This window comes from Pseudomonas sp. BIGb0381 (assembly GCF_024809815.1).
Lineage (GTDB): Bacteria > Pseudomonadota > Gammaproteobacteria > Pseudomonadales > Pseudomonadaceae > Aquipseudomonas.
Window position 1 is genome coordinate 1 of the sequence record NZ_JANUEN010000020.1, and the last position, 53,279, is coordinate 53,279.

A 53,279-nucleotide genomic window follows, 5' to 3' on the forward strand; every position below is an offset into this window, starting at 1 on the left:
CCTCGCTGGTAGCGACTCCGACCAGCATCGTGGCCAACGGCACGGCGACCAGTACTCTGGTGGCCACGGTCAAGGATGCCAACGGCAACACCCTGGGTGCCGGCGTTACGGTGACCTGGTCGACATCGTTGGGCAGCTTGTCTGCAGCATCGAGCACGACCAATGCCAGTGGCCAGGCCACGGTGACACTGAAAGGCACGGTGGCCGGTTCGGCGACGGTGACGGCTTCGGCCGTGGCTGGATCTGCAACTGCAGCAGTGACCCTGACGCCGAACAGTGCGACGGCCGACGTGACCTCGCTGGTAGCGACTCCGACCAGCATTGTGGCCAACGGCACGGCGACCAGCACCCTGGTGGCCACGGTCAAGGATGCCAACGGCAACACCCTGGGCGCCGGCGTTGCGGTGACCTGGTCGACGTCGCTGGGCAGCTTGTCTGCAGCATCGAGCACGACCAACGCCAGTGGCCAGGCCACGGTGACGCTGAAAGGCACAGTGGCCGGTTCGGCAACGGTGACGGCTTCGGCCGTGGCTGGATCTGCAACTGCAGCAGTGACCCTGACGCCCGACAGCGCCACGGCAGCGGTAACGGCATTGGTGGCGACACCCACCAGCATCGTAGCCAACGGCAGTTCAACCAGTACCTTGGTCGCGACAGTCAAGGATGCCAATGGCAACACTTTGGGGGCCGGTATCAATGTGACGTGGACAACTACCGGAGGCACGCTTTCCGCAGCATCGAGCGTGACCAATTCCAGTGGTCAAGCAACAATCGTATTGCGTTCTTCAACCGCCGCAGTAGGTGTAACAGTCAAAGCAGCGGCGGTTGCTGGTTTCGCAAACGCTGGGGTTACTTTTACAGCTGACCTTTCAACAGTCCGTGTCGTTGATGTCGAGGCAACGCCAACTTCTATTGTTGCAAATGGTTCTGATGTGAGTACGTTGGTTGCAACGGTACTTGATGCCAACAACAACTCTGTTGGTGCAGGCGTCGCCGTGAGCTGGACCACCAGCCTAGGTACATTGTCTGCGACTTCAACTACCACCAATGCCAGCGGTAAAGTCACTGTGACGCTGAGTGGTTCGGTCGCTGGGTCTGCGACGGTGAGGGCGTCGGCGGTAGCTGGATCGGCCACGGCTGCGGTGACATTACAGAGTGCCGCGCCTGTTATAAGCAGCTTTTCTGAGCAAGGTCGTTCTACTCAGGCAGGCTCATCGACGTTCAGTGCCAGTCGTCTTCATCTAGATAGGGAGATTGCGTATTACGAAGAAAACAATTTTAGTTGGAGTGCCACGGGGGCTACTCGTTACGAAGTAGTTGACCCATGGGACAACGTTGTTTACTCAGGCTCGGGAACCTCATTCTCACTATCAAATAAAGTCATACCTGGACAGTTCGGCTCCGATCTTTATTTGAAAACGAATGACGGTGACGTACGCTCCTACACGTTGAAGGCATTCAATGGTGATGCAATGTCAACTCGCGCCCTTCCACTAACAATTAAGTGGTACAGCTGTGGAGGGGGCTGTAGCGGGACCTAAAAATCTCATCGTGCTGTTAGTTTGTAGTTAGAAATGCCCCGCTATGCGGGGCGTTTTCTAGGTTAGACACAAAAAACCCCGCTTCGGCGGGGTTTTGTTTGGATCGCTGGGTTTAGAAGTTACGGGTGAGTTCAGGCACACCGTCCGGGCAACCCCAGGCGCAGGATGGCTGGTACGGGATACCGTCTTGGCCAGCGGAGTATTGAGCCTGAGCAACTTCTGGAATCTCGGTGTACTTCTCTGGATTCGCAGCGCGTTCAGCAGCGGCGGCGGCGTGCAGGTTGTCGAGGGTAGTGCAACCGGTGCTGAACAGAGCGCCCATTGCAACCAGGCCGAACGCTGCGATTTTGAGAGATGCTTTCATGGTGACACTCCTTTGGTTTGGGGTTCAGCGCCATGTTTGTCGCTGATGGCCCCATGCTATGTATTCGAGTAAACCCTGTCAACCATTAGTTTACTCGGTTTACTCTTTTTTTATTTTTTCGATCTCTTTTTTTAATTTTTCGCGTGTTTCTGCCGCTAACCAGTCTGGCATCCATTCCGCTTCCATAAGCACCCAGTTGGCTGGCAACCCTTGTAGGAGAGCCCTAACGCGTTTCATATGTTTGTAAGCATTCTGCTTGGTCATGCCCATGGCCGCAGCGGCTTCCGTTGGGGGTAACCCCTCAACAAGAATCAAGCGGGCCAGGTTATTTACCTCAGCAGACAGTTTTATCAGCTTTGCTTGGCTTGCTTCAAAATCCGCAAGGGTCATTCGTATCGGCTCTGTCATCGGATCAACACCAGTCTTCATTGCGGCCTGGTTCGAAACGTGATCCAGGTGTACGGAATAGTAAACACTGATGACTGACGGTTTACTAGGTTTACTTCTGGCTAGAAGGTGATTTGCAATTTTGTAGTCACGTTCATATCCAAAAGGAATAAGCAAAAACCGTAACGATCATGGACGTAACAAATATTTACGTTTAGCGTGGCGGCCTTTCAGCATCACCATAAAAAAGACACACCAGGAGCTATCTATGTACAAACGTTCTTTGCCTGTAGCTGTCGCGCTTGCCAGCCTGTCTTTAGGTGCACACGCCGCCGAATCCCAGCAACATGGTTTCGTTGAAGACAGCAAATTGAGCGTTACGGCCCGCAATTTCTACATCAACACGGACAACCGGGATGGCACCGCCAATCCTTCGAAACAAGAAGAGTGGGGTCAAGGCTTCATCTTCAACTTCGTATCGGGCTACACCGACGGAACTGTTGGCTTCGGTTTGGATGCTATCGGCCTGTATGGCGTTCGTCTTGACTCCGGCAAAGGCACTGCTTACAACGCCAATAGTGTGGGCAAGGGCGGTACTGTTTTCCCGAGTGACAGTGACGGCCGCGCCGTTGGCGACTTCGGCAGCCTGGGCGTTACCGGCAAGGTGAAAATTTCCAAGACAGAACTGCGCTTGGGTACTCTGCAACCAAAGCTTCCTGTCGTTCAAACCAATGATGGCCGCATGCTTCCGCAGACGTTCGAGGGTGGCCAGGTCACCAGTAATGACATCGAAAACTTGACATTGGTGGGTGGCAAGCTCGAGCACGCCAAGGGTCGGAACTCGACCAACATGGACTCGCTGACCATTGCGGGCTCGAATGGCAATCCAGTAACCACCCGATCGAACCAGCGCAGCAACGCGTTCTACTACGGCGGGGGGGATTATAAAATCACCAAGGACCTGACCGCTCAGTATTACTACGGCAACCTGGATGACTTCTACAAACAACACTTCTTCGGTTTGCTGCACAACTGGGCGCTACCAGTTGGCAGTCTGAAAACCGATCTCCGCTATTTCTACAGCGACTCTGATGGCAAGAACGCTAGCCAAGAAGGTCGGATTGCGGGTTATCGCTCGTCGGGCTTCAACAACAACGGTGGTGAAGTTGATAACCGCACCTGGAGCGCAAAATTCACATACAGCCTGCAAGGCCATGCACTGACCGCCGGCTATCAGCGTGTGAATGGAACCAGTGATTTCCCATTCTTGAACCAAGGTGATGGTTCCAGCAGCTACCTGATTACCGACGTACAGATTGGCAAGTTCCAACGTGCCGGCGAACGCACCTGGTTGGCTGGTTATGCCTATGACTTTGCAACGATCGGTGTGCCTGGTCTGACGACATCGGTCATGTATCTGAAGGGCGACAACATTGCTGCCACTGGCTATGACCGTAGCGAATGGGAGCGTGATTTCTCCCTGGGCTACGTCGTTCCGGCCGGTACGCTGAAAGGTCTTGGCTTGACCTGGCGCAATGCCTCGCTTCGCTCCGATGCGGCCAATCAGCGCGACCAAGACGAGAATCGATTGATCGTGAGTTACACCTACAATTTCTTCTGATAATATCTTTTCCGGGCCGGCTCCTCTCAGAAATGGCCTAATTCTTGTTTAACCCGGTGATCAAAAACCGGGTTTTTTTATGCCTTCGTCTTAGTGATTCTCGCTATTGGCGCACCTCCTCGATCCGCCTACGGCGCTGGCCATCCACTGCCGTTACCGCATCAAAGCCCAAGCCTCCACCAGTACCTACCCGGTAAAGCCACGTGGTCCCCATTGGCCATGTCTGGCATAGAGGCTGAGATTTCTACGCTAAGTCCTTCACTAGCCAAGCATTACCATCTAGGCCAGCGCTTGACGTACTACCGTAGAACTTCTAACCTCACATAAGCGTGTATTACCGTATTACTTTGGTATCTGCCTATGACCGCCGAACACAAACCAACTGTCGTCAGCTTCAAGCTCGATGAGCAAGCCAAAAGACGATTTGATGCTGCCATGCGTTTGGAAGGTACAACGGTGTCCGAGACCATGCGCAATGCGGTGTTGAGGTATTTAAAGGAGCTGGACGAGGGGGTAAAGCACCCACAGTTCCGTCTGGATCTAGGAAATGAAGGTTCGGATAACAAGGCCGAGCAGCACTGAGGCAGCCCTTTACAGAGAGTTCAATCGTGTAGAAAACCAAAAAGCAGAAACCAAAAAGCCCGGCTGGTAACCGGGCTTTTTGGAAAATCTAGAACAGGCCTTTCTCTTTCGACGGTTAGAGGCCTGCTCAACACATCAATTGGTGAGCTGATTATGGCTGGCACTACGGGTTCTTGCAACCCTGAAAATGTCAACCGATTTAGCTTGCCGTCGAACGGCGTATAAAAATGGAATTCGTATTCGCAGCGGCTGTGTGCGTCCAATATGGCAACGGCCCGTACCTCATAGTAGACAAAGGCTTTTCTCCGAACGGTTATTGCAACCGAGGGGGGCAGGCGTAATGGCAAAGCTAAAGGCCGTACGACTTGACCCCTCTAATCCGCACTCCGCCTTACGGCGCCCCGCGCGGCCGATGCCACCGTCTTACGCAGCCCCCCGGCATTTATCCGAGCAGCAGCTGAAAAACCCCCTGATCCGATCTGCATACGAGCGACTGAGCAACATAACGGCTCATCGAGGTCGTTACCTTCGTCGACTTGATCGCGTGAATGGCGATCGCCGCACACGCATTGAGAAGTTTGTAGCCATCGAGAAAGTGGCAGAGCAGATCCTGGTTCGATTGGACCTGGCCACGGGGGTGCTGGGCTTCCTGGATGAAGATAACGGTCACTATGTATTGAATACGCAGCGGCGAATCGCTGAGGACTCGCCCATTTCAGCTCCGGTCCTGTGCCGGTTATTTCAGACCCTTGATGCTGCCGGCTATGTATACCGCCGTATCGAGCGTGTTCGCCTGGATGAAAAGGACGACAACGGCTTGCACCTGGTACGCACCCGCGTGTTAGTTCGCCTCACAAAACTGTTCTGGAAAGACCTCGGCCTGTTGCACGTCTTTGAGCGTGTGCAGAACTCAGCGCGCAAGCGTCGCCAGGTCCAGTTGGCCACGATTGCACAGCGGCGGTTGGATGACATAGCGCGTTACTCCCAAGAGCTGCACAGACGTGAGGTATCTCGGGCACGCTGGCAGGCCAAGGAGAATCAGGGCAATCCGTCAATGCGTGAGCCATCGCAGCCACCTGGTAGCTCGCCAGGCAGAAGTCAATCGACAACCAGCGTTCAGGATAGGTTAAGTCAGCTGCTGGACAACGTGGCAAAGGCGGGAAAGCGCTCTTAACTATCCTTCCTAGTACCCCCTTCCCCTTTGGTTATCCGCTCACGCGGAGGCCCTGTCACGCCCGCATTTTGTGTCTTCCGAGCGTGTATGTGTGGCCGGCGCCGACTGTTGCTAAAATGCCCCTTGTCCAAGCTGAATTAGGCCTGGTTTTAGTACCTTGGCCTGGCCAGGCTGTGAGCTTTAGAAATAAATGGAATTTTATACCCTCTTCAGTTATCCCCTTCGGGAAAAACAGGGCTTTACGAGGTGTAAACACCTCTTAGATAACGCCCGTGCAAAGTCGTGCCTACGGCACGGCACGGTATAGAGCAAACCCTACTACCGCGTCAACGCCAGCCTAAGCGGCCCAGGCCGATAAAGCCGGCCTGCCCTGGCCTTCGGCCACCCTGCGGGCGCTAAGGCCCGGATTAATCGCCCCCAGGGGGCTACGCCCCCTGCCGGCTCGACCGGGCGCGTGTGCGCGCTGGCTGGCTTGGGAAATGTGAACAAGGAAGACCGCTAGGTGCCTTCGGTGAAGGCATGCATTTTGAAATCGCGCTCAAGGCCGAATCGGCGTGGCCAGCGAGTGGCCTTTTTGCACGCTGCAGCATGAAATGTGCAGGAGGATAGGCGTGCCGGTGGCACAAATTTCACGCTGCAACGCCTGGTTGTGTAGCGAGTTCGCCGAAGGCGATCAGTAACGCACCTTGTAAGTCGGGGAATCCTCCGGCCGCTGGCCGCGCCGATCGTACAGCCGGGTCGTGCTGATATTTGCGTGTCCCAGCCACTCCTGGACCTTGGCGATATCGGCGTCATGCTCAAGCGCATTGGTCGCGGCCGTGGCCCGGAGTCCGTGCACACCCAGGCCGTCGACGTGGATGCCCGCCGCCCTGGCCCATTGGGCCACCACCTTGTAGATCCCGTTACCCGTAACGGCCCCGCCAGTCGTGCGACCGCGCATTGAGCGAAACAGCGGCCCATGGCCTGGCTCACGCTCGCTGTCTCGTTCCAGGTAGGCATGGATGCGGTCGGCTGCCACCGGGTGCAGCGGCAAATAGCGGGTCTTGCCGCCCTTCCCTCTCACCTGCAGGTGCTTGATGCCTCGGCGGTCCTGCAGGTCGCTGGTCATCAGCTGCGCGACCTCCTCACGGCGTAGGCCGTGGTACAGCAGCACCGCCAAAATGGCGCGGTCGCGGATCCCCTTCAACGTCCAGCCGTCCGGCGCCGTCAGCAGCAATTTAGCCTGGTCATCACCGAGGGCCGGTGTCTTGCCTTCGTTGGTTTCCACCCGGGGCCGTTTGACGCCGTGCACGGGGTTGCCGCCGGCGACGGCGTTGCTTTCCAGGAGGTGATCAAACAGGCTGGCCAGCGCGGCGAGTTTGCGCCGGATCGTGGCCCCGGCCAAGCCACGGGCTTCCAACTGGGCGCGCCAGGCCAGCACGTGCGCGCGGGTGACGGCGCGAAATTCCTCGGCGCCGTTGAGGCCGACAAAGCTGCAGAAGTCTTCCAGGTCGTTTTGATAGGCGCGTCGGGTGCGTGGGTTGTCGATATTGGCGAACCATTCGACGGCGGCCGGCACGTTGGCCAGCTGCTGGAACTCGGCGGCAGAAAGGCGTCGTTCACCGTCTCCGAGGGGGATCAGTCCTCGGGACATATGCCGTACTCCGCTTCCATGCGTGCCTTGATGGCCGGCCATTCCGGGGATGCTTTCAATTCCCGAATCAAACGCTCGTGTTCAGGTTCAGGGACCAGGTGCTGCCACCGTTGCTGTTCCAACGCCATTTGATCGTCGCCGCGCAGCTCGTCCTCTAGCACGGCGCCGGCCGCTGCAAAGCGTCGGCGTGCCCGGTCCCAGAATCCATCGGAGGCGGCGAACTGATACAGCGGCACGATTGGCACCTGGTGCGTGAGCCACAGGTGCCACAGCACGCCGAGGCCGATGCCCTGCCCCTGCTTCGCCCGATCGATTTCGATCTTGTTGATGTACAGCCGATCGCCCAGGGGGTTGATGCCGTAATCGACCTGGCCAACGCGCAGGCCAGCGACCTCGATGTCGTCCAGGTAGTCGGTACCGGGAAACACAAAGTTGCCCCGGGGCGATTCTTGCCGGCGATTGACCAGGTGCACGCGTGCCGACGCGTCATTCAGGGTTTTTGCCGCACGTCTATGGAAAAAGTCGCGCAGCGGCTCAAAAAACGACATACGGCCCGGCCTGTTGGAAAGGGGTGATAACGTATTTTATCACCAATTTTTAAGAGCTGATTTTGTCGCAAGGTGACCGGAATGTGACATTTGTTCGCAATAAGAGCAGAAGCTGGTTAATCAGTGTTGGTGGTGTTTTTGTGGCCGGCGTCAGCCAGATCGATCAGCGAGGTGCGACCAGGTGAAGGTTTGTTGCGAGGGGTCGCCTCGGCCGGAGTGACCGAGGCAATTATCGTGAGCTGGGGATCGATGTGACGCGAGAGTCAGATGCTCGCTGCATGAGGACGTGCTGTTAGGTCTATGCCCAGGGCCTGCATTACAGCCAGCAGAGTTTTCAGTGTGGGGTTGCCGTCCGTGCTGAATGAGCGATAGAGCTGCGCACGGGACAACCCCGTTTCTTTTGCCAGCTCACTCATGCCTTTGGCCTTCGCAACAACGCCCAGGGCTTGGGCAATGTAATCAGCGTTGCCGGTTTCAAAGGCGTCAGCCATGAAGATGGCGATGGCCTCAGGTCCTTCCAGCGCCTGTGCTGGATCATAGTCGTAAATTGCTTCGTTCATTCTTGCCTCCAATCGATCGCGATTTTTTTAGCCGCTTCGATATCGCGGGTTTGTGTGGACTTGTCACCGCCGCACAACAACAAAACATATTCCTCACCGCGCTGTGCGAAATAGACCCGGTAGCCTGGTCCGTAATGGATGCGCAGCTCACTGACGCCCTGCCCTACTGGTGATACATCACCTGGTAGTCCGTTCGCCAAGCGGAAGATCCGCGCGGCGATAGCGGCTTTGGCGCGTTGGTCCTTGAGTTTGCGTTCCCACGTCATGTAGGTGGATGTTTGTTTTATCGTCTTCATGGGTGTCATTGTCGTTTATAAACGACAGTCAGTCAATACTTTTATTAGGCTTAAATAGCCTAAGTATTTCTTGCTACATAGGCTAATTTAGCCTAATATGAATTCTGTTGGTGGCACGCAGAGAGCCACTCGACTCTTGAGGGGGCTAGTCGTTGCCGCTGACGGAGAACGAGATGAGACTTTCAGATGTAGCGACGATTCAGACCAACTTTCCAGAGGCACATTTCTGGATTGTGCGGAGAGGGTCAGCGGATCGATGCGGTGAGCCCAGTCGAGAGTTCAACCCTGAACATATCGGCATACGGATTACCCGCATAGACCTTCTGTTGCCTGACTACCTTTTCTACGCCCTGATGCATGTTCACCAGGGCGGTTACTGGAAAACGGTACTCACGGGAACTCTGAGTCTGGTCAACATCCGTGTTTCAGACGTTCGACGTATCGAGCTGTCGCCACGGTAGGAATGGGGGGCGTAAGCCCCCTGCTCTGACCATAACAAGGATCTAGACATGGTTATTGAATTACCTGACATCGCGACACAACAGGCGATGATTTTCGAGGAGGGCACGAAAGCCGCGATTGCGCAGCTAAAAGCCAACCTGGACGCGCCGAGGGTGTCGCCGCAAACAGAGGTAGATGAAAGCCAATATCCGCGCACCCACCTACTGCGGGAGCGTGAGGGCTGGGAGGCACCGCATCCAGACATTATCGGTGCGTACTTTCGGCATTTTCAGGCGCATTTCAAGGAATACGGCACGGATGCAAAGCTTGCTGATTTGTTGGGGTTGTCAACCAATCGAAGGGTAAGAGCTTTTAAGGAAGGAAGTACCCCGGTGCCTTATGGGGTATGGCGTCACTTTCTTGTAATGACTGGCCGGGTGCCACAGGACGTTATTCCTGTTTTGGCTTTCATGGCTTAAAAAAATGCCGGGGCATGGTTGCAGCCACCCCCAGCGTTGAACACAACCCGCCGGAAAGGGAAAATTATGTCCAGAGTTAATTGTAACATGGTACGCAGCGTGCCTATTCGCGATTTGGCAAATCCTCGCCACCTGCCGTCGCTGCTGGAGTTCGCCGGGGAAATTGCTCCGCCTTGCGTTGCAGATGCTCTGATGCGGCGCTTTAGCCGTGAAAACCTGTCCCACCGTCAGCTCTTTGAGCAGGACCAAATTGCTACCGTAATGCGTCGCACCAGGTGCGACTATCAAACCGCCGTTGACTACCTGGAGGCGGAAGAGTGGCAGGCAGACGATGCTTCTATCACTCTTTTGCGTAATCGGAAAAGCCATCATCCAGGATCCCGTAGATCCCCAGCAACTGAAAATCTATACGATGCATAGCTTATATAAGTTGTGCATCCTGTAGAGATTGTGTATTCTTTCAACCTTGATTTATATAAGCTATTTAACTTACATCACTTGTGGGGGCATGACATGATTCTGGTACTTGGTGGTGAGAAAGGCGGTAGCGGGAAAAGCTGCATTGCTCAAAACTTAACGGTTTGGTTGCAACGAAAAAATCACGATGTCCTGCTGCTGGATGCTGACCCACAGGGTACTTCTCTCGATTGGGCGAGAGAGCGTGAACAGAACCCAAAGCTAGTTGACATCCAGGTTGAAACCGCACATGGCGACATCCGTAAAACCCTTCTGGACCGAGCTAAGCGCTACGGCATGATTGTTGTAGATGCTGGTGGTGCTGACTCTGTAGCTCTACGTTCGGCGCTGACAGTCGCAACTCACGCGCTGCTCCCGTTCCGACCGAAGCGTCGTGACCTTAAAACCCTGCCCCATGTCGAGGAAATGATAACGCTCGCAAAATCTGTAAACCACGGACTAATCGCCAGAGCAGTGATTACCCAAGCCCCCTCTTTGCCGAGTCAAATTCAGCGGATTCTCGACTCCAAAGATGCTTGCGCCAGTTTCGGGCTTGAACCATTGCAGGCGTTCACCACGGCACGAAATGTCTACGATGATGCTGACGAGAACGGTTCTTCCGTTCTTGAGGTCACTACGGACCTACGTGCTATTGAGGAAATCGAGCTAATCGCTGCTGAATTGTGGGGAGGTGAATGATGGGAGTTGCCAGCCTGAAAAAAGGTGCTAGTTCAGGTGCTGAAGCAGCAGCGGCCTCACCAGCCGCTGACAGCTTCATTAACGGGGCCAAGATCGATGGAAAGAATGGCGCTGTGGCTGCTAAGCCGGCCCAGGCTAAGGTCTACAAGCGGATCATGTTTTCCCTCACGTCTGAAATTGACGCGGAAGTTGAACGCTTGAGTCTGCTTCCTCATGGCGTTCGCGTCTCCAGGTCAGACGTAATTCGTGCAGCCGTAGCGCTGTTGGCGAGCCAAGGGGATGAGAATGTTTCTAAGCTCCTGAAGGAACTCAAGGAAAAGGACTGAGGTTAAACACGGCACAAGCTCTGCATGTTGTAGAGCTTATTGCTATTAAACAATTCCTACGCCTTCCATAGCCCTAAGCTTGCAGAGCTTGCAGAGCTTGCAGAGCTTGCAGAGCTTGCAGAGCTTGCAGAGCTTGCAGAGCTTGCAGAGCTTGCAGAGCTTGCAGAGCTTGCAGAGCCTGTTTAATGTATTTAGCTTATTTAAGTTGTTGAAGTTTGCAGTGTTTTGAAAGCGGGCAGGGGAGGGCAGTGCATGAGCCATCCCTCTAGAGCACTGACAGGCCTGTCGTGGTCGGCATATGCAGATGGCGCTCACGAATTTTCCGTGAACACCGGGTAGGGCCTGCTGATACCCATGTCAGGAGGCCCCGGCCCGACTCTCTCCAGATCCAGCACAATTCCTGTGCAATCCTGACAGAGAGACCCTATGACCACCCGCCGCGCTACTTCCCTTAGCCCTGGCCAGTTCAAACATCTGATCCGCGTTGCATCCGTCACTGGCAGGCAGCCAGAGCGCGACGTGATGCTGTTGTGGCTCACGCACACCACCGGCATTCGCGTCACCGAGCTGGCCTTGCTTGAGATTGGCGACGTGCTGTATCCCAGCGGAGCGATCAAGCCCGAGGTGTACTTACGCCCAGACATCACCAAAGGCTGCCGCCCGCGCAATGTGTACCTGACGCATGCCAGATGCCTTGCCGCGCTCGATGCGTGGTTGGTAGTCCGGTACCGGCGCTGCTGAATACCGAGGGTTTCGCCCAGGTTCAAAGTTGGTAATGACGCACAAGGGTCAAGCCTTTGAACTTGTTTTCAAACACCGCCAGTTGGACAGCGGGCCGGAGGTGTACCGGGCCTGTGATGCGTTGCAACAGACCATCACCAGGCTCTACCGGCAGGCCGGTATCAAGCAGGGTTCATCCCACAGCGGCAGGCGGTCCCTGGCGGCGAAGGTGTTGGCTGCAACCGGCGACGTTGAGACGGTGCAGACGATCTTAGGCCATGCGTGCCTTGACCACAGCAAGCCATATTTGAGCGTTGGCCAGGTTGTCATACGGCTTGCCTTTGAGGTCGCACTCTAGTAAATAATTCTACACATAACTATATAAAAATATTCGTATATTGTACACATAAGTGTAGAATGGTCTCAATGAAACGAAACACCGAGGCCATCTAAATGACCACTTGCCCCGATCTATTTACACCTGGCGTAGATGATTTTGAATTGGTGCAGATCGCGGAGCAGTTCGACGCTGCCCAGGAGCGCGCTGAGCTGGAGCATCGCTTATTCGAGGCTCCGGCGCCTCACGAGGTGGTACGCCTTGCAGACAAGGCAAAGAGGCACACCAGAATTGCAGGGTGGATGAATCAGGCGGCAGCTCGTGCCCGTGTTGAAGAATGGAAACTGCAAGCCCGCGCACAAGCGGAAATCAGCTGTAACCCAAACTCGAACAAGATCGTGCTTTCACTGTTCGACCACACGGGCAACTGGTCTCGCCCATGGGAGGAAGCCGGTTATCAGGTGTTGCGCTTCGACATCCAAGATGACCCTGTAACTGGCGATGTGAACGCCTTTGACGTGGCGTTCTTCGCAGACTATTTCGGTGATTTTGATGGCCTAGATGTCTATGCGATTTTAGCCGCTTGCCCCTGCACCGAGTTTGCACTTAGCGGTGCGCGGCACTTCGCCGCAAAGGATGCTGACGGCCGGACGTTGGCGGCAGTTCAACTGGTACACCAGACCTTGCGGAGCATTGAATATTATCGGCCAGTCGTTTGGGCCATCGAAAACCCCGTAGGCCGCATCGAGAAGCTGGGCGGTTTGCCATCGTGGCGACTGGCGTTCGACCCAAATCACCTAGGCGACCCCTACACAAAGAAAACCCTCATTTGGGGCCGGTTCAATGCAAATTTGCCGATTGCACCGGTTGAAGCGGTTGAGGGTTCCAAAATGCACACGAAGTTCGGCGGTCGTAGCATGGCGACGAAGAACGCCAGGAGCGAAACCCCGGAAGGGTTCGCCTATGGTTTTTTTCTGGCGAACAACGCAATCGACAACCCCGTGCTGGCCGTAGCGAACAAATATGACCGGCTTGATGCTCGATTGATCCGTACCGCAATTGACAGCGGTCTGACCGCCGAGCAGGTCGACTGCCTAGTATCCGATGCCTACTACTTTGATCTTGACGACGTGGCCGCAGAACAGGCGCTGCGGGAGGCGATGGCCAGCGGTGTTGCCTAACGGAAAAACGCAGCCCGTAAGGGCTGCACCAGACTGCTGGACGGCGCGAGTATTGGTCGCTCCCGGCAAAGGTTCTACAGTAAACTGTAGAATTAATTTGCGGAGTATCTGTAATGCCTGTTGATGTGCCGGATCTTAAGCCAGGTGAGGTTGACCTGGAGCATTTCGAGTTGTTGCTTAATGAAACGTCCACCAGTGGCGAAGCGGTAATAGCCGCGCTACGTGACTACTTGGTCGATGGTATTGATTACAAGGTCGCGACGCAGACTCATGGTGCAAACGTGAGTCAGTTTTACAAGCGTTTGAGTAGCATAAAGAAGAAGCATGTCTTTGCTGCGAAAGTTAGTAAATTCTACGCTAATGTGTAGAATATTCTTTGTTCATTATATAGTTTAGTGTAGAATGAACCTCATTGAAGCGAATCACTGAGGAAGCGGAAAATGCCTAGCTATCAAGTAACTTGGACCGTTGATGTGGAGTGTGAAGGGGATCACAGGGCTGCTGCGCAGCTGGTAGCAGACCGCTACTTCGCGACCCACATTGCAGCCGGCGAGCAGGACAGCGCTTGTTCGTTCGTGGTGGTCGATGATGCTGACCAGGTGAAGGTCGATATCGACCTGGCCGACAGCCTGTCGGACCTTGAAGGCGACGACACACTTTGACCCTGCCGCCCAGCTTAGGCTGGGCGCCTTCACCAAGGAATTGAACCATGAATCGCAAAGACGCGCTGGCTCACATCAAGTTCGCTGGTTATCACGAAGACTCGAAGACGGCGATGCGGATCTACATCGAGAACCGTGTCAGCCACGCCGCTTACATTGACGCATACGCGGCTGGAAGGCAGATCAAGGCCAATGGCATGCCCTGCGGTTGCAATGACTGCCAGCGCTCAGCATAGGCCCAGCGCCCGGTTCGCCGGGCCACTTCACCAGCTCAAGGAAAACGCCGCCGATCAACAGCCCGCCAAGTCGCGGGCTTTGCCAGTACCAGAAGGCGACTTTTTAGCCTCATCTTGCGAAGGATTGAATGCCACCATGAACTACTTGGGCCTCATCGACTTGACCCTGATTTACAGCACCCCCGGCCTTGAAACGCCAGTCGCGCATCACGGTGTCACCGCAACGCTGTATTTCAGCGCACCGCAACGCACCTGGTCCGTCCTGTTGGACCAGCCGATCAACTTCGGCAACGGGCTGATCCGCGCCGAAGTGACCCTGCCCGATGGTCGCCGGATTGTCGGTGCCGCCCGCCGGCCATCTGTGTTGGGCAATGCTTTCGAACTGATCGAAGACGGCCAGCCATGAACGCCTTGGACATGTAGGAAAGCGCCGCCGATCAACAGCCCGCCATGTGTGGGCCTTGTCGGTAGGAACAGGCCGCTTTGGCCTACAGGATCGAGCAGGAGAGTGCGGTAATGGCAGGTTCTGATTACATCGAAATCGAGTTCACGAAAAAGCAGGCTATCTGCGCGGCGGTGGTTTTCGTCATCTTCGCAGCCGTCATCCTCTACAACACCTGGCAGAGCGGTTTCAACGCAGCAACGGTGGAAGGCACCGAAGCTATCGCAAGCTGTATCCGCATGCGTTCATAGGAATTCGACCACATGCAGATCTCCAGCGCTCTACTTGAGCAAGGCCGGCAGCGGTGCGCAGCAACGATGAACGACCCGAACCGTGGTGTGCGTGACCCTATCATTACGCCTTTCGTAATGGCGATGAAGCTGGGGGGCTACGTGGAAGTGTTGGTTGGGTGCTGCTCGAAACTCCGGGCGTGCCCAATCTGTCCTGTGGGCAAGGGCAACTACTCGCAGTTGTACGTGAAAGGTGCGCAGACCGTATGGGCGTGCCCTCACTGCCAGAACATCACAGCAGGATAGGAAAAGTCGCTGTACCCACAAGCCCCGCCAGTCGGGGCTAAGCCAGTGAAAGGGCGCTTATTTCGCGTCCGCTAAACCGAGGAACTACCGATGATCTTCCGTGCAATGGTCTGCGCTTACCCCAAGGAGCTTCCGGAGCGCGTCCGGGACGAGCGAGTGGTGTTTATCGAGGCTGCTAATCGGAACGATGCCCGTGATTGCGTCCGTAACAAGGAGTCCAGTTTGAATAATTTTAAAGCGTCCCTCATCGCCATCTTGCTGGTATCCACTACTGCGGGGGCGACCGGTTTACCAGCTCCAGACTTTTCGAAATGGGCTAGCAAAACTTTGAAAGACGCAGGCGTTACAGATGCTCGCGTTGTAGAAACAAAGTACCCCTTCAGCTTCACGTTCTGCCGCAAGGATTCGTCTTCGCTTTGGCGTTACGACGTCATGAGCATCGAGCAGTTGAACGCACTTCAGCAGGGCAAAACCGTGAAGCCGTTGACCGAGGCAGAAAGAATGGTTGAGGTTGAATCCGGTAGCGAGTCCTGCAAAGCCGTCATATGAAGGAAAGGTCTCATGAGTAAACATTTTTCAAGCCGCGCAAGCTGTAGCCGGGGCATCGACCGCGAAGGCAATGAGCGGGATTACTGGTCATTCCACTCGTTCAATGCCAACACGCTAATAGGTCAGACGGTTGGTAGGATTTGCAACGGTTTCGCCGCTTGGCGCTTCCATCGACGGCACCCGGATTTAGCTCCTTTGGTGTCTCCCAAAGCCCTGGTCGATAAATCCAGCAGTTAACGGAAATTCATGATGAACCACAATTGCCATGGTGAATTTTTCACAGCCAACGGAACGCGTCATTACTGTTGCTTCGCCGACAGCTCGGTAATTTCTCCCGCCGTCCACAATGGAGACCAATGCCCAAGCTGCGGCAGACCCATAGTCGCAGTCAACGACGCAAGCGTTACTGAGTCCAGTCAAGCAACTGATATCAATCTGAATGCTTTGATGATCGAACGGTTCTCCGCTGGTCATGGCGTTGTAACACTTGCACCAAGCATGACGGATGAGCAGATCCTGAAATTGATCAACCTTGCTTGCACTTGGAGTCAGGGAAAGGCATTCCAGGTCGTTCCTCCATCCTCAAATTGATCACGGAAAAACGCGCGGATCTGCCACCCAAGTACACCACAAGCCCAGCCCTCGCGCTGGGCCGAGGTCGTAGGAGAAGCGCGGTTTTCGCGTCCCAAAATGTCTGGAGAATATGGTGAAAAATACTCTTGCGGTTTTGGTTGTTGCACTGGCCGGGCTATTGAACGCTGGCTGTGAAGCGGAGAGTGGCAGCGCGCTGTCTGGTCGCTGGGTCGAGAAGACGCAAGACCAAAGTAAGCATCCTCGTGTCCTGACCATTGCGAGGGAAGAAGGTACGTTTCGCGTTGACGAGGAAATCTATCTTAATGGCCAGTACAAGACTCAACGCGAAGTAGGCCAGCCCGTCTCGAAGTCCGTTATCTCGGTTAAAAATGGGATGCGCAACATCCGCTTTGAAAATGGTGTGATTTTCTATCGCAATCTTGAGTTTGTGAAAGCTGGATAACTTGGTCATTACCTATGACCTTTAGGCCGTGCTGTTACCCGCCACGAAAGGAGGCTTTGCCATGACCGAGCAGAACAACCCGCAAACCCTGGAGCGTGCCGTTTCCAGATCCGCAGCATTGCCCGCGCCAAGACCGCGCAGGATATGAGTTTTAGTGGACTTTGACCGCCGGCTATCTCATGGCATTGGCCATGGAAAACCTGATCGACTTGGCCGCCAAGCAAATGTTCGATGACGAGGCGGACCGCGCCCGGGATGCCTGGGTGGCCCCGGACAACACCCAGGCCCGCCAAGCGGCCCAGTTGGAAGTCGACGCCGTTACACCTCGAACCTGAAAGGAACCCCGGCCGTGCCGACCTATACCGACCAAGAAAAAACGCTGTACCTGAACCAAGCCCGGCGCAAGGTGCTGGCCATCGCCAAGGCGAATAGGCAGTACATCGACCGCACCGAGGAACATGCCCGCGCCTATGCCGAGGCGCTGTATGACGTGGCCGCCATCACCGAAACCGAGCGCCTGACGCTGCTGGATGATGCCCGGGAGGCCGCCGAAGCGCGCGTGCGCGAATTCAGAGCCGCTGAACAGGCATAACCGAAAGGAACCCCCACCGGCTCGCCCGCTGTGCTTACAATGGGCCATCATTCATCGCAAGGAGTAGCACTGCATGGCAGATAGCGACGTAAAGGCCATCCGGCATATTCGGGATAGCAAAGAAGTCAACGCGTACCTTAAGGCCGGATGGGTCTACAAAGGCATGACCCCAGGAACCACGGAGGATGGTTCGGCGTGGCCGCTGTACACCTTGGCCTGGGAAGGAAAGGGCGAGCCGGTCAAGGTGGACTTCCGCGAGTACCAGTAACGCCGTTTATGTCAAATAGGCCCCCACACCCAAGCCCGGTGTGGGGGCCTTTTTTTGTAGGCACGGTCACCACAACCCCCTACACTGGTTCACCAACCCCCCAGGGTCTGGTTTTACGCACTGGGGGCCCCTCACTCGAAAAGGACGCCCAACCCATGCCCGCCTTTAAAGTACCGCCCATGTCCACCGATCCCGACTGTTTCCAGCGGCCCGCCCTGGAAGGTCGCATGCAGGCCTTCGGCCAACGCTGGATGCTCGACTTGGGCCTGATGTTCTGCAAGGAGTGCCACGAATGCCAGGCCGCCGTCGACGCCGCGAAGGCGTTCGAGCATGACGGCGATTGCGTGTACTGGCAGGCCACGCCGTCCACGCCGTGGCTGGAGCTGTTCGGCGACCTGGCGCGCTATCGCAAGCTGTTCGACCCGAAAGGGGCCGGCAAATGAGCGCCCGTGACCGTAACGCGGCCCGGTACCGGCGCGACGACGGCCTGAATGCCTGGTCCCAGCGCTGGGTGCTGGACGGCAATATGCTGTTGTGCGCCCTGTGCAGCGTGGGCCAGTTCGCCCGGGACGCGGGCGAGCCGTTCCAGCACGGCGCCGGTTGCCCGATTGACAGTGAGTTTGCCAAACACCCGTGGCACGAGCTGGCCGCGCTGCTGGGCGATTTGCCGGCGGTGCCGGCATGAGCGACCTCGAAGCGCCGTTGGCGCGCCTGAACCTGCCGAGCCACGTCCACGCCCAGGCGGTCAAGCTGCTGCGGGCCATCGCCCAGGCGCGCACGCCGGGCGACTGCACGCGCGCGGCCGACCGCGCCGAAGGTTTTGTGCTGGGCCTGGAAACGCTCCGGGGGTTGAACGCGGCGAGCCTGGAGGGGCTTTACCTGGCCTTTGAGCAGGCGGCCACCGTGCGCCAGGTGATGCTGTCGTGATCGGCGAAGCGATCCACGACGACACGTTGAAGGCCCTGGTCAGCCAGCACGTGGTGCGTGAAGTAGTGGTGGGCCGCCTCGAGGGCGACAACCACCGCTGGACCTTGTCGGTGCGCCTGGGCGCACCCACGGCGCGGCTGATCCCGGTGCGCTCGCGGCGTGAGCCGCTGCGCATCTGGACCAGCGCCAAGGCGGTGATCAAGTACGCCGACGCCGTGGGGCTGCGCGGCTTTGTCGTCGAGCTGTAGCGCGCCGGCCTAAATCCCCTGGTCCTTGGCCGCCTGGTCCACCGCTTCGGCCAGGATGATGGCCGTGGTGCTCAAGCTGCTGTAGATCCGTTGCAATTCCAGCATGGGCGCGCTGGCTGGCGTGCGCCGGTTGAGCGCGTGCTGTTCGCGGAACTGGCGCAACAGGTCGAGCTGGTGTTCGCTCAAATCGAGGGTGATTTTCACGGCGTTTCCTATCGTGTCATTCGGGGGAGCGTTTCCGACGCAAACGGCGGGCACAAAAAAACCGCCGTTGGAGGGGCGGTTGATTTGTGCCATTCGAATTGGAGGTTCGTTTGGCGGTTCGCTGAAGGTATCGACGAATCGATCATAAATTACGGTCTGTTTGTTGCGCAATAGTCGCCGCAACACGTTCACGGATAATAATCGCGCTTCATCGGCCATCTTTTTGCTTCATTGGCACTCATGACGAAATGGCGAAACGTCGCTAACTACCGGGAAATGTCACTATATCAAGGCGATAGAGGCAGAACGCGCCGGCTACGCGTCAACCTAGATCGTCACGACAGGGCGCCGTCAAGGGTTTTCGTCGCTTTGAAAAATAAACTTCAAAAAAGCGTCAAAGTGCTTTTTTCTGTCAGGGGTTTTGGAGTATCAAGTAACCCAACGGTCACGATGTTGTGCCCGGGGCCCCTTCGCCACGTCTGGAAAACGTGCCGGAACTGAAGGGCTGATAAACACCTGGCTCGCTGAAGGTATCGACAACTTTCAGCAAACCCATTGCTCTGACCGTTCTAGGGCAGCGGGTGTCAGGCTTCTTTGAGGAAGCCGCTTATGCGCCTTTTCTGCTTTGAAAAATTGGGTCGCTATGCCCGGTGGGTTGGCAATGCCGTGTTGAAGGTGATTCAACTCGGCCACGCCTTCACCTGGGTGCTCGACTGGTTCGACGACTCCGGTCGCTTCTAACCCGCTACACAGCCCCGCTTCGGCGGGGTTTTTTGTGCCGGCAGGGAATCTCCCAGCGTCCAGCACCGGCTATCGACAATGGATCTGCCACAGTTGGTCGAGCCGAGTGGTGTAGCTCTGGCTCAGCAAGTCGCGGCGCATGGCCCATTCCGGCGTGGCGGGTACACTGGCCACCCGCAACGTACCTCGACCCCACCGGCCATTGATGGCATCGAGCACCGACATGACCTTGCTTGCTTCCCCGGGTTGGGAGCGGGCAAACAGATCCTCGGTGAACTCGCCTGGCTGGCACAGGTTCAGCAACATGACCTCCGCCTTGCTGTACTGATACCCCGGTCGAAAGATCCGCTCCACGGCGTCTGTGGCTGCGCGGGTGAGCACACGCACGTCGTCGGTGGGGTAGGGCAGGTCCACCACCAGGCCATTGGCATACTGCGCTTCTGCCGGGTTAAACATGCCGGTGCGAATGCTGACCCGGATCTTCTTGCACAACGACTGCTGGGCCCGCAGCTTTTCCGAAGCGCGCATCATATAGGTGGCCACCGCCTCCTGGATCGCCGGCAGCGCCTGCAGGCGTCTGCCAAACATTCGACTGCAGCAGATCTCCTGCTTCGGCGGATCCGGCTCATCGAGCACCAGGCACGACGTGCCGCCCAGCTCCCGGGCGGTTTTCTCGATGACCACGCTGAATTTTTTGCGCAATGTCCACGGGTCGGCCCGGGCCAGGTCCATGGCAGTCTTGATGCCCATTTCCTCCAGGTGCGCTTTCATCCGCCGGCCGACGCCCCAGACTTCGGCCACGTCGGTGTTGCGCAGCACCCAATCACGCTTGAAGGGGTCGCAGATGTCGACCACCCCACCGGTTTGTGCCTGCAGGCGCTTGGCCGTGTGGTTGGCCAGCTTGGCCAGGGTTTTGGTGGGAGCTATGCCCACCCCGACCGGAATGCCGGTGCAGCGCAGCACCTGGTGGCGAATCTGCCGGCCGAGGACCTCGGGCCCGCGGATCCCGCTCATGTTGGCAAACGCTTCGTCGATGGAGTACACCTCCACCGCCGGTACCAGCGATTCAATCACGCTCATCACCCGCTGGCTCATGTCGCCGTACAAGGCATAATTCGACGAGAAAGCCACGATGCCCAGGCGCTGCAGCTTGTGCTTGATCTGGAAGTAGGGCTCGCCCATTTTGACAAAGGGCTTGGCGTCGTAACTGCGCGCCACCACGCAACCGTCGTTGTTTGACAGGACCACCACCGGCACCTTGGCCAAGTCCGGTCGGAACACGCGCTCGCAGCTTGCGTAGAAGCTGTTGCAGTCTATCAAGGCAAACACGGCCGCCTCAGACATGGCTGCGAACCGTGCTGGTGATGACACCCCAAATCAGCAGTTCGTCGCCTTCCAGGACGTAGCGCGGTGGGTACTTGGGATTCTCTGAAAGCAAAATCATTTGGCGATCGCGCACGCATAACCGCTTGCAGACCGGTTCGTTGTTGAGCAGGGCCACCACGACGTGGCCGTGAGCTGGCTCCATTGACCGATCGACCACGGCCAGGTCCCCGTCGAAGATGCCGGCCCCCTGCATGCTGTCGCCGCTGATCGAGGCCAGGTAGACATGCGGTGCCCGGATATTCAGCACCTCATCGAGTGAGATCTGTTGTTCGATGTGATCGGCCGCCGGCGACGGGAACCCGGCCGGGATCTTGAACAGGCACAAGGGCAGCCGAATGCCGCCTTCGGCCAATGGGCCATGAATGGAAAAACTCATAACGCACGACTTCCGAAAACTGTACAGATATACAGTTAACTTTGCTGAATGCCTGCGGTCAATTTTATTGTACGTTCCACCAGACCAGCGGATCGCCACCAGGGCCCGCCCGTGACAGGAGCAACCAGCCATGTGCAGCCATTACGAGCCGCCGACGCCGAGCCAGCTTGCCCAGGCCTTCGGCGTCGAGCTTTACCCACAAGGCGAGCTGGAGCTATGGCCTGGCTACGTCGGGCCGTTTGTCCGCCGTCCGGCCAACGCCGACGCCCAGGACGAGGGAAGCCCAAGCCTGGAACTGCTAACCGGCGCGTTCGGCCTGATTCCTGGGTGGAGTAAGGAGCGAAAAAAGATCGTTCGAAGGACCTACAACGCCAGATCGGAGACGGTGGCCGAAAAACCTTCCTACCGTAACGCCTGGCGCAAGGCCCAGCACTGCATCATTCCGGCAGCAGCCATCTATGAACCCGATTACCGCAAGGGAAAACCGTTTCCGGCGCGCATCATTCGGGCTGATGGGAGAATTATGGGCATCGCCGGCTTGTGGGAGCGCTGGCACGATCCGTCTACCGGCCAGGTCCTGCACAGCTACACGATGATGACCGTCAATGCAGACGCCCATGCCTTTATGCGCAACTACCACAAACCGGAAGACGAAAAACGCATGGTCGTTATCCTGCCGCAAGGGCTCTACAACGACTGGCTCGACGCTCCGGTCCACGATAGCGCGGAGTTCATGCGTCAATATCCAGCGGATCGAATGGCGGTTGGATAAACCGCCAAAGTCTTAAGACTAAACCGGTTTAACTCAGGTCAAGGGACGCGACCCCGGCTCGTCGCGACCGCTTCTCCGTCGCGATGAACGGAGTCCCGTGCGAAGCGAACCCTTGAACAGCCCCCAATGAAACAAGGCTCCCTCGTGAGTGGGGGGTAGAGCTTCACCACCCCGCGCTCCCGAGGTCAACGCGGCCGTTGCGAGATGACAAGGGCCGCGCCCTTGGTGTTTCTTGCCGACAACTTGGGCACAATGCCAGACTTCGCCGCCGCGAACGAAGGCTGGATGAGGGATGTGATGGCAGATTTAAAACGTGACCTGGAACCGGGCAAGGTCGATCCGGAGCAGTTACGGCGCTTGATCGGGTTTACTGGAATCACAGGAGAAAAGGTAATCGAGGCGCTGCACAGCTATTTTGTCGACGGGGTGAAACAAGCGGATATCTGCCGTGTATACGGGTTTAGGAAGGCATTCATATCGCGGAAGATCGGCGACATAAACAGCGTCAGCGTCGCGGTTCGAGAGATAGCGCCGTTCTACAGAGAGCACTCAAAAAGTTAACCGATATCGGTAAACTTTTATTGTGAAGGTTAACCGATATCGGTAAACTCTCCCTCGTTGCCACTGCTGACGAGGGACGTAAGCATGACCACTTACCGCTTGAGCGGAGTTGTGATCGATAGCGAAGGACGGCAAACCGCCGTGAATGAATTCACATGCAATGCTCATCGCAACGTAAGGAATATAGAGTTTTTTCGGAATAATGGCTTCAAGGGTTCGCTGATTCAGGTTAGAACTGAACTAAACGGCACGAGAACTCAGGAAACCATTGATCTTGAACTTTGCGTTTTTGCATACGATGCGGTTAGCGCATAGTAGGGTAGGGAGGCACTGGAGAGCGCCTTGCTGGTCAATAACCCCAGGGAGACAGTTGCGACCGGTAAGACGCTCTACCAGTGCAACCCTACTCAGTTTTGGCTTGGACCTACACGTTTCTGTCGATTAATGAGAACAGTATTTTACTGGTCTGCATGTGTTTGACATATTGGAACTCAACCAGCGCAGCAGGATGCCAATGAGACTCAAGCTGGTAGGTGTCCCACCCGCTTAAATCTGTGCCTTGAAGCTCCATTGCGCCTTTCGAGAACATCGGCTCACCCAAGGCTTTATGCACCTGTGACTGATCCGAAAGAGAACCAAAAGGTTCAGGTAACTGCCCTGTGAATAGCGGCACATTGCTGTTTTGATCATCTTTCAAAGTGATGTATATAACCTCGAAACGTAAGGTTTCGGGCCAGAATATCAACTCAATTCCAGGAACCGGCTCGATCTCTAGCGATTCACCATCTTCATACAAGTCTTGTAGTGGAAGGTTATCTATTACTTTATTAGCAATTAGAGCATCGTACGAACAGCCCAGGTTCTTGATTAAACGTTCCATATTTACGGAGTTCATCTGCGCCTCAGACCTGTTGAAAATACCCCCGTACGCCTCTTGCGGACGGTGGGGGTCGATAAGATGCCGTGAAGCCGCATTTTTTACCAGAGTTGACGTGGCATTGTGCTAGCTCCGACCGAATAGGATCCAGTTAGAGCCGTTCGGTTCAACGCAGATTAGCTGTTTTTGTTGCGCGGGCGGCAATGATTAAGCGCTGCAATTCGGCCGGATCCTGGATGCGATAAACGAGATCGATCAGCACTGAGCGTAACTCGCAGACGGTTTGCCAACGGATGTCGATCTCGGCCGGTAGGAACTCGATGGGAGAGACGTTGAAAAAGTTCGCAAGCTTCACCAGTTGTTCACCATCGGGAGAGTGGTCGCCGCGCTCATAACGGCCGATGGTTGTTACCTCGCAATCGAGGGCTTCGGCTAGCGCCGCTTGGGTGATCTGCCTAGCTTTTCGGTGCGATCTGATCCGTGAGCCGATGAGCGTGCGAATCGGAGAAGTCATTTTCCCGCCTGAAATGCGTCAGTTTCGGGCGTCCCATGCGTTTTTAAAGGGCAAAATTGCACAATATGCATTTATGATTGATTACTTTGTGGTAAGTGAATAAAATTACGTACTGGCACGGTGCCATTGCAATTTTGCGCACTGTACATATAATCAGCCGCCGTCGATACGACGGAAAGCACCCTCCATGGAGCGGTCGCTAAAAGGGATGGGCTACGGCGCGTTTGTGGCGGCGCGTGCCCGCATACAGGGGTATAGGGATGTTTCGATGGCATTTGATTACACATAATCTGCATGCGCTTCAGTTGGTTACGGACAAAGCAAGGCTGTTGGGTGTCGAGATTTACTGCCCAATGAAACTGGAAGTGAAAAAGCGGCGTGACTGCAACGGCACCCGCACCACCTCTACGCCGCTTTTCCCCGGATACCTGTTCGTCCGCCTCGATCCTGAGGTGGTGCATCACTCGGTCATTGCCGACATTCCAGGCGTCAAGGAATTCGTACGGTTCGGTGGCGACATCAGCACCGTGTCCAACGCGCTGATCGAGGCGTTGAAGCAATCGTTGATCCTCATGGCCGACGAAAAAGTTAAACGCCTTGAATGTCACAATGTGCCCCAGGCTGTTTTAGCCAAGCTGGCTGAGATTGCTTTAATGAAGTCTAAGATTGAGCGCCAGACGGCGTTTTTTAATCTGCTGCAAAATGATTCGAAACTGATCGCGATGGGCAATCAGCCTTACTCGCGTGTTAGTTCGGTCATTGAAACACCGAAAGTCGACGAAAAAGTCTGGTAACACGTCAGCTGTAAACACACCAATACATTTTTAACACACTGCATGCATGCGCATGGCGGTGTGTTTTTGTTTGCCTGGAGGAAATATGCAGCCAAAAGAACCCAGCAAAACTGGGGAAGTGAAATACCCACGTACGATTCACGTCGGTGCTGACAGGGTTAAAGCTCTCACCGACTGTGCGATTGATGTCAGTTACAACTGTGGTCGGCTCTACACGGCCGGTCAGTTCATTATGTATCTGATCGACAACTACGCGGAAGCTGCTACAGCGAAGTTGAAGGAACAATCAAAAACCTAGGTGATCATTATGGCATTATTGACTGCAAGCGCAGTTATGACCTTGGCGCTGCAATGTGCTCCCGCCGTCCACCCTCAAACTACTATCACTATCGTCAAAACTGAATCTGGATTTAACCCTTGGGCGATTGGTGTGGTAGGTAAGGTTTTACCGCAGCAACCGCAAACTCTGGATGAGGCCGTGGCGAAAGTAAAAGAGCTGGTCGCTGAAGGGGCAAACTTTAGTATTGGGCTGGGTCAAATTAATCGTTACAACTTCGACGTTAACAAACCGGAGCTGGTCTTTGACCCGTGTACTAATTTGCGCATGGCAGCTGCCAATCTGGAGGCTTGCTACGAGCGCGTAGGATCGAAAGGAGATACGCCCCAGGAGAAAACACTAAAAGCAATTTCCTGCTATTACAGCGGCAACGAGACCACCGGCTTCGAGGCAGAGCCCCAGTTTGGCGGAACTAGCCACGTCCAGCGCATCGTCGCCAATGCAGAGTCTTACAAAGTCGGGCCGATCACAGCGGATGGCGGCGATCCGGCACAGCCCTTGGCACAACCCGCAGTGCCTCAACCTCCACCTACCTATGAAAGTTGGGACGTGTTGCGTCAGTACCCGCGCTACAGCCCAGCACCCGCTCCACAACCTAAATCAGTACCAACACCCGAAGAAGTTCCACAGGAGAACAATGATGTTTAACGTTAAGCAAAAAATCACCGGTTTTTTCATCCAGCAAAAGGAGTTCATTAAGTTATTGGTGGTAGCAATTGCTTGCGTGCCGTTGTTCGCAATGGCCGATTGGGATCAAACCGTTCTGGATCAAACTCGAAAAATCCGAATCGGTATGTATGCAGCCGGTGGTTCGGCTGCATTGATTTCGTTGTTGTGGTGCGGCATTAAATGGCTGCTTGCGCGGGCTAACGGTGACCATTCCACGACCTTCAAGGATTACCTCGAACAAATCTGGGTAATTATTGCCGTTGGTGGTGCATTGGTATTGGCGGCGGGTGCTTGGCAGATATTCGGTACAGGCACGTTTGACTGACATCAGTAAGTCAGGGAGTTTCCAATGTCGCAAGAAGAAGAAAAAGTCCTGCTTTACCCGAGTTATAACGCCATGAGCCGCCCCGCTATGTTTTGGGGGGTTCCGATCATGCCGCTTGTCGGGTTGTTTCTTGCTGCAGTGATTGTCTTCGTTATTACGTTCACGTTGTTGTCGTTCGTTTGGGCGCTGGTTGCACTACTGCCATTCGTTATTGCGGTGTGCGGTCTGCGAATCATGACGTCTATCGATGATCGTTACATACGCCGTGTTCTTTTTTCAGTTCATCGTTTGTGGTTGAACCTAAAACACGGAAAACAATTGCTGCTCACCCCCTATAGTCCTCTCTGGAGCCAATATTATGGGAAGAGATTTTCACAACAGCGCTTTATCGCCGGAGCAGTTAAAAGTCCCGTTGATGTGCTATCCGGTCCACGAACACATGGTGACTCTGAGCGGGTATAGGCTGTTTAGCCTGATTCGACTCAAAGGCATTTCTCACGAAACGGTCAGTAAAAAAGAACTCGACCGGCTGTTCCTGCAGATCAATACCTACTTTCTTGCACTGGGTAAGAAAGAAGGCAAAAACCTGATGTTGCAGACCTACATCACCAAAACAAAAGTCGAGCTGGACACCGAGTATGTGTTCGACCTGCAGCCACTGCAGGAGTTTGCCGACGCGTACACAGCGCCATTTCGCAACGGGACCTATCGGCAGACGGGTTATGCCCTGGGCTTGGTTCTCAAATACCGCGACCAGGACGACGGCATTCGCCGGATGAAGGAGCTGTTGACGATATCGGAAACCATGCTCGCCGATTACGATCCCTCCTTCATGGGGATGGAATCGAACCGTTACGGCGCGCTTTTCTCCCAAGCCGGTCGCTATTTCAGCCTGCTGATCAACGGGCATGAAAAAGACATATTGCACAGCGATACGCGCCTGGGTGACGCGATGATCGACAGCGTGACCAATTTCGGCGAATACGATTTCCTCGAGAATCGCCCCAATCGGGGCGGCGTTCGCTTTGGCACCACCTACGATCTGCGCGACTACCCGAGCGCCGGTTCCTACCCTGGTATGTGGGATGAGGCGATTGAACAGCCGTTCGACTTTACGTTGGTGCAGACCTTCATCTTCGATGATCGCAACACGGCCAAACGGACCTTTACTAAGCACGTTTCCGATCTGAGTTCGGTAGAGGGGGAGTCCAAACAGACCAACGAATTGTTGGCCGCTGTGCAGGAAATCACCCAAGGCGAATTGGCGATGGGTCGATATCACGCATCAATGATCGTGTTCGGCAATACGCCGGACGAGGCGATCACCAACGGCTCCAAGATGGAATCGGTGTTTACCGTTCGCGATGCCACGTTCGTACGCTCCACCATGACGAACTACACAACCTGGTACACGCAGTTTCCTGGCGAAACCCGTTCGCTATACCCCTTGTCGAAGTCGACCGAAAACCTGGCCTGCGGCTTTTCGTTGCATGCCACGCCGGCCGGCAAGGCGAAGGGCAACCCCATTGGCGACGGAACGGCGTTGGTCCCGATGCAGACCGTCAAGAAAGGGCTGTTCATGCTCAGCGCGCACGATAGCCCTCCCGGTCAAAACAATCTGGGTGAAATGTTGCCAGGGCATATTTCGATCACGGGGCAAACGGGGGTCGGTAAGACCACGTTCGAGGCGATTTTGCTGATGTTCTTCAGTCGTTGGGATCCGATGTATTTCTGCATCGATTACAACAACTCGCTGGAGAACCTGCTGCGTGCGCTCAACACGCACTATTTCACCATCGCACCGGGGAAATTCACCGGTCTGAACCCGTTCCAGTTTCCGGATAACGAGGAATTGCGCCAGTTTTTGTTCGACATCGTGTTCTGCTGCGCCGGCGGTAAGGAGCAGACTAACCAGGATGAAGAACGGGAGATTCAGCGCTCCATCGACGCGGTGATGCAGCATTCCAACGTCGACAATCGAGGCATGTCGTTGTTGCTGCAGAACATCACCAAGAAAGGCAACAACTGCCTGCATACCCGCTTGGCCAAGTGGTGTCGGGTTGCCGGTGGTCATGTCGGCCAATATGCCTGGGTACTGGATTCGCCGAAAAACCTGTTTGATCCCAAAGCGTTCAGGCGTCTGGCGTTTGATTGCACGAGGATTCTGAAAAAGGAATATGCCACCAAACATCCCGATGTCATGGAAGTGTTGCTCAACACGCTGTTTTTCGTGAAACGCACCATGCACCAGGCTAAACCGGGCAGCCTGCTCATTAACGCGATCGCTGAGTATTGGGTGCCGTTGTCCTTCGAGAGTACAGCCGAAAAGATCAAGGAAATCCTCAAGAGCGGACGAACCCGTGGCGAAATCCTGATCATGGATACTCAGTCGCCAGAGGATGCATTAAGCACTGAGTACGCTCCGGCGGTTGTCCAGCAGGTCATTACGGCGATCTGGCTGCCCAATACCAAAGCGGATAAGGACGGTTATGCCAAGTTCGGCGTCAAGGGCAAAGTGTTCGATACCATCGCTGGTATGCATCCCCTCAGCCGCGAAATGGTGGTGGTGCAGGGGCATCAGGCGGTACAGCTCAAGATGGAACTGCCCGATCACCTGAAATACTGGCTGCCGCTGCTGTCGTCGACGGAGAAGAACCTTGCGGTCGCGGCAGAGGTACGGCGGTCACTTGGCACCGATGACCCACATCTATGGGTTCCGGCGTTTCTGGAGCGAATGGCTGCAATAACCGCCGCCGAACGCCGAGCCAGAGAAGCCAATGCTGGTGGGGTGTCCGCATGAAACAAAGACTACTCGCATCCGCTTTGGCGTTAGCCATTGCCGTTACAGTGCCGTGCAGTTACGGATCAGGCATTCCAACCGTCGACGTCGCGTCCCTGGCACAGATGGCGATGGACGCGCAGCGCCAGGCTAAAGAAGCACTGGACCAGCTCAACGCAGCAAAAGAGGCAATCGAGCAGGCCAAGGCTCAGTTTGACCACTACAAGAGCCTGGTCACCGGGAATTCCAAACTCGGTGATTTTCTCGATAATCCTGAGCTGAACAAGACGCTGTCGCTCGATGGCTGGGAGGATATTTATCAGGACGCGCGTGACCTCGGTTCGTTGCGTGACCGCTACGGACTGGTTTCGGACGATATCAACGTCCAGAAGTCATTCGACAAGCTACTGGCGGTGACCGATGCCCTGGAGCGTAACTACGACGCGAGCACCCAGCGGGTCAAGAATGCCCAGGCCCTGCGCACCAAGCTCGATGAGGTCCAAACACCACAAGAGAAGGAGGATCTGCAACTGCGCTACCAGCAAGAACTGCTGGAGCTACAAAATCAGCAAATGAGGCTGCAACAGACTCAGATGCTGGTCGCGCAGAAAGAACGACTGGAAAGTAAGCAGCGTGCCCAGGCGTTCAAGGATCACCTCAACGGGAAGAAGTCTTAGCCCAGCAATTAAAGGTGACCTATGGATATTCAAATTGCGGAACCGTTATTTAAAGCAATTGAGACCGGTCTTAACAGTACGTTGATGTCCGGCACAGCGAAAGTGATGTTGGGTGTGGGTGCATCGTTCGGCTCAGTCTGGATGGTGCACTTTGCCTTGAAAAGTTTGCAATGGTTATTCACCGGAATTGACGTCATTTATCAAGATATTCTTTGGTCTATCTTCAAAATGGCGATCATCGTGTCCTTCGCGTTTAACGTGTCCTGGTACATCCAGAACGTGGTTCCGTTTGTCACGGATCTACCGACGTGGATGGGCGGCGTCCTATCAGGGCAACAGGGGAATCAGACTAACCAAGTTGATACCTTGATTAGTGCATTTGTTGATGCTGTGGTGAAGTTGGTAGAGGCAATGGATTTCGATCTGTTGGACAACTTTAACATCGTCATAATGGGCATTTGTGTGCTGATCTTCATGTTGCTTGGTGGGATTCCTTTCTTGTCGGTGTGCGTTGGAACGCTTATCACCTTGAAAGTGGCGACAACACTGATGTTGGTGGTAGGTCCGTTATTCATTGCATTTGCGCTGTTTGATCAAACCCGCCAATGGTTTTACGGATGGGTATCGCTGGTTGGGGGGTTTATGCTCACCAGTGTGCTGTTCTCCATTGTGATCGCTTTGGAAATCGGCTTCATCAACACAGTGATAATGAAAAATGGCGCGATTGAAGCCACTTGGGCCGAAGCGTTCTCGATACTGTTCTACTTCGGCGCCTTTACGCTGCTCGCAACTGAGTTACCCAGCTACGCCGCTTCCATCATGGGCGGGACGCCTTCCGGCGCAACGGGCGTGTCTGGGATCCTCGGCAAGGGCACGGGCGTCGGCACGGCCAGTCGCATGGCCGGCGCTGCTGGCAAAGCTATCGCAAGGCTAGTTATGAGACGCCGCAACACAGTCCAATAGCTGCCCCCTCGGGTAGCACTCGTACCAACACCTAAAGGTTATTGCGATGAAATCTAGACTTGCCTTGAGCGGGTTGTTTTGCGTGGTTTTTATTTCTGCCTGTAGTTCGGCGCCAAAGTTGCCGGAACCGTCCGGTTCTTGGGAAGACTTTAATCCGCCGGTACTTCAAGCAAGTCAATTAAAAGGAGGGGCGCCCAATGCTGCGAAAAAGTAAAGATCAAATCATTGAACAGGAACGGCTCTTAGCGTCACCGCCGCCAATGGACGCGCTCAGGGCTCAAGAAATGAGCGCATACGAAAAGGCATATCAATGGGCCGCGCGCTGGTTTGAAGATAACGTCGCGAAAGAACATAAAGCCAAAGCTACCATGTGGCGTCGTATCGCGATGTTTAACAGTGTTTTGACTTTCATGGCTATCGGCGCTGTCATGGGGTTGACGCCCTTGAAAGAGTACGTCCCATTCGCGGTTCGCGTTAACGAAGTTACCGGTGCGACGGATGTGCTGCGCCCGGCCAGTGAAAAGAAGTCGCAGGAACAAATCGATGATGAGTTCATGCTGGCCACGTATGTGCGCGCCCGGGAGGGTTACACCTTCGCCGATCACGATGCGCAATATAAGTTGGTCGAATTGATGTCTCATGATGAGACGTTCACCGAATACCGAAACTTCCAACTGTCGAAGAAAGGCTACCTGGAGGTATTGGGCGACTCGCGGATGATTCGCACCGAAATCAATGACATCACCTTTCTGGATCGTAAGAATCGCACCGGTACCGCCCAGGTGTTGATGACCAAGGTAGTGCTTGACCGCAACGGTGAGCCGGACATGACGATCAAGCCGCTCAAGTACCGTGCAATGATCACCTACGACTACAAGAAGAAGCCGAAAACGCGCGGCGACGCTTGGCTGTCGCCGAGTGGCTTCGGAGCGGTCACTTACTCGAAAAACGAGGAAGTGGGGGGCAAGCTATGACCTTCAGAAAAAAGCTGGGCATCGCGGGACTTCTGTTCGTTGCCGGTGCGCTGTGCACCCTGGTATCGCGCTACGCCAATGCCGAAGTGATGGGCGCCGGCTCGTACATGGATCCTCGGGTACAGACGGCCGTTTACTCACCTGACAACGTGTATCGCATTCAGGCCGTGATCGGGCGTACGTCGCTGATTCAGTTCCCGGTCAACGAGACTGTCACCGAGGACTCCGGGCTTATGGTTGCAGGCGACCCGGATGCCTGGGAGTTGGGCACGAATCTGGCGGGCAACTTGGTCAGTATCAAGCCGAAAGTGCCCAAGGATCCGGACACCAACCTGATCATCAACACCAATCGACATACCTATATCTTCGAACTGGTGTTGGTAAAAGACGACGCGTTGAAGACGTACGCGCTGCGCTTCACATACCCGGAGCCGATTGGCGTTAAAAAACTGGTCGCGGAACGGGACCTCAATCCCAACCCGTGCAGCGGCGCGATGAACCGCGCCTATCAGCGTCGAGGGGACAAGGAAATTTCACCTTACGAGGCATGGGACAACGGTACGTTTACCTGTTTCCGCTTCCCGGCAAATACGCCGCGACCTGTGGTTTACCAAGTCTTGCCGGATGGAAGTGAAAGTCTGGTGAACACCCGTACGGTGCAAAACATCCTGGTCGTACATGGTGTGAGCCAAGCATTCCGCTTTCGTTTGAACATGATGGTCTTGGAAGTCAAAACGCGACAGCGCCTGGGCGGCTTCTATAACTACAACGGCACCACGACTGGCGATATTCGGGTGGTGAAACATGCAGACCAATAACAACCCAACGCCTGAAGGCGTAACAGAACCAGCATCCAGCAGTTCAGCCCAGGCACGCGGAGCGTTCGACCTCCGGTCGAGCGTTACGAAAACCCCGCAGAACATGAAGTATTGGGCGATTGCCGGCGTGGTGTTCGTGGTGTTGATCGCCGGGCTTGTGGCGCTTTGGGCGGTGGCCTTCAATGTGATGAACGAAGGTAGCACTGACATCGACGAATCCAAGGTGCAGGCCGATACCATGCTGCGCAGTAATGAGGGCAACGATGACGCGATGAAAATCGCCAAGGAAGCAAAGGCACGCCGAATGGCCGAAGAGGAAGCCTTGAAGCGCAAACAGGAGCAACAAGCCAAGCCCGCCCCGGCTCCGGAGTCCAAGCCGGCGCCGCCGCCAAAGTCCACTGGGCAGGCACCGGCCCCATCCGGTCAAGGCAACAGCTCTGCCCCTGCTGAAAAAACACCGCTGCAACGCAAGTTAGGCGGTGGTGTGTACGTCAAACCAACGTCAGTCGCCGGTTCCAGTTACGGGCAATCAGCGACCGGCGCCCGCCAGTCGTCCGTCGGCAGTAGCGAGGCTGATGCGGGCGTGCTCGATGGCGGTGGCGGTTCTGGTTCGTCGCCTTATCGTGGAAGCCTATCAAGCCTCTCTGGCACTGGTTTTAAGCCGTCTAAAGCGGTCTTGGCACCGGATGGCAAGTACCTGCTGCGGCACAACACCTATGGGCGCTGTGCGCTGTACACCGAGATCATCACCGATCAACCAGGTCTGGTGGAGTGTCGGCTGACCGAACCGCTGTACTCGGCAGACGGATCGACAGTGATCGCTGAAGCAGGCGCACCACTCAGTGGCGAGCAGAAAGTTGAAGTTCGCCCAGGTCAGACCCGCGTGTTCACAACGTGGACTGAGCTTGAAACGAGTTCCGGGGTGGCGGGTGTGCCAGGTATACGTGCCCGGTTGGATAGTTTGGGCGCGGGGCAAATGGGGGCAAGTGGAACCAAGGCGTGGATCGACAACCACTATCTTGAACGCTACGGCGGTGCTGTCGCGTTGTCGGCCTTCCAAGACGTGTTGTCGGCTGCATCCAACTCCACCCAAGAGAGCGGGTCTGGTTACACGGTCAACAACAGTGAGCAGAACGTCGAAAACATGGCCAGCAAGGCGCTGGACGCCAACATCAATATCAACCCAACGGGTTATCTGCTGCCAGGCACCATTCTGACAGTGATCATCGCCCGCGATATCGACTTTTCTTCGGTTCTTGAAAACCGCTAGGAGGATCTGATGAACATGATGAGCCAGCCCGTCGAGGATCTGGAGGGATTCGAGGAACTGAATGATTCGACTCTGTTACGCGACTTCATGGAACAGGCGGGGTTGACTGAGCGATTGCAGCGTAAGGGCGTTACCGAGGTGTATTTCAACCGCCCGGGCGAACTGTGGACGGCGGCAGAAGGTCAGCTCGCCGACACGATGGAGCCTATGCCTCAGCTCACCCTGGACCTGTGCGAGAAGGTTGCGACCTCTCTGGCGGCGTTCAACCGAATAGCACTGTCCGCCGACGAGCCCTTGCACACTGTGGATCTGCCCAACATTTTCCCGCAGGGCACGCGGGGCACGTTGGTCATGCCTCCAGCCTGCGAGAAAGGCACCATATCGCTGACGATTCGGAAGCCTTCGCTTGATCGGTTTTCGCTGCCCAACTACCAAGACTCAGGACGGTTTGAGAAGATCCGCGCGATATCGACGTCCAAGGTGGAATTGAAAGATTGGCAGCGCGACATGATGGACGCGCATGTGCGACTGGATTGGGATCGGTTCTTCCGACAGGCAATGCACCATCGGCAAAACATCATCATTTTTGGCGGACCTGGCTCGGGGAAAACGACGTTTGCCAAGGCATTGGTTGACCTCTATGACCCAAGCCGCCGCCTGATCACCATCGAAGCCGTCAACGAGCTGGTGTTGCCGAAACATCCAAACCGCGTTCACCTGCTGTACGGCCAGCGGGTGACCCCCAAGTCATTGGTGGCCATCACGATGCGGATGAAGCCCGACCACCTGCTGTTGGCCGAGCTGACCGGGGACGAGGCCTGGCATTTCATGGAAAGTCTCAACACCGGTTTGCCCGGCACCGTCACGACGGCGCACGCGAACGACAGCGTCGCGGGTGTTGCGCGGATCTGCAGCCTGGTGAAGCAATCGGAAGTCGGCAAAGGGCTTGATTACCCGTACATCGAACGGCTTGTAAGGACGTCGTTCGACATCATGATCTACATGGAAAAAACGTATTTGCATGAAGTGCATTACGACCCACAGCACAAGCTGGATCTGTTGAATGGCGTAGCGGCCTAGGAGGGTTTATGTGGTGGAAAGTGACGTTGATTGTCCTGATCCTGATGGCCGTGTGCTTCGTCCTGGGACTGTATGTGGGAGGAGGAGTGTTCTTGCAGATTACAGGAGGCGATTACTCTGGCGTGACCTACCGGACATTGTTCGATGCCCGGCACCTTGCGCTTGATGATAGTCGTCTGGTGTACCTGCCCTGGGTGTGGTGCATCACCGCTGCACTGACGTTTCTCCCGGTCGGCCTGACACTGCTGGCCCTGCTCGCACGGGTAAAACCGAAACGCTCGTTGCACGGTGATGCTCGATTCGCCAATGACAAAGAGCTTCGGGCATTCGAATACACGGGCGACTACCAAAAGCTGTAAGCCTGCCGAGATTTGCTCCCGATTTCCATAAACTCAACATTGCTCCCGCGCCATAACTGGCTTGGTGGCCCGTGCGTGCCTGGACAAATCGTCACCCCGGCGCGCATGGGCTTTATCGACATCAAAGGTAATCCCCATGAATAACACAACGTTCAAAATGCTGGTGTTAGGAACGCTGATGCTGGGCGTGTTCATTCAAATCAAACAGTACGAAGCGATCAACTCGGGACTGACAACCATTGCCGCCAACCAGGTGACGTCGGAGGCCAATCAAGCCCTGGGTAATGCAACGCTGTCGATGATTCACACGACCGCTGAAAAAACGCTGGCCGTGCAACAAGCCGCAGATGCTGCGCGGGAGGCTCGCCCATGAAGCTGCTCGCCTGTTGCACCGTTGCTGCAGCACTCGCCTCGGGCAGTGCAGCGGCCATGTTGCCGATCCCCCTTTACGACTTCTCCGTTTGGGCGGCGACGGTGCTGAAAAAGCATGGCATCGAAGACGCCACGGTGGTCGAGGCTGCATTCCCGATAAGTTTCAGCTACTGCCCGAAAGGCTCGACGGCACTCTGGCGCTACCAAGCCATCAGCCCCGCGCAATTGGAGGCGCTGAATCGCGGTGAGGGTGTGCCGGAGAGTGATTCGAATTTCGAAATGATCGAGCCTTCCAGCGCCGCGTGCGCTTCCGTCAAAACGTAAATCCGCCCTGTGTTGCTACCAAAGTGCCGATCGAGCGCGGGCGCCCGGGTGGTGTTTTGGTAGCAGTTCCAAATGACCAGGAGGTTAAATGTACAGCCAAGAAAATCTGCAGAAGCGGATAGAAGACTTCCCGCCGATCTTGATCGGCAAGCACCCCAAGCGCGATTCGTTTTTGGCCACCTACGGCCAGTCGTTCGTCATGTTGGCCGCGCCGCCTGGCACCATGAAAGGCGTCAGTATGGTGATCCCCAACCTGCTGACATTTCCGGATTCGGTGGTAGTCAACGATCCGAAGTTTGAAAACTGGGACGCCACGGCCGGGTTTCGGGCTCTGACCGGGCAGAAGGTACGGCGTTTCTCCCCCGAGCGCATGGATACCCACCGCTGGAACCCGTTCTCTGCGCTGCGCCGTGATCCGTTGTATCGGTTGGGTGATATCCGGACGCAGGCCGCTGCGCTCTACGTTTCTGACAACCCAAAGAACCAGGAGTGGTACAGCAAGGCGGCGTCGGTGTTTTCAGCCATTGTCCTGTACCTAATGGAAACGCCTGAGCTGCCCTGTACGTTGCCTCAAGTGTACGAAGTCGCATCGATGGGTGTCGGCATGGGCACCTGGGCTGAACAGGTAATGGCTAATCGAAGCGAAGGCGACAAGGCACTCAGCGCCGAGTGTTTGCGGGAAATCGGCAGCATCGTTGAGCAGGCCAAAGCGAAAAGCGGCTGGTCGACCACGGCGGATATCGTCCGTAGCCAACTGACGTTGTACTCGGAGAAGACCGTGGCTTGGGCACTGTCGGGCGATGACATCAAGTTCGACAAGATGCGTGAGGAAAAAACGAGCATCTATTTCTGTGTCACCGGCGAGAACGTCAAGAAGTTTGGCCCGCTGATGAACATGTTTTTTTCCCAGGCAATGATGCAGAACTCGAGAATCCTGCCAGACCAAGGCGGGCATTGTGAGGATGGAACGCTCCGGCTCAAGTATCAGATTCTGTTCGTACTGGATGAAATCGCGGTAATGGGCCGGATGGAAGCGATGGAAACGGGGCCTGCGTTGTTGCGCGGTGCCGGTTTGCGTTACCTGATCATCTTCCAGAGCAAGGATCAGATGCGGGGTGAACGCACCTACGGAAAGGAAACAGGCGATGCCATTATGAAAGCCTTTCACATTGAAGTCGTGTTCGCACCGGGTGATATCGATGTGGCCAAGACCTACAGCGAACGACTGGGTAATACCACCGTACGGGTCAGAAACGATTCGGTGAACTACGGCAAGGAGCGCACCCGGTCGTCGAGTTACAGCGATCAACCGCGCCCCTTGCTGCTGCCGCAGGAACTGAATGAGCTGCCCTTCGACGAGCAGATCATTTTTGTACAGGGCACGAAGCAGACCAAGCCGGTCAATATTCGCTGCAGAAAGATCGTCTACTTCGAGGAAGACGTTTTCAAAGCACGCAAAGGCCTTACGACACCGGCACTGCCCATGGGCGATGCGTCGTTGGTGGACAGCTTGACCGTTCCGATGCGTGTGGTTGTGCCCACCGCCGCCATGGTGAACCCGCACGACCTGGTCATTCAGCAAGAGCAACAAAAGCGTCAGCCGCCGGCCGACGTCCGCAAGTAACCACTGCCAGTCCCGGCGCCGCCAGGTGCCTTTTCAGGAAGACAACCAATGAAACAGACCGTTAAGCCGGCCGGCATTTTTTGCCTGGCCGCGAAGCGTTTCGCCCTGGGAAAGTGTTTTACGGCCGCGCTGATCGGCGCTGCGTTACTGACCCCACCGCCTGTGTACGCGAAAGACCCTTGCAAGATGGTGCTGTGCATGTTCGGCAAATACTCCAAGGTCACCGGTTCAGGCGATGACGGCGGTAGCGAGTGCGATAAGGCCGAAGCCGAGTACTTCAGCATTCTGGTGAAGAAGAGGGGAAAAATCCGTTGGAGCGCCACCGCTAGAGAAAGGCTGAAGCAGCAGAACAGTTGCCCAACGGCGGACCGGGGTATCACCAAAAAAATCAACGACAAGTTTGGTAAAGCCCGCGGCTAACCAGCTCAGAACAAGGAAATGAATATGCGAGTGTATATCGCAGAAAAGCCGGACTTGGCCAAGGTAATTGCCGAGGCCCTGGGGGACGGTCGCAGGAAGACGGGTTACATCGAGTGCGGTTCGGACATTGTGACCTGGTGCATTGGTCACTTACTGCAGCTTGCCCCGCCGGAACATCACAACCCAAAGTACGCTGACTGGGTGGCAGCAGATCTGCCATTGAAGTTGCGTCCCGCGATCTACGTCCCCATCGAAAAAACCCAGGATCAACTGGCTGTGGTGTGCGGGCTGATCGAGCACGCATCAGAAATCGTGCATGCCGGCGATCCGGACGAGGAAGGCCAGCTCCTGGTTGACGAAGTGTTGGAGTATGTCGGCAATACGCGGCCGGTCAAGCGGCTGCTGATCAACGATATGAACGCCAACGCCGCGCGTAAGGCGATGGCCAACATGGTCGACAACAGCCAGTATTTCGGCCTGTCACAAAAAGCGAAAGCGCGGAGCATTGGCGACCAGCTTTACGGTTTCAACATGACGCGGGCCTATACGCTCGCTGGCCAGGCGAAGGGTATCCGGGGGGTGCTCGCGGTAGGGCGGGTGCAAACCGTGATCCTGGCTTTGATCGTGGCGCGTTTTAAAGCCTACACCGGACATAGCGCCGCCTTTTTCTTCAGTGTGTTCGGCAAATTCGACTTCGACGGCAAGTCGATCACCGCCAAGCTCCAGCCGCCGGCCGGTGCGCCGGTCGACAGCAAAAAGCGGATCGTTGACGAAGCGTTTACGGCCGACATCGTCAAGGCGTGTCAGCAACAAGTCGCGCAGGTCACTGTCGCCAAGGTCGAGGACAAACGAACGCCCCCGCCGTTGCCGTTCTCCTTGCTGGATCTGCAAGCGCAGATGAGCCAAGACCACGGCATTAACGCGGAAAAAACCTTGGCCATCACGCAAGCGCTGCGTGAAAACCACAAGGCCATTTCCTACAACCGTTCCGATTGCAACTACCTGTCTGATGAGCAGTACGACGAGGCGCCGGAAACGCTGGCCGTGCTGGCCTCGGCGCTGCCGGATCTGGCCAGCACCTTTGCCTGTGTCGAATCCGAGCGCAAAAGCCGGGCGTTCGATGACAGCAAGATATCAGCGCACACGGCGATCATCCCAACGGCGGTGCGGATCGATCTGGACAACCTGACGGGCGAAGAACGCGCGGTTTACCTGGCCATCGTCAAACAGTACGTCGCGCAGTTTCTGCCCGATAAGCAGTACCGCTCGGCCAAAGTGCAGTTTGAGGTCGCCGGCAGCGAGTTTGTGGCGCGCGGCAAGAAAGTCACCGTGCCGGGCTGGATGGCCTTGATCAACGATGCTGGAGCGGCTGAGGACGGCGAGGATGGCGATGACAGCGATGTCTCTGAATCGCCGTTCGATGTGCTGGAGTCGCTGGCCACCGGGTCTAGCGGTCAATGCGAAAGCTTGAGCGTGTCCAAGGAAAAAACCAAACCACTCCCGCTCTACACCGAATCAACCTTGCTCAAGGATCTGCGCCAGGTTTCCAAATACGTCACGGATCCGCGCATCAAAAAGCTGTTACTCAGCCGCGACGAAGGCAAGGATAAGAACGAGCGCGGCGGCATTGGCACGCCAGCCACACGCGGCGCGATGCTGGCCAAGTTGCTGGAGCGCAACTATTACGGCGTCGACAACAACAAGCTGATTCCGACCAAGCTCGGCCTGCAGTTCCACGACGCGTTGCCAGCCATTGCCACCAAGCCGGACATGACCGCGCTCTGGCATGAGCAACAACAACTGATCGAAAGCGGCGAGCTGACCTGCGATGCGTTCCTGGACGAGCTGGAAGCTTTCATTGTCGAGCAAATCAATGCCGTCGACCTTGGGGCTGTGCAGGGTTTCAACGTCACGGCCAAGTGCCCCATGTGCGGCGGCGTCATGGCCCCGCGCGGCAATGTCGTGGCCTGTGAAGCCGAAGTGTGTGAATTCAAGGTGTTCCGCGAGATTTGCGGCAAGGAACTCAGCGAAGAACAGATGCACCAGTTGCTGACGACCGCGCGCACGGGGGTGATCAAGGGTATGCGTGGCCACAAGGAAGGCAGCAAGCCATTCGACGCCTCGTTGAAGCTGACCGCCGAAGGCAACGTCGAGTTTGTGTTTCCAAAAACTAAAGCATCAGCGAAACAACGCGCCTAACCGATGGCGTGTGTTGGCTGAACCAATAATTGATGGAGTAGAAAATGGCCCGTGGAATTAACAAAGTCATCCTGGTCGGCACCTGCGGTCAGGATCCGGACGTGCGTTATCTGCCTAACGGCACCGCCGTGACCAACCTGAGCCTGGCCACCAGCGAGCATTGGACGGACAAACAGACCGGCCAGAAAGTTGAGAAAACCGAATGGCACCGTGTGGTGCTGTATAGCAAGGTGGCCGAGATTGCCGGCGAATACCTACGCAAAGGTTCCCAGGTGTACATCGAGGGCAAGCTGCAAACCCGCGAGTGGGAAAAGGACGGCATCAAGCGCTACACGACAGAAATCGTCGTCGACATGCAAGGCACCATGCAGCTCCTGGGGGGCCGTCCACAGGGTGACAGTGGCAGTACGGGGGCTCATGAGCCTGCGCCGAATCCTGCAGCCGCTCAAGCGCCTACAGCGGGTAACAAACCAGCCGGAAGACGTGGAGGAAGGGTCGCGAGCCCACCAAGTCCTGCACCGAATCCCGATGAACTTCCAGATCCCGACATCCCGTTCTGAACCGTCATGTGCCGCGCTCCCGGCTCGTCGGAACAGCTCCATCGTTCCGGCGAACGGAAGCACGGGCGAAGCGCACACTTGACGGCACACCGTCAAAACACAGGCTTCCTCGGGAGTGTGGGGGTAGAGCTTTACCGCCCCCGCGCTCCTGAGGTCAACGCGGCCGTTGCGAGATGACAAGGGCCGCGCCCTTGGTGTTTCTTGCCAACGCCTCCCATATCCCATTCAAAACCTGAGGTTTCCATGCCTAAAACGATGAAGCAGGAACAGACACTCAACGCGCTTGCTGCTTTCTTTGCCAATACCAGCCACTTCATCCTGCAGGGAAAAGGTGGTTGCGGAAAGTCGCTCAAAGCGTCCGTTCTGACCCAGTATTTCAAGTCCCGGGGCTGTGCCCCGATTTGTGGCGACACCGATCCGGTCAACAGCACCTTTCACCAGATTCGGGACCTGAATGTGCAACTGGTTCCGATCACCGACGGCGGGGCCGTTGTGCAGCGTTTGTTCGATCCCTTGTTTGAAACGTTGATGACAGTTGACCAGGTCACGGTGATCGACAACGGAGCATCAACGTTTCTTCCTATCGCCAAATACATCAGCACCAACTACGTGCTGGAGGCGCTGCAACAGGCCGGCAAGCAGGTGTTTATTCACTGTGTTGTGACCGGTGGACAGGCCAAGGACGACACGGTCACCGGGTTGCTGTCGATGATTGACTTGGTGAAGAAGTCCAAGTCCAACGCGAAGATTGTCGTTTGGGAAAACGAATTTTGGGGGATTCCTGAATTCAACGGTAAGCCGCTCGCCGAAATGCCGTGGTTCAAAGACAACTCAGATGTCATCCAGGGCCTGGTAAAGATCATTGACCGCAACAGCGACGCATTCAGCACCGATATTCGGATCATGACGGAGAAGCACCTTACGCTGCGCCAAGTAATGGAGTCCGAACAATTCGGGGTGATGTCTAAGTCGCGGCTGTATCGAGTGTTCAACGATATTTATTCCGATCTGGATCGAGCGTTCAACGTGCATAGCGAGTAACAGCCATGGATGAGGTATTCAAAGATGAAATTCGGTCTCGCCTGCTTTTAGAGCACGGGGTGAAACTATCGGGTGATGATCCAATATTTTCGTACTTCATCGGTCAGCAGGTTGTGTTGGACAGATTCACGCTACCCATTGTGGAGGCTATGCAACGTTTGCCTGGTGAACTTGAAAAGAGCCTTTCGAAAGTAGTGTTCGCAGTCGAAGAAGCAGAGCGAACCGCTGAAACCTTGATGCACGAGACGAAGGGAGCACTTTCTGCACTTGGAAAATTCGAAGTTGAAGCCGCTCAGGAACGTCTAAAAGGCAGCGTCGAAGCCAGCGTTTCGGAGTTGCTAACGACGGCGTTGCAACGTGCCAATAGCGACATCACGCAAGTGGAGCGCCAGGCTAAAGCGCTTTCGAACGGATTACGCGATACCAAAACGTCCAGGCTGAACATGGTTTTGGCTATTGCGCTTATAGGGCTGATGGGTTTGTTTTCGATAGGACTGTTTCTGCTTTATTCAGCAGGCTCTAAAAATCAGGAGGCTGCGAACTATTGGTTCGATCGGTACTCAGGCCAACAGGAGGCTTTAAAGTCATTGGCACCTGGTGTTAAAAAACTGCTGCCCAATAAACTGCTGGCCGAATAGCCAGCGCAGAAAGGCCGCATGTTTGTAGCGGCCATGATGTTTTCGGCATTTATTCTCCGTAAATTTTCTTTGGGTCAGGCACCGGATTGTGAATGTCCGCGTCCTGATTCCGCCGGTTTTCACGGTTGGCCGCCAAGTGCGCTAAAGGGTGTTCACCTGATAGATGCCTTGAAGGGACGCCAGGAATGATCGGCGTAGCAGGTTTCGCATTGGTGCTGATGTTCATCAGTTTGTTGATGTATTTAACAAACTGCTGATAGCCCAAGGTGATGTTTTCAGATTCAACCAGCGCATCGTGGATCTGTTTGTAGGTCTGGCCAAGATTCAGGCGCTGCTGAATCTCTGGCATCAGGGGGATGAACTGGCTTTTCCCGGTTCGGGGCAGGGTTCGCCAATTGGTCATGTGGTGGCCTCGCTATAGAGCTACTTAGAGATAATCAGATCGATTATAGGCCACTGACCTGGAAATAGAGAACATCAGATCGACTCTGATCGATCTAGAGCGACGTAAATCAATCTCCAGCCGTACAGATGATTCCAAGGCCAAAACCCAGGCACGTCACCGATTGTTTACAAAATAGCTTCGCATTTTCTAAACATCGTTCGTGCCAAAGGGGGATACCCCCTTTGAAACCCCGCAGAGCGGGAAAAGCCTGGTTGTCGTTGTTGTCGGTTGCTGTCGGGTGAAGCTATGGCAAAGCGAGAGCGAGTCAACAAAGGACGCGTCGTTTCCTTCCGCCTCACGGATGAGCAAATGGCGCCCTATGAAGAGAAAATCAAAGCAGCCGGACTCAGCCAGTCCGCATTCTTCCGGGAGACTTTTCTCCAGGCGAATCCGGTCTTTGAACAATCCTCACAAGAATATGAACGCCTTCTGTTTTATTACAGTAAAGCAAGTAATAACCTAAATCAGTTAGCTCATAGCGTTAACCGTGCCTGGAAAAGAGATATTATTTCTCAAGCATTATACGCTAAGTTTCTCAATGAGCTGATCAGTATCCGCGAACTAATAAGCGCCGGGGTGGACAATGCTGATTAGGCTTCGGGGTTATAACGATGGTGCTAAGGAGTATTTAGAAGAAGGGGTCAAGCAGGGGCGTGAGCATACGCGGGATGAACTCGACGAACGCGTCATTCTTCACGGTGATTTAGATGTGACTCAAAAGATTTATCAGTCCATCCCCGATAACGGACAGGAGCGCTATCTGTCCTACACCATGGCCTTCAAAGAAGATCATATTTCTTATGATACTTTGCTGGATGTGACCACGGAGTTTAAGCAGTTTCTGTTGCATGCCTACAAAGAACACGAAATAAACTTCTACGCCGAAGCGCATCTGCCAAAGATTAAGCAAATGAGGGATCGGAAAACGGGCGAAATGATCGACCGCAAACCGCATATCCACATCATTATTCCGCGTAAGAACATGTTCAACGGCAATGAGGCAAATCCGGCCGGGATGCACCAACGTACTGAGAAGTACATGGAAGCGTTTCAGGAGTACATCAACCAGAAGTACAACCTTGCCTCACCGCGTGACCATATCCGTTTTGATCCGAAGGATTCGGCCAGCGTGTTGTCGCGCTACAAGGGCGATGATTTCTATGGAAAGAATCGGGAGTTCAAGCAGGAGCTGGTCAAGGAAATCGTCAACCAGAACATTCTGTCGCGTTCGGCTTTTTACGAGTTGGTTGCTTCGCATGGCGAAACCCGTGTTCGAAATGAGGGTAAGGAAAACGAATACATCGCGGTAAAACTGCCCGGTGACGCCAAGTTCACCAACCTTAAAGACACCATCTTCAAAGATGATTTTGTTGTGCGTCGGCAACTCAAGCGCCCGCCTTTGGAAAAACATGTCATCCAGGAGCGGCTGAGCGAGTGGCCCACGCGCGCCAGGGAAATGAAGTACGTCGATAAGGCCACGGCATCCTTCCGTGAGCTTTATTACAAGCAGTCAACTGCAGAACAGCAAGCCTCACTGCTTGTTCAGCGCGAACAGACCTTTTATCAAACCTATGGAGAACATCATGGCGGAATACATCCTCCCAAGCGGCCGCGAAGTGGTAAGCGAAGTGCTGTTGAAGCTGGAGCCGAGCGCACTAGCGAAACTCCCGGTAGCGTGCAAGACGTGTCAGGACGCGATCTGGCAGACCACGGGGAAATCGACGGACAAAGTTCAGGTTCGCTGTTTCTGCCCGGTGCTGCACAGCTTCACCTGGAGCCAGCAGCAGCAGGAAGAGATTCTGGATTGCGAGCACCTGTACAAAACGGAAGAGGAAGAGGAAGAGGAACCCGATCCGGCCGAACTGCCGGCGTTTCTTCGGGAACAACAAGCTCCGCAGGCCCAGCCAGTGCAAATGGAAATCGACGGGTAATACCGCCCTACGGCCGCGATCTGCACAGCGTACCCACCGTGGCAGACATCGAGGCGTTCAGCACCAAGCTACTGCAGCCGCACCGGCATGAAGATGCGCCGGATTCTGCGGTTGACCTCACCCCCCGGCCGCGCCGGCCGCGTAAGCCTCGCACCGGATCGATGTCGACAATCCCTCCCTATGCACGCAACCCACATCGGGATGCGCCTGTGCAGGACGTGGAGGCTTACAGCACGCAATTGCTTGGCCCGCTACGAGGCGAACCGGCTGCCGAGCCGGTCCGTAACCGGCCTAAGTCGCAACGCAAGACCAAGGCCCGGCGCTCAAGCATTCCGCCCTACGCACGAAACCCGCACCGGCCAGCAACCGTCGCGGATATCGAGACCTTCAGCGCCCGGCTCTTTGATCCGCTCAAGGAGCCTACAGAGGACGCCAATCAGCGGGCCGGTCCGGCCAGGAAGGCGGATGTTAAGGGCGGACCTGTTCAAGGCCAAGCGCAGCCGCAACGGCGGCGCAAGGCTGGTTCGGTGCGAATCGTGGTTCCACCGTACGCGCGCAACCCGAACAAGGTTGCCACCGTTGCCGACATCGAGGCGCACTCACGCCGGTTGTTTGCGGCGCTACAGGGCGACAAGCCCGCCCAGTTATTCAAGATCCAGACCGCAAAACCGGTTTCAACGGCAGGGACCCGCAGCGCTTCAACGGTCGCGGCATCGTTGAGTCGGTCGCTAGAACAGAACCAACTTTTGCCGGCGCAGCGCCATGCCATCCGCCGTGTCGACAGTCAGTTCTACGAGCTGCGCCGATTCGTTTTTGCGGATGTTCGATTGACGCGGCAAGACAAAGCTCAACTTTTTTCAGTCCTTACTTTTGAGCGACTGAAAGCGCAGGAAGCAATAAAACAACCGAAGTCAACTAGAGAGAGAGAGGTATCTTTAATGGGTAGTGCAAGCATTCGGCAATTGCTCACCGAGGAAGAAAGCTTTCCCGATTTTTCCATCAGTGGCCCTGGGAGTACGACACCGGTACGGGATCGTATTAAGAGTTTGGTAGAAAATTTTGGTAAAGAGGTCGATCAAAGTTTCAAGGAGAAAATTGAGCAGCTACTTGAAGCTGCTGGTTTGTATGCCAAGAAGTCGCTGTTCAGCTCGAATGTTCATTACGTCGATCAAAAAACTGATAAGACGTTGTTTGTCGACACTGGCAATTCGATTTCGCTTCGTCGTTCAGAAGTAAGCGCACCGGCTGTTGCATTCGCATTACAAATGGCACAGCAGCGTTTTGGCAATACACTGTCCATTAATGGAAATTCTGAGTTCAAGAAATTGGTTGTTGAAGCTGCTGTTGATAAGCAGTTGCCGATTCAATACACCGACTCAGGATTGAACCAGCAGGTAGCTTCACGGCTGAGTGAGTTGGACAGTCTTAAGCAGGAACAAAGCCGGGTTTCGGCCAACTTTACCCGCGAGTTCCTGGGCACTCTGCCAGCGGAAATGCCTGTGGAGCGGACCGTTGAGGCGCTTAAGGTCGAGGTGCAGACAGGACCGAAGCCCCTGGCCTTTACCAACAACGGTGAGCCGGTTTCGTTGGGGTTGCGGCCTGTTGACCCGACCGTTGCTAACGATCAGGACGCTACCCAGGCCCAGGCCCAGGCCAAGGAGACTCCGCTGCCTCTGGCCTTTACCTTCGAAGGGGAAACTGTATCGCTGGGGTTGCGGCCGGTTCTGCCTGCTTCGCCCGTCCAGGTTGAGGCAAAACCGCTGCCCCTGAATTTTACGCTCAATGGGGAAGCGGTTTCGCTCGGGTTGCGCGCGATTGTACCGTCGACGGAACCGAGTTCTCCTGATGTCGAAGTGGAACAGAAATATGAAACGGATTTTAGCGATGTAGACCAAGATTGGTACGATCTGCACTATAACGATTGCGTTGATCGTGACGACGACTAATTAAGTTTTTGCCAACCCATAGCTATGGGTTCGGGTTAATATCTTACAACTCTGAATGCACTACGTAGATACCTTCCTTCAGCTTTCATTATTGAATGGCTGGCGTTCATGCGTCCCTAATATTTAATGGAGATACCTATTATGGGTAGTGAGAATATTCGACAAATAATAAAGGATGAGGATCCTATACCGGAACTTACAATAAGCGGTCCGGAGGGTGATAAAGAGCTTCCAGTGAGGGAGAGGATCAAGCAGGTTTTCAAACGGCTTGATCAGGATACGGATGAAGAGTCGAAACAAGAACTGGAAAGGGTCTTGGAAGCGCATGACCTTTACACGAAAAAATCTCGATTTACTTCGACCGTTCATTACCTGGACAAAAAAACGGACAAAACAGTGTTTGTCGATACGGGCAAAGTCATTGCGTTGCGCCGTACGGGTATCACGGAATCAGGGGTGAAGCTTGCGTTGCAAATGGCCCAACAGCGGTTCGGTAGTACGTTGACGATTAATGGTACTGCTGAATTCAAGAGTTTAGTGATTGAAGCTGCTGCGAAAAATAACCTTGATATTCACTTCACGGACAGGGTGATGAATGAACGGCTCGCTGAAAGGCGTGCTGAATTGGAACTGGAGCACGACAGCAACAAGATTGCTTCCCCCGATGCACCTGTTCTTGATACGGCCGAGCGCGAGGCCAGTACTGGACAATCCTCTGCCGAGGAAATGGGACGTAGCGATGTGACGAAAGGTTCGCTCGTCGACCACGGTAGTGCGCCGTACATGATGGATAAGAAAAACGATGTGAGCTATTACGTCGCCGTGAAAACCCCTAGCGGTGTTCGCACGCTATGGGGGGTGGGACTGGGTGAGCTGATGAAAGACGGCGGCTACCAGCAGGGCCAACCGATCCAGATAACGGACAAAGGGTCTTTGCCTGTAATGAAGAAGGTTCTGAACAAGGAGACCGGTGTCAAGGAGTCGAAAGAGGTATTTCGTCGAGTCTGGGAGATCGATCCGGAGCCCGTACGCGATAAGGCTTCACCTGGCTCTGCAACAGCTCCGGTAGTTCCGTTGGCGGATAGCGAGCGAAAAACCACTCCATCTGGTGCGGTTCCAAGCCCCGCAATCGTGCCTCAGGCTTCAACTGCCGAAGCAGGCGTTTCCGCTGAGAAGTCGCAGCGGCTCCCCGGGTTGGCAAGCGATGCAGAGGTTCGTCGAGTCAACATCGTGGACCAGCTGGATTACGTGCCCTCCTTGGTTACTGCTGAGAGCGCAGACAAGAGCTTCATCATTGCTCGCGAATTGACTTTCCGCGAGGCCATGGCCGGTATGACCGAAGCGGAGATCCGTTCTTCGTCGACAGTCATGGAGTGGCGCGCAGCGGATCATGCGCAATGGTTGGTGGCGTCCAGTGACAACAGCACCGAGGGCCGCGAGTTTCTGGCTTCCTATATGAGCGATGATTTTTATCGCGAAAGCTTCAAGGAGACGATTGACGCGATAGTGAGCGAGCCGGGTCTTTCAGACGAGGCGCTGGTTGCCCTGGAGCCCGCTCTTGAAATCGCGCAACGCCTCGTAAGCGTGGCTGAAAGCACTATTGAAGTTCCTGCAAGCGCAGCTTCAGTAGTGGTGCCGCAGGCCAAACCAGATGTGACAGCTGTGGCGAAGCCTGCCAAAGCTGCTAAGCCTGCCAAGTCCGCCAAAGCAGGTTCGGTCAAGCCATCCGCTCCGAAAACAACTGCAGGCAAAAAATCTGCAGGAGCAGGTCAGAAGGCCCCAGCAGCTGACGAAAAGCAGGCTCCTGGCGTAAACGTTGAGAGCCCTTCGGTTGTGACGACCCAACTCGAAGAAGTCCACGAGTTAGAAATAGAGAGCTGAGGATGACCCCCTCCAGGTGGAGGGGGTTTCTGTAATTCGGAGTGCGATTTGATGATAAAACAGGCAACCAACCCCGGTAGCAAATTGGCGATCGCGCGCCGCCTGCCAGGCGCCAATTTGCTACCGAATGATTATGTTCGAAATGCTCTGATCGGGGCGGGTTACGGCGCGCTTCCGTTAGGTGACCGTCCGTTACTTTACGAAGCGTTAGAGCTGGTACTTAAGGATGATCCCGAGAGTTTTACGGATTTGGTCGAGCACCTGCGTGATGTATTGGTGCTTGCAGATGGTATAGATCGGCTTACTGAGCTGCGGCGTTTGGCGACTAAGTTTGGTTCAATCAAAGGATGTCCCGACTGTCGCTGCAAACCTGATATTGATGGAAGCCACACCGCTGATGGGCAACGAGCCGTCGTCTGTTTCAACCATGAGCAATTCGCAGTGGGACGTGCAGGACGGACGATAGACGATGCAATTTCAAGTTGGAACCGTGACGACTGGATCGCACCTGGCATAACGCGTTCGCAGTTCGCGTTCGATTAAAAACGTTCCACATCTTTTTATCGGCCAACCGATCCAGGTCAGATGCCGGTCAACTTAATTAGAAACAACTAACGGTGCTTCTGCGCCGCGAATAGCTGTTTCCGCTGTTCATCATCCAGGGAATTACCGATGATTACTGACACGCATAATTCATGGCGCGGAGGACCGCGCTCGCTCATCAAAAAACTGTTCATTGGCTACTTAGCCCTTGTCACTGGTTGCTCAACAACTGTTCAGCAGGTTGAGCACGCCGCCGCCATTGAGCAAAACCAAGCTTCCTACAGTTACCCTGGCGATGCCATTCCAGGCGAGCTGGTGGAAGAGTCCAGTGCTTCGAATCCGTACAACCTGCCGGAGCTGGCCAGCGACGCCGTGAAAGAAGAACCGCCATCTAGCAACGCGGATCCGCTGTCAGAATTCGTAGGTGGCTTGCCTGCTGCAGATCAGCAAGCGATTGCTAACCCTCGCAACAATGGCTATCAGGGCAGCGACGAGTTCGGCAGCATGGCCATGGGAATGCTGAACTCGGCGGCTGCCCAAGGTCTGAAAGATTGGTTCTCAGCCCGTAATGCTACGACTGAGGTTGCCTTCAATGTTGGCAGCAAGGGCGGCAAGACTGCCAGCTTCGACATGCTCTATCCGATTGTCGATGGCGAACAAGACCTGGTGTTTGCACAGGTGGGGGTGCGTCATTCAAATGCTCGCACTGAGGACTACCGCAGCACCATCAACTTGGGTGTCGGCTATCGTCGCAATTTTGATAACTGGCTCGCCGGCATTAACGGTTTCTACGATCGTGACATGACGGGCAAGAATGAGCGCTTGGGCATCGGCGCAGAGGCATTTACCGATAACATTCGTGCAAGCGCGAACGTTTATGTTCGGATGTCGGAATGGAAGAAATCGCCGGATCTGGATAATTACCTGGAGCGGCCGGCAAATGGTTATGACCTTCGCATTGAAGGCAACTTGCCTTCGCTGCCGAAAGTCACTGCCAAGGCCATGTATGAAAAATACTATGGCGATGAGGTTGGTCTGTTCGGTGCCGGCAATCGTCAGAAAGATCCGCAAGCAGTCACCTTGGGCTTGAGCTACGCGCCTGTTCCAATGATCAGCGGTGGCGTCGACTATCGCCAAGGACAAGACGGTCTTTCTGAAACGTCGGTAAAGCTGGCGATCAACTATCAGTTCGGGGTTCCACTGTCGAAACAGCTTTCGACGGCCTACAGCGTCAACCACAACCTGGCCAACTCGCGCTATGGCTTGGTTAACCGGAACAATGAAATTGTCCTGGACTACAAGAAAGCCGAACACGCGTTACTGATGCTGCCGCCTGAAATCAGCGGCACACCAACAGCTGTGGTTTCGTTTCCGGTGACTTTGACGGGCGGCCGCGCAAGCAATTTCACATGGACCGGTTCGGCAAGCAGCTTTGCCCGTCCGTACAACAGTTCCGGAGTCGGCGCTGTTGTTTTGCCTGCTTACAACCCTACCGGCCTGAATACCTATTCGCTGCAGGCCATAGGCACCGACGTATACGGCGAGGTAGTTAAATCTAATGTCATGCAGGTGACTGTGACGCCGTTCCTCATTGCTCTGGACCGCTCGAAGGCCGAGGCGAAGGCGGACGGCGCCGATGAGGTGACTTTCACTGCTTCTCTGCAGGAGCCAAGCGGCTCGCCACGTTCCAACACGGCTATTACTTGGGCCGTCAGTGGATCGGCCACTGTCGTCGAAAAAGATTCGATGACAAACAAGCAAGGCAAAGCCAATTTGAAACTGGTTAGCCGATCGAGCAGCGTGGTACGGGTTTCAGCAAAAGAGCCTCAAGGCGCGGCTGCATCGGCGGATGCTGGTTTCCTTGGGGATCCTACCTCGGCAAAAGTGGTTGGCTTGGTGGCTACCCCTTCCTCTGTCCTTGCAGATGGCGTGTCCACAAGCACATTGGTAGCAACTGTTATCGACAAAAATGGCAACGAGCTGGGCGCTGGTGTTCCTGTGTCCTGGACGTCTACGAACGGAACTCTGTCCAGTGCGTCGACGGTGACCGATGAAGGAAGCAAGGCAACGGTAGTGCTGACCTCGCCGATACAAATCGGTGATGCAACAGTGACTGCACAAGCTGTTGCTGGCAGTGCTGACACCAAGGTGGATTTCGTTGCGGATATAGCCAATGCACGCGTTCTGTCCTTGGTGGCAGCTCCAGGCGTTATACCGGCGGATGGAACGACTACTAGCCTTCTGACCGCGACCATTGTCGATACGAACGGTAACCAAGTCGGGGCCGGTGTACCTGTCACCTGGTCTACAACAGATGGCACTCTTTCCATGGCTACTAGCGTTACCGACGCGAATAGCAAAGCGCTTGTTGCGCTCAAATCGTCGACCAAAATGGGGTCTGCCACGGTGACGGCGAAAGCCTCGGCAGGGGAGGAAACCGCAAAGGTCGAATTCAGTGCGAACAGTGCGACCGCCAAGGTCGTGGACCTGACCGCGACCCCGGCCAGCATCGTAGCCAACGGCACGGCGACCAGTAACCTGGTGGCCTCGGTTGAAGATGCCAATGGCAACCCGGTGGCCAATGCAACGGTGACCTGGTCGACCAGCACCGGCATCCTGTCGGCCGTATCGAGCAGCACCGATGCCAATGGCAAAGCCAGTGTGACCCTCAAGGGCACCGTTGCCGGCACTGCGACCGTGAAAGCCCAGGCCTCGGCCGGTGCTTCGTCGGCTGATGTTGAGCTGACTCCGGACGGCTCCACCGCCAAGGTCGTGGACCTGACCGCGACCCCGGCTAGCATCGTGGCCAACGGCACGGCGACCAGTAACCTGGTGGCCACGGTTGAAGATGCCAACGGTAACCCGGTGGCCAACGCCCCTGTGACCTGGTCGACCAGCATCGGCACCCTGTCGGCCGCCTCGAGCAGCACCGATGCCAATGGCAAAGCCAGTGTGACCCTCAAGGGCACTGTTGCCGGCACTGCGGCCGTGAAAGCCCAGGCCTCGGCCGGTGCTTCGTCGGTCAACGTGGCGCTGACTCCGGACGGCTCCACCGCCAAGGTCGTGGACCTGACGGCGACCCCGGCCACCATCGTGGCCAATGGCGCGGCGAGCAGTACCCTGGTGGCCACGGTCAAGGATGCCAATGGCAACACCCTGGGCGCCGGCGTTGCGGTGACCTGGTCGACATCGTTGGGCAGCTTGTCTGCAGCATCGAGCACGACCAATGCCAGTGGCCAGGCCTCGGTGACGCTGAAAGGCACGGTGGCCGGTTCGGCGACGGTGACAGCTTCGGCGGTGGCTGGATCTGCAACGGCAGCGGTGATCCTGACGTCGGACGGCTCCACCGCCAAGGTGGTGGACCTGACTGCGACCCCAACCACTATCGTGGCCAACGGTACGGCGACCAGTACTCTGGTGGCCACAGTTGAAGATGCCAACGGCAATCCGGTGGCCAACACCCCGGTGACTTGGTCGACCAGCACCGGCACCCTGTCGGCCGTGTCGAGCAGCACCGATGCCAACGGCAAGGCTAGCGTGACGCTCAAGGGTACCGCCGCCGGCACGGCGACCGTGAAAGCCCAGGCCTCGGCCGGTGCTTCGTCGGTCAACGTGGCGCTGACGCCGGACGTCTCCACCGCCAAGGTGGTGGACCTGACGGCGACCCCGGCCACAATCGTGGCCAACGGCACGGCGACCAGCTCCCTGGTGGCCACGGTTGAAGACGCGAACGGCAATCCGGTGGCCAACGCCCCAGTGACCTGGTCGACCAGCATCGGCACCCTGTCCGCCGCATCGAGCAGCACCGATGCCAATGGCAAGGCGAGCGCCGTACTGACGTCCTCAACAATTGCTGGGACTGCAACCGTAACTGCCAATAGCCTGGCGGGATCCGCAACAGCGGCTGTGGCTATGACGCCAAACAGCGCTACTGCTGACGTAACCTCGCTGGTAGCGACTCCGACCAGCATCGTGGCCAACGGCACGGCGACCAGTACTCTGGTGGCCACGGTCAAGGATGCCAACGGCAACACCCTG

Annotated in this window: 69 protein-coding genes; 57 read left to right on the forward strand and 12 right to left on the reverse strand. The window is 55.6% G+C overall.

The annotated features are described in order from the left end of the window. Positions 1 to 59: 59 nt before the first annotated feature. Complete coding sequence (locus M2397_RS30650) at positions 60 to 1,541, forward strand: beta strand repeat-containing protein (protein WP_405046505.1); 1,482 nt, start codon at positions 60 to 62, stop codon at positions 1,539 to 1,541. A gap of 112 nt (positions 1,542 to 1,653) precedes the next feature. Here M2397_RS30650 and M2397_RS29410 read toward each other — a convergent pair whose 3' ends face one another. Together M2397_RS29410 and M2397_RS29415 are read right to left on the reverse strand one after the other, a co-directional pair. Then, complete coding sequence (locus M2397_RS29410; protein WP_259244947.1) at positions 1,654 to 1,905, reverse strand: hypothetical protein; 252 nt, start codon at positions 1,903 to 1,905, stop codon at positions 1,654 to 1,656. Between the two features lie 99 nt (positions 1,906 to 2,004). Then, entirely contained in the window at positions 2,005 to 2,295 is a 291-nt protein-coding gene (locus M2397_RS29415) for a transcriptional regulator KorA (protein ID WP_259244948.1), read from the reverse strand. Between the two features lie 265 nt (positions 2,296 to 2,560). Between M2397_RS29415 and M2397_RS29420 the strand changes: the two genes are divergently transcribed. The 3 genes from M2397_RS29420 to M2397_RS29430 all read left to right on the forward strand — a co-directional run bounded on the left by M2397_RS29420 (position 2,561) and on the right by M2397_RS29430 (position 5,669). Beyond that, positions 2,561 to 3,913, forward strand: a complete 1,353-nt coding sequence (locus M2397_RS29420; protein WP_259244949.1) for an OprD family porin — start codon at positions 2,561 to 2,563, stop codon at positions 3,911 to 3,913. Positions 3,914 to 4,273: 360 nt separating this feature from the next. Then, positions 4,274 to 4,495: a ribbon-helix-helix domain-containing protein gene (locus tag M2397_RS29425; RefSeq protein WP_077507189.1), complete on the forward strand. Its 222-nt coding sequence runs from the start codon at positions 4,274 to 4,276 to the stop codon at positions 4,493 to 4,495. Positions 4,496 to 4,907: 412 nt separating this feature from the next. Beyond that, entirely contained in the window at positions 4,908 to 5,669 is a 762-nt protein-coding gene (locus M2397_RS29430) for a hypothetical protein (RefSeq protein WP_310521950.1), read from the forward strand. Positions 5,670 to 6,342: 673 nt separating this feature from the next. Here M2397_RS29430 and M2397_RS29435 read toward each other — a convergent pair. The 4 genes from M2397_RS29435 to M2397_RS29450 form a co-directional block, all read right to left on the reverse strand. Continuing rightward, positions 6,343 to 7,302, reverse strand: a complete 960-nt coding sequence (locus M2397_RS29435) for a tyrosine-type recombinase/integrase (protein WP_259244951.1) — start codon at positions 7,300 to 7,302, stop codon at positions 6,343 to 6,345. Continuing rightward, a complete protein-coding gene (locus tag M2397_RS29440) occupies positions 7,287 to 7,850 on the reverse strand; it encodes an N-acetyltransferase (protein ID WP_259244952.1) in 564 nt (187 codons plus the stop codon). Before M2397_RS29440 ends, M2397_RS29435 begins: the two co-directional genes overlap by 16 nt. Before the next feature lie 263 nt (positions 7,851 to 8,113). Then, positions 8,114 to 8,410, reverse strand: coding sequence for an addiction module antidote protein (locus tag M2397_RS29445; protein ID WP_259244953.1), 297 nt, complete (start codon positions 8,408 to 8,410; stop codon positions 8,114 to 8,116). Next, positions 8,407 to 8,706 carry a type II toxin-antitoxin system RelE/ParE family toxin gene (locus M2397_RS29450; protein WP_259244954.1) on the reverse strand — a complete coding sequence of 100 codons (300 nt, stop codon included), beginning with the start codon at positions 8,704 to 8,706 and terminating at the stop codon, positions 8,407 to 8,409. Before M2397_RS29450 ends, M2397_RS29445 begins: the two co-directional genes overlap by 4 nt. 173 nt (positions 8,707 to 8,879) lie before the next feature. Here M2397_RS29450 and M2397_RS30335 point away from each other — a divergent pair, with 173 nt between their 5' ends. The 23 genes from M2397_RS30335 (at position 8,880) to M2397_RS29560 (ending at position 18,841) form a co-directional block, all read left to right on the forward strand. Continuing rightward, positions 8,880 to 9,167 carry a hypothetical protein gene (locus M2397_RS30335; RefSeq protein ID WP_310521951.1) on the forward strand — a complete coding sequence of 96 codons (288 nt, stop codon included), beginning with the start codon at positions 8,880 to 8,882 and terminating at the stop codon, positions 9,165 to 9,167. Between the two features lie 48 nt (positions 9,168 to 9,215). After that, on the forward strand, positions 9,216 to 9,626 hold the full coding sequence (locus M2397_RS29455) for a hypothetical protein (RefSeq protein ID WP_077507182.1): 411 nt from the start codon (positions 9,216 to 9,218) through the stop codon (positions 9,624 to 9,626). A 513-nt stretch (positions 9,627 to 10,139) separates the two neighbouring features. Then, positions 10,140 to 10,781, forward strand: a complete 642-nt coding sequence (locus tag M2397_RS29460) for an AAA family ATPase (RefSeq protein ID WP_077507180.1) — start codon at positions 10,140 to 10,142, stop codon at positions 10,779 to 10,781. Beyond that, positions 10,778 to 11,107, forward strand: a complete 330-nt coding sequence (locus M2397_RS29465; protein ID WP_259244955.1) for a hypothetical protein — start codon at positions 10,778 to 10,780, stop codon at positions 11,105 to 11,107. The genes M2397_RS29460 and M2397_RS29465 overlap by 4 nt, the downstream gene beginning before the upstream one ends. 39 nt (positions 11,108 to 11,146) lie before the next feature. Next, positions 11,147 to 11,293, forward strand: a complete 147-nt coding sequence (locus M2397_RS29470; RefSeq protein WP_259244956.1) for a hypothetical protein — start codon at positions 11,147 to 11,149, stop codon at positions 11,291 to 11,293. Between the two features lie 240 nt (positions 11,294 to 11,533). Next, positions 11,534 to 11,848: a hypothetical protein gene (locus M2397_RS29475; protein WP_259244957.1), complete on the forward strand. Its 315-nt coding sequence runs from the start codon at positions 11,534 to 11,536 to the stop codon at positions 11,846 to 11,848. A gap of 34 nt (positions 11,849 to 11,882) precedes the next feature. Next, the gene (locus tag M2397_RS29480) at positions 11,883 to 12,185 is read left to right on the forward strand and encodes a tyrosine-type recombinase/integrase (RefSeq protein ID WP_259244958.1); all 303 of its coding nucleotides are present in this window, start codon (positions 11,883 to 11,885) and stop codon (positions 12,183 to 12,185) included. A gap of 95 nt (positions 12,186 to 12,280) precedes the next feature. Beyond that, positions 12,281 to 13,345: a DNA cytosine methyltransferase gene (locus tag M2397_RS29485; protein WP_259244959.1), complete on the forward strand. Its 1,065-nt coding sequence runs from the start codon at positions 12,281 to 12,283 to the stop codon at positions 13,343 to 13,345. 113 nt (positions 13,346 to 13,458) lie between these two features. After that, positions 13,459 to 13,713, forward strand: a complete 255-nt coding sequence (locus M2397_RS29490; protein ID WP_259244960.1) for an adhesin biosynthesis transcription regulatory family protein — start codon at positions 13,459 to 13,461, stop codon at positions 13,711 to 13,713. Between the two features lie 72 nt (positions 13,714 to 13,785). Then, entirely contained in the window at positions 13,786 to 14,007 is a 222-nt protein-coding gene (locus M2397_RS29495) for a hypothetical protein (RefSeq protein ID WP_259244961.1), read from the forward strand. Positions 14,008 to 14,054: 47 nt separating this feature from the next. Continuing rightward, a complete protein-coding gene (locus M2397_RS29500) occupies positions 14,055 to 14,243 on the forward strand; it encodes a hypothetical protein (protein WP_259244962.1) in 189 nt (62 codons plus the stop codon). Positions 14,244 to 14,379: 136 nt separating this feature from the next. After that, positions 14,380 to 14,649, forward strand: coding sequence for a hypothetical protein (locus M2397_RS29505; RefSeq protein WP_259244963.1), 270 nt, complete (start codon positions 14,380 to 14,382; stop codon positions 14,647 to 14,649). Positions 14,650 to 14,759: 110 nt separating this feature from the next. Continuing rightward, positions 14,760 to 14,936, forward strand: a complete 177-nt coding sequence (locus M2397_RS29510; RefSeq protein ID WP_178129912.1) for a hypothetical protein — start codon at positions 14,760 to 14,762, stop codon at positions 14,934 to 14,936. A 375-nt stretch (positions 14,937 to 15,311) separates the two neighbouring features. Next, positions 15,312 to 15,770, forward strand: a complete 459-nt coding sequence (locus M2397_RS29515; RefSeq protein ID WP_259244964.1) for a hypothetical protein — start codon at positions 15,312 to 15,314, stop codon at positions 15,768 to 15,770. Between the two features lie 12 nt (positions 15,771 to 15,782). Next, complete coding sequence (locus tag M2397_RS29520; protein ID WP_259244965.1) at positions 15,783 to 16,007, forward strand: hypothetical protein; 225 nt, start codon at positions 15,783 to 15,785, stop codon at positions 16,005 to 16,007. A 469-nt stretch (positions 16,008 to 16,476) separates the two neighbouring features. After that, positions 16,477 to 16,806, forward strand: coding sequence for a hypothetical protein (locus M2397_RS29525; protein WP_139353193.1), 330 nt, complete (start codon positions 16,477 to 16,479; stop codon positions 16,804 to 16,806). Between the two features lie 191 nt (positions 16,807 to 16,997). Continuing rightward, a complete protein-coding gene (locus M2397_RS29530; protein WP_259244966.1) occupies positions 16,998 to 17,141 on the forward strand; it encodes a hypothetical protein in 144 nt (47 codons plus the stop codon). 14 nt (positions 17,142 to 17,155) lie between these two features. After that, complete coding sequence (locus M2397_RS29535; protein ID WP_077507170.1) at positions 17,156 to 17,398, forward strand: hypothetical protein; 243 nt, start codon at positions 17,156 to 17,158, stop codon at positions 17,396 to 17,398. Between the two features lie 73 nt (positions 17,399 to 17,471). Further along, entirely contained in the window at positions 17,472 to 17,666 is a 195-nt protein-coding gene (locus M2397_RS29540; protein WP_077507169.1) for a hypothetical protein, read from the forward strand. 155 nt (positions 17,667 to 17,821) lie between these two features. After that, positions 17,822 to 18,109 (forward strand): hypothetical protein, encoded by a 288-nt coding sequence (locus M2397_RS29545; protein WP_259244968.1) that lies wholly within the window; start codon positions 17,822 to 17,824, stop codon positions 18,107 to 18,109. After that, positions 18,106 to 18,351, forward strand: a complete 246-nt coding sequence (locus M2397_RS29550) for a hypothetical protein (RefSeq protein ID WP_259244969.1) — start codon at positions 18,106 to 18,108, stop codon at positions 18,349 to 18,351. Before M2397_RS29545 ends, M2397_RS29550 begins: the two co-directional genes overlap by 4 nt. Further along, on the forward strand, positions 18,348 to 18,593 hold the full coding sequence (locus M2397_RS29555; RefSeq protein ID WP_077507166.1) for a hypothetical protein: 246 nt from the start codon (positions 18,348 to 18,350) through the stop codon (positions 18,591 to 18,593). The genes M2397_RS29550 and M2397_RS29555 overlap by 4 nt, the downstream gene beginning before the upstream one ends. Next, positions 18,590 to 18,841: a hypothetical protein gene (locus M2397_RS29560; RefSeq protein ID WP_259244970.1), complete on the forward strand. Its 252-nt coding sequence runs from the start codon at positions 18,590 to 18,592 to the stop codon at positions 18,839 to 18,841. Before M2397_RS29555 ends, M2397_RS29560 begins: the two co-directional genes overlap by 4 nt. Before the next feature lie 9 nt (positions 18,842 to 18,850). On the opposite strand, the gene M2397_RS29565 is transcribed toward M2397_RS29560, so the two are convergent. Further along, entirely contained in the window at positions 18,851 to 19,045 is a 195-nt protein-coding gene (locus tag M2397_RS29565; protein ID WP_145133461.1) for a hypothetical protein, read from the reverse strand. Between the two features lie 609 nt (positions 19,046 to 19,654). On the opposite strand from M2397_RS29565, the gene M2397_RS29570 reads away from it, so the two are divergent. Further along, positions 19,655 to 19,786 (forward strand): hypothetical protein, encoded by a 132-nt coding sequence (locus M2397_RS29570; RefSeq protein ID WP_259244972.1) that lies wholly within the window; start codon positions 19,655 to 19,657, stop codon positions 19,784 to 19,786. 69 nt (positions 19,787 to 19,855) lie between these two features. Here M2397_RS29570 and umuC read toward each other — a convergent pair whose 3' ends face one another. Further along, positions 19,856 to 21,130, reverse strand: coding sequence for a translesion error-prone DNA polymerase V subunit UmuC (gene umuC, locus M2397_RS29575; RefSeq protein WP_259244973.1), 1,275 nt, complete (start codon positions 21,128 to 21,130; stop codon positions 19,856 to 19,858). After that, positions 21,123 to 21,548 (reverse strand): LexA family transcriptional regulator, encoded by a 426-nt coding sequence (locus M2397_RS29580; protein ID WP_259244974.1) that lies wholly within the window; start codon positions 21,546 to 21,548, stop codon positions 21,123 to 21,125. Before M2397_RS29580 ends, umuC begins: the two co-directional genes overlap by 8 nt. A 130-nt stretch (positions 21,549 to 21,678) precedes the next feature. Between M2397_RS29580 and M2397_RS29585 the strand changes: the two genes are divergently transcribed. The 3 genes from M2397_RS29585 to M2397_RS29595 all read left to right on the forward strand — a co-directional run bounded on the left by M2397_RS29585 (position 21,679) and on the right by M2397_RS29595 (position 23,196). Beyond that, on the forward strand, positions 21,679 to 22,320 hold the full coding sequence (locus M2397_RS29585; protein WP_259244975.1) for an SOS response-associated peptidase: 642 nt from the start codon (positions 21,679 to 21,681) through the stop codon (positions 22,318 to 22,320). 225 nt (positions 22,321 to 22,545) lie between these two features. Continuing rightward, complete coding sequence (locus tag M2397_RS29590) at positions 22,546 to 22,881, forward strand: adhesin biosynthesis transcription regulatory family protein (RefSeq protein WP_259245000.1); 336 nt, start codon at positions 22,546 to 22,548, stop codon at positions 22,879 to 22,881. 84 nt (positions 22,882 to 22,965) lie between these two features. Further along, positions 22,966 to 23,196, forward strand: a complete 231-nt coding sequence (locus tag M2397_RS29595) for a hypothetical protein (RefSeq protein ID WP_139353192.1) — start codon at positions 22,966 to 22,968, stop codon at positions 23,194 to 23,196. A gap of 109 nt (positions 23,197 to 23,305) precedes the next feature. Here the strand turns inward: M2397_RS29595 and M2397_RS29600 are convergent, their stop codons facing one another. Together M2397_RS29600 and M2397_RS29605 are read right to left on the reverse strand one after the other, a co-directional pair. Then, on the reverse strand, positions 23,306 to 23,761 hold the full coding sequence (locus tag M2397_RS29600) for a DUF6392 family protein (RefSeq protein ID WP_256578330.1): 456 nt from the start codon (positions 23,759 to 23,761) through the stop codon (positions 23,306 to 23,308). Positions 23,762 to 23,924: 163 nt separating this feature from the next. Then, positions 23,925 to 24,272: a helix-turn-helix domain-containing protein gene (locus M2397_RS29605; RefSeq protein WP_259244976.1), complete on the reverse strand. Its 348-nt coding sequence runs from the start codon at positions 24,270 to 24,272 to the stop codon at positions 23,925 to 23,927. Between the two features lie 260 nt (positions 24,273 to 24,532). Here M2397_RS29605 and M2397_RS29610 point away from each other — a divergent pair, with 260 nt between their 5' ends. The 21 genes from M2397_RS29610 to M2397_RS29710 all read left to right on the forward strand — a co-directional run bounded on the left by M2397_RS29610 (position 24,533) and on the right by M2397_RS29710 (position 42,495). Continuing rightward, positions 24,533 to 25,066, forward strand: a complete 534-nt coding sequence (locus M2397_RS29610; RefSeq protein ID WP_259244977.1) for a transcription termination/antitermination NusG family protein — start codon at positions 24,533 to 24,535, stop codon at positions 25,064 to 25,066. Positions 25,067 to 25,151: 85 nt separating this feature from the next. After that, positions 25,152 to 25,364 carry a hypothetical protein gene (locus tag M2397_RS29615; RefSeq protein ID WP_077507156.1) on the forward strand — a complete coding sequence of 71 codons (213 nt, stop codon included), beginning with the start codon at positions 25,152 to 25,154 and terminating at the stop codon, positions 25,362 to 25,364. A gap of 9 nt (positions 25,365 to 25,373) precedes the next feature. After that, the gene (locus M2397_RS29620; protein ID WP_259244978.1) at positions 25,374 to 26,051 is read left to right on the forward strand and encodes a lytic transglycosylase domain-containing protein; all 678 of its coding nucleotides are present in this window, start codon (positions 25,374 to 25,376) and stop codon (positions 26,049 to 26,051) included. Then, positions 26,044 to 26,397 (forward strand): type IV secretion system protein VirB2, encoded by a 354-nt coding sequence (locus M2397_RS29625; protein ID WP_259244979.1) that lies wholly within the window; start codon positions 26,044 to 26,046, stop codon positions 26,395 to 26,397. Before M2397_RS29620 ends, M2397_RS29625 begins: the two co-directional genes overlap by 8 nt. Before the next feature lie 24 nt (positions 26,398 to 26,421). Then, on the forward strand, positions 26,422 to 26,859 hold the full coding sequence (locus M2397_RS29630) for a VirB3 family type IV secretion system protein (RefSeq protein ID WP_259244980.1): 438 nt from the start codon (positions 26,422 to 26,424) through the stop codon (positions 26,857 to 26,859). Next, on the forward strand, positions 26,837 to 29,197 hold the full coding sequence (locus tag M2397_RS29635; RefSeq protein WP_259244981.1) for a VirB4 family type IV secretion system protein: 2,361 nt from the start codon (positions 26,837 to 26,839) through the stop codon (positions 29,195 to 29,197). Before M2397_RS29630 ends, M2397_RS29635 begins: the two co-directional genes overlap by 23 nt. Beyond that, positions 29,194 to 29,853, forward strand: a complete 660-nt coding sequence (gene virB5 / locus M2397_RS29640) for a P-type DNA transfer protein VirB5 (protein WP_259244982.1) — start codon at positions 29,194 to 29,196, stop codon at positions 29,851 to 29,853. The genes M2397_RS29635 and virB5 overlap by 4 nt, the downstream gene beginning before the upstream one ends. 21 nt (positions 29,854 to 29,874) lie before the next feature. Beyond that, positions 29,875 to 30,816 carry a type IV secretion system protein gene (locus M2397_RS29645; RefSeq protein ID WP_259244983.1) on the forward strand — a complete coding sequence of 314 codons (942 nt, stop codon included), beginning with the start codon at positions 29,875 to 29,877 and terminating at the stop codon, positions 30,814 to 30,816. Positions 30,817 to 31,013: 197 nt separating this feature from the next. Continuing rightward, positions 31,014 to 31,790, forward strand: a complete 777-nt coding sequence (locus M2397_RS29650) for a virB8 family protein (protein ID WP_259244984.1) — start codon at positions 31,014 to 31,016, stop codon at positions 31,788 to 31,790. After that, positions 31,787 to 32,608: a TrbG/VirB9 family P-type conjugative transfer protein gene (locus M2397_RS29655; protein ID WP_405046504.1), complete on the forward strand. Its 822-nt coding sequence runs from the start codon at positions 31,787 to 31,789 to the stop codon at positions 32,606 to 32,608. The genes M2397_RS29650 and M2397_RS29655 overlap by 4 nt, the downstream gene beginning before the upstream one ends. Beyond that, a complete protein-coding gene (locus M2397_RS29660) occupies positions 32,595 to 33,878 on the forward strand; it encodes a TrbI/VirB10 family protein (RefSeq protein WP_259244985.1) in 1,284 nt (427 codons plus the stop codon). The genes M2397_RS29655 and M2397_RS29660 overlap by 14 nt, the downstream gene beginning before the upstream one ends. A gap of 18 nt (positions 33,879 to 33,896) precedes the next feature. Further along, positions 33,897 to 34,958 carry a P-type DNA transfer ATPase VirB11 gene (virB11, locus tag M2397_RS29665; protein ID WP_259245002.1) on the forward strand — a complete coding sequence of 354 codons (1,062 nt, stop codon included), beginning with the start codon at positions 33,897 to 33,899 and terminating at the stop codon, positions 34,956 to 34,958. An 8-nt stretch (positions 34,959 to 34,966) separates the two neighbouring features. Continuing rightward, positions 34,967 to 35,317, forward strand: coding sequence for a hypothetical protein (locus M2397_RS29670; protein ID WP_259244986.1), 351 nt, complete (start codon positions 34,967 to 34,969; stop codon positions 35,315 to 35,317). A gap of 136 nt (positions 35,318 to 35,453) precedes the next feature. Next, entirely contained in the window at positions 35,454 to 35,690 is a 237-nt protein-coding gene (locus tag M2397_RS29675) for a hypothetical protein (RefSeq protein WP_259244987.1), read from the forward strand. Then, positions 35,687 to 36,013, forward strand: coding sequence for a hypothetical protein (locus M2397_RS29680; protein WP_259244988.1), 327 nt, complete (start codon positions 35,687 to 35,689; stop codon positions 36,011 to 36,013). The genes M2397_RS29675 and M2397_RS29680 overlap by 4 nt, the downstream gene beginning before the upstream one ends. An 88-nt stretch (positions 36,014 to 36,101) precedes the next feature. Further along, the gene (locus M2397_RS29685; protein WP_259244989.1) at positions 36,102 to 37,637 is read left to right on the forward strand and encodes a type IV secretory system conjugative DNA transfer family protein; all 1,536 of its coding nucleotides are present in this window, start codon (positions 36,102 to 36,104) and stop codon (positions 37,635 to 37,637) included. Between the two features lie 48 nt (positions 37,638 to 37,685). Continuing rightward, entirely contained in the window at positions 37,686 to 38,057 is a 372-nt protein-coding gene (locus M2397_RS29690) for a killer protein (protein ID WP_259244990.1), read from the forward strand. Positions 38,058 to 38,081: 24 nt separating this feature from the next. After that, entirely contained in the window at positions 38,082 to 40,256 is a 2,175-nt protein-coding gene (locus M2397_RS29695; protein ID WP_259244991.1) for a type IA DNA topoisomerase, read from the forward strand. A 44-nt stretch (positions 40,257 to 40,300) separates the two neighbouring features. Beyond that, the gene (locus tag M2397_RS29700; RefSeq protein ID WP_259244992.1) at positions 40,301 to 40,816 is read left to right on the forward strand and encodes a single-stranded DNA-binding protein; all 516 of its coding nucleotides are present in this window, start codon (positions 40,301 to 40,303) and stop codon (positions 40,814 to 40,816) included. 243 nt (positions 40,817 to 41,059) lie between these two features. Further along, positions 41,060 to 41,857, forward strand: coding sequence for a conjugal transfer protein, TraL family (locus M2397_RS29705; RefSeq protein WP_259244993.1), 798 nt, complete (start codon positions 41,060 to 41,062; stop codon positions 41,855 to 41,857). A gap of 5 nt (positions 41,858 to 41,862) precedes the next feature. Further along, positions 41,863 to 42,495 (forward strand): hypothetical protein, encoded by a 633-nt coding sequence (locus tag M2397_RS29710; RefSeq protein ID WP_259244994.1) that lies wholly within the window; start codon positions 41,863 to 41,865, stop codon positions 42,493 to 42,495. A 49-nt stretch (positions 42,496 to 42,544) separates the two neighbouring features. Here the strand turns inward: M2397_RS29710 and M2397_RS29715 are convergent, their stop codons facing one another. Continuing rightward, positions 42,545 to 42,898 (reverse strand): TraK family protein, encoded by a 354-nt coding sequence (locus tag M2397_RS29715; RefSeq protein ID WP_259244995.1) that lies wholly within the window; start codon positions 42,896 to 42,898, stop codon positions 42,545 to 42,547. 288 nt (positions 42,899 to 43,186) lie between these two features. On the opposite strand from M2397_RS29715, the gene M2397_RS29720 reads away from it, so the two are divergent. The 5 genes from M2397_RS29720 to M2397_RS29740 all read left to right on the forward strand — a co-directional run. After that, entirely contained in the window at positions 43,187 to 43,534 is a 348-nt protein-coding gene (locus M2397_RS29720; protein ID WP_077507139.1) for a plasmid mobilization protein, read from the forward strand. Continuing rightward, on the forward strand, positions 43,524 to 46,817 hold the full coding sequence (locus M2397_RS29725) for an LPD7 domain-containing protein (RefSeq protein ID WP_259244996.1): 3,294 nt from the start codon (positions 43,524 to 43,526) through the stop codon (positions 46,815 to 46,817). Before M2397_RS29720 ends, M2397_RS29725 begins: the two co-directional genes overlap by 11 nt. Before the next feature lie 141 nt (positions 46,818 to 46,958). Beyond that, positions 46,959 to 48,698, forward strand: a complete 1,740-nt coding sequence (locus M2397_RS29730) for an LPD7 domain-containing protein (protein WP_259244997.1) — start codon at positions 46,959 to 46,961, stop codon at positions 48,696 to 48,698. 51 nt (positions 48,699 to 48,749) lie between these two features. Then, positions 48,750 to 49,241, forward strand: coding sequence for a hypothetical protein (locus tag M2397_RS29735; protein WP_259244998.1), 492 nt, complete (start codon positions 48,750 to 48,752; stop codon positions 49,239 to 49,241). A 129-nt stretch (positions 49,242 to 49,370) separates the two neighbouring features. Beyond that, the coding region (locus tag M2397_RS29740; protein ID WP_259244999.1) for an Ig-like domain-containing protein at positions 49,371 to 53,279 on the forward strand (3,909 nt) is incomplete at its 3' end.

Coding starts and splice junctions, on each gene's coding strand:
- M2397_RS29540 (WP_077507169.1), top strand. CDS start 17,472: ATGGCAGATAGCGACGTAAAGGCCATCCGGCATATTCGGGATAGCAAA.
- M2397_RS29585 (WP_259244975.1), top strand. CDS start 21,679: ATGTGCAGCCATTACGAGCCGCCGACGCCGAGCCAGCTTGCCCAGGCC.
- M2397_RS29700 (WP_259244992.1), top strand. CDS start 40,301: ATGGCCCGTGGAATTAACAAAGTCATCCTGGTCGGCACCTGCGGTCAG.
- M2397_RS29675 (WP_259244987.1), top strand. CDS start 35,454: ATGAATAACACAACGTTCAAAATGCTGGTGTTAGGAACGCTGATGCTG.
- M2397_RS29710 (WP_259244994.1), top strand. CDS start 41,863: ATGGATGAGGTATTCAAAGATGAAATTCGGTCTCGCCTGCTTTTAGAG.
- M2397_RS29425 (WP_077507189.1), top strand. CDS start 4,274: ATGACCGCCGAACACAAACCAACTGTCGTCAGCTTCAAGCTCGATGAG.
- M2397_RS29545 (WP_259244968.1), top strand. CDS start 17,822: ATGCCCGCCTTTAAAGTACCGCCCATGTCCACCGATCCCGACTGTTTC.
- umuC (WP_259244973.1), bottom strand. CDS start 21,130: ATGTCTGAGGCGGCCGTGTTTGCCTTGATAGACTGCAACAGCTTCTAC.
- M2397_RS29725 (WP_259244996.1), top strand. CDS start 43,524: ATGCTGATTAGGCTTCGGGGTTATAACGATGGTGCTAAGGAGTATTTA.
- M2397_RS29635 (WP_259244981.1), top strand. CDS start 26,837: ATGGTGACTCTGAGCGGGTATAGGCTGTTTAGCCTGATTCGACTCAAA.
- M2397_RS29530 (WP_259244966.1), top strand. CDS start 16,998: ATGGAAAACCTGATCGACTTGGCCGCCAAGCAAATGTTCGATGACGAG.
- M2397_RS29490 (WP_259244960.1), top strand. CDS start 13,459: ATGCCTGTTGATGTGCCGGATCTTAAGCCAGGTGAGGTTGACCTGGAG.
- M2397_RS29550 (WP_259244969.1), top strand. CDS start 18,106: ATGAGCGCCCGTGACCGTAACGCGGCCCGGTACCGGCGCGACGACGGC.
- M2397_RS29650 (WP_259244984.1), top strand. CDS start 31,014: ATGCTGCGAAAAAGTAAAGATCAAATCATTGAACAGGAACGGCTCTTA.
- M2397_RS29450 (WP_259244954.1), bottom strand. CDS start 8,706: ATGAAGACGATAAAACAAACATCCACCTACATGACGTGGGAACGCAAA.
- M2397_RS29630 (WP_259244980.1), top strand. CDS start 26,422: ATGTCGCAAGAAGAAGAAAAAGTCCTGCTTTACCCGAGTTATAACGCC.
- M2397_RS29495 (WP_259244961.1), top strand. CDS start 13,786: ATGCCTAGCTATCAAGTAACTTGGACCGTTGATGTGGAGTGTGAAGGG.
- M2397_RS29610 (WP_259244977.1), top strand. CDS start 24,533: ATGTTTCGATGGCATTTGATTACACATAATCTGCATGCGCTTCAGTTG.
- M2397_RS29680 (WP_259244988.1), top strand. CDS start 35,687: ATGAAGCTGCTCGCCTGTTGCACCGTTGCTGCAGCACTCGCCTCGGGC.
- M2397_RS29520 (WP_259244965.1), top strand. CDS start 15,783: ATGAGTAAACATTTTTCAAGCCGCGCAAGCTGTAGCCGGGGCATCGAC.
- virB5 (WP_259244982.1), top strand. CDS start 29,194: ATGAAACAAAGACTACTCGCATCCGCTTTGGCGTTAGCCATTGCCGTT.
- M2397_RS29620 (WP_259244978.1), top strand. CDS start 25,374: ATGGCATTATTGACTGCAAGCGCAGTTATGACCTTGGCGCTGCAATGT.
- M2397_RS29655 (WP_405046504.1), top strand. CDS start 31,787: ATGACCTTCAGAAAAAAGCTGGGCATCGCGGGACTTCTGTTCGTTGCC.
- M2397_RS29510 (WP_178129912.1), top strand. CDS start 14,760: ATGGCAGGTTCTGATTACATCGAAATCGAGTTCACGAAAAAGCAGGCT.
- M2397_RS29480 (WP_259244958.1), top strand. CDS start 11,883: ATGACGCACAAGGGTCAAGCCTTTGAACTTGTTTTCAAACACCGCCAG.
- M2397_RS29420 (WP_259244949.1), top strand. CDS start 2,561: ATGTACAAACGTTCTTTGCCTGTAGCTGTCGCGCTTGCCAGCCTGTCT.
- M2397_RS29730 (WP_259244997.1), top strand. CDS start 46,959: ATGGGTAGTGAGAATATTCGACAAATAATAAAGGATGAGGATCCTATA.
- M2397_RS29485 (WP_259244959.1), top strand. CDS start 12,281: ATGACCACTTGCCCCGATCTATTTACACCTGGCGTAGATGATTTTGAA.
- M2397_RS29465 (WP_259244955.1), top strand. CDS start 10,778: ATGATGGGAGTTGCCAGCCTGAAAAAAGGTGCTAGTTCAGGTGCTGAA.
- M2397_RS29410 (WP_259244947.1), bottom strand. CDS start 1,905: ATGAAAGCATCTCTCAAAATCGCAGCGTTCGGCCTGGTTGCAATGGGC.
- M2397_RS30335 (WP_310521951.1), top strand. CDS start 8,880: ATGAGACTTTCAGATGTAGCGACGATTCAGACCAACTTTCCAGAGGCA.
- M2397_RS29595 (WP_139353192.1), top strand. CDS start 22,966: ATGACCACTTACCGCTTGAGCGGAGTTGTGATCGATAGCGAAGGACGG.
- M2397_RS29570 (WP_259244972.1), top strand. CDS start 19,655: ATGCGCCTTTTCTGCTTTGAAAAATTGGGTCGCTATGCCCGGTGGGTT.
- M2397_RS29705 (WP_259244993.1), top strand. CDS start 41,060: ATGCCTAAAACGATGAAGCAGGAACAGACACTCAACGCGCTTGCTGCT.
- M2397_RS29625 (WP_259244979.1), top strand. CDS start 26,044: ATGTTTAACGTTAAGCAAAAAATCACCGGTTTTTTCATCCAGCAAAAG.
- M2397_RS29515 (WP_259244964.1), top strand. CDS start 15,312: ATGATCTTCCGTGCAATGGTCTGCGCTTACCCCAAGGAGCTTCCGGAG.
- M2397_RS29690 (WP_259244990.1), top strand. CDS start 37,686: ATGAAACAGACCGTTAAGCCGGCCGGCATTTTTTGCCTGGCCGCGAAG.
- M2397_RS29715 (WP_259244995.1), bottom strand. CDS start 42,898: ATGACCAATTGGCGAACCCTGCCCCGAACCGGGAAAAGCCAGTTCATC.
- M2397_RS29660 (WP_259244985.1), top strand. CDS start 32,595: ATGCAGACCAATAACAACCCAACGCCTGAAGGCGTAACAGAACCAGCA.
- M2397_RS29600 (WP_256578330.1), bottom strand. CDS start 23,761: ATGGAACGTTTAATCAAGAACCTGGGCTGTTCGTACGATGCTCTAATT.
- M2397_RS29615 (WP_077507156.1), top strand. CDS start 25,152: ATGCAGCCAAAAGAACCCAGCAAAACTGGGGAAGTGAAATACCCACGT.
- M2397_RS29605 (WP_259244976.1), bottom strand. CDS start 24,272: ATGACTTCTCCGATTCGCACGCTCATCGGCTCACGGATCAGATCGCAC.
- M2397_RS29460 (WP_077507180.1), top strand. CDS start 10,140: ATGATTCTGGTACTTGGTGGTGAGAAAGGCGGTAGCGGGAAAAGCTGC.
- M2397_RS29415 (WP_259244948.1), bottom strand. CDS start 2,295: ATGACCCTTGCGGATTTTGAAGCAAGCCAAGCAAAGCTGATAAAACTG.
- M2397_RS29695 (WP_259244991.1), top strand. CDS start 38,082: ATGCGAGTGTATATCGCAGAAAAGCCGGACTTGGCCAAGGTAATTGCC.
- M2397_RS29670 (WP_259244986.1), top strand. CDS start 34,967: ATGTGGTGGAAAGTGACGTTGATTGTCCTGATCCTGATGGCCGTGTGC.
- M2397_RS29430 (WP_310521950.1), top strand. CDS start 4,908: ATGCCACCGTCTTACGCAGCCCCCCGGCATTTATCCGAGCAGCAGCTG.
- virB11 (WP_259245002.1), top strand. CDS start 33,897: ATGAGCCAGCCCGTCGAGGATCTGGAGGGATTCGAGGAACTGAATGAT.
- M2397_RS29580 (WP_259244974.1), bottom strand. CDS start 21,548: ATGAGTTTTTCCATTCATGGCCCATTGGCCGAAGGCGGCATTCGGCTG.
- M2397_RS29555 (WP_077507166.1), top strand. CDS start 18,348: ATGAGCGACCTCGAAGCGCCGTTGGCGCGCCTGAACCTGCCGAGCCAC.
- M2397_RS29720 (WP_077507139.1), top strand. CDS start 43,187: ATGGCAAAGCGAGAGCGAGTCAACAAAGGACGCGTCGTTTCCTTCCGC.
- M2397_RS29445 (WP_259244953.1), bottom strand. CDS start 8,410: ATGAACGAAGCAATTTACGACTATGATCCAGCACAGGCGCTGGAAGGA.
- M2397_RS29475 (WP_259244957.1), top strand. CDS start 11,534: ATGACCACCCGCCGCGCTACTTCCCTTAGCCCTGGCCAGTTCAAACAT.
- M2397_RS29435 (WP_259244951.1), bottom strand. CDS start 7,302: ATGTCCCGAGGACTGATCCCCCTCGGAGACGGTGAACGACGCCTTTCT.
- M2397_RS29500 (WP_259244962.1), top strand. CDS start 14,055: ATGAATCGCAAAGACGCGCTGGCTCACATCAAGTTCGCTGGTTATCAC.
- M2397_RS29685 (WP_259244989.1), top strand. CDS start 36,102: ATGTACAGCCAAGAAAATCTGCAGAAGCGGATAGAAGACTTCCCGCCG.
- M2397_RS29505 (WP_259244963.1), top strand. CDS start 14,380: ATGAACTACTTGGGCCTCATCGACTTGACCCTGATTTACAGCACCCCC.
- M2397_RS29735 (WP_259244998.1), top strand. CDS start 48,750: ATGATAAAACAGGCAACCAACCCCGGTAGCAAATTGGCGATCGCGCGC.
- M2397_RS29440 (WP_259244952.1), bottom strand. CDS start 7,850: ATGTCGTTTTTTGAGCCGCTGCGCGACTTTTTCCATAGACGTGCGGCA.
- M2397_RS29455 (WP_077507182.1), top strand. CDS start 9,216: ATGGTTATTGAATTACCTGACATCGCGACACAACAGGCGATGATTTTC.
- M2397_RS29645 (WP_259244983.1), top strand. CDS start 29,875: ATGGATATTCAAATTGCGGAACCGTTATTTAAAGCAATTGAGACCGGT.